We start from the raw sequence: 57,671 nt of genomic DNA on the forward strand, positions 1-57,671 counted from the left end.
GTCAAAAATGGTGTTCAGCAAACGTCCGCCAGCTCCAATTCCCCGGCACTGCTGATCCACATACACACTGACTTCCACCGTCCCATTGTACGCAGGTCGTCCATAAAATGAACCCAGGCTAGCCCAGGCTACAACCTGTCCCTCAAGTCTCATCACCCAGAGTGGGCGATGATCGGAAGAATGCTCCTCAAACCACGGAATACGTTGCTCGACGGTCACCGGCTCCAAATCCGCCGTCACCATTCGGCTCTCAATCGTAGAATTATAGATCTCCACAATCCTAGGCAAGTCCTCACGACTCGCATACTCAATCTGTACACTATCCAGCTTCATGTCTACTCCTCCATCATCCAGATCGATTCTATCTTATGACGGTATTATAACGGAGGAATGAAGTCGACGTCATCCCCCAACATTCAGCTCAATTCCATATTTACTCAGACAACCCTTGAATCGTGTTACCCCGGGTTAACTGCTGGCTCTGATCCGCCCAACGAATGTTAACAGAACGGGAAGTGAATAGATCCGGGCCGTCCGATACCTGGAAGTGCAGATGAGCTTCACTGGAATTACCTGAGTTACCCAGCTCTCCAATGAGGTCCCCCTGCTTGACTTTGTCCCCTTTTTTGACGGCCACACTGCCTTCCTTAATGTGCCCGGTGATGCTGTATTCTCCGTTTCCATGGTCAATGACCACATTGTTACCCGCTGGTTCTTCCGGGTTCATCACGCCTGGGGTATTGTCTGGAATATCATTCTTGATATCGACTACGGTTCCATCTGCTGCTGCATAGAGCGGTTCACCAAAAGCATAGTAGTTTTCGTTCACCTTCGCATCTCCATTGTAACTGAAAGCTTCTTTGGTGCGAATGATATCTAGCGCATAGCGCTGTGTTTCATGCTCGTAATGATAGTTCGACATCACATCATTGCCTCCCCAGAACACATACCATTCACCCTTCATTGGGAATTGAAATTCGGTTTTGGTGAACGTTTGATCCGTATCTTCATGGGGTTCCAGTGGTTGGATTAACAGCCCTTCAATCTGATTGGCTTCGGTAAAATAGGCTTGAATTCCTTTGTCTCCTGTTTGATCCTTCCAGGCGAACTCGGTTAAATGGTTCACTTTGGCATTCACCACTAGATCAAAGGAAGTTACGCCCTCAAGGAATTGATCCGCAGACGATTTAAACTGTTCAAGCGTTAGTGCTTCCTTCAACTCGGGACTCATCTGACTGTAGATGGCATCCTTGGAACCGTTCATTAACGTATCGATGAAATTGTCGGGTGTAATGATGGCGCTCACCTCTGTACCTGAATTCTCTGCCTGATGGGTACTCTCACTCGCTTCATTGGCATTTGTCGTCTGTTCCTTGGACTGCTGCTCCGCCTGCTCGGATGTAATCGAGTTACTGTTACCGCAGGCAGACAACATCACACAGGCTCCAAGGGCAATGGCAAGCAATTTCCAGCTCTTTTTGCTCTGTAACTTCTCATGTGCAGCATATCCTGATTTCGGAAGACTTCCCCCGCCATTTAAGTGATTCGCACGAATTTTAGATCCTTCTTTTAAACTGTTCATTCTCTACATCCCTTCTGTGTTCGTTATACTTTCCAGTTAAGTGTACAGAATGAATCTTATCCTTCGTCTAACCCATCCTTACATGTAGTTAAACTGTGGCGTCTGCTATGGCTTCATAATTAAGATTCCGTTAAGATAGCTCACACACTACATTGCCCTTTCGGATGGTATGATTAGCAATAAACAAACAGGAAGCCCTAGGAGGTCATTTCACATCATGGATCACGTCTCCATACTGCTAGTTGATGATGAACAAGCCATTTTACATATGCTCAAAACCGTCCTGCTCAAAGAGCAATTTGTAGACATCGACACCGTTACCACTGGAGAAGAGGCGATTACCGCCTGCGAAAATAAAACCTATCACTGCATTGTGCTGGACATCATGCTGCCTGGCAAAAGCGGACTGGAGATCTGTCCCTTTCTGCGGCAAGTGACCGATGCACCGATTCTTTTTCTGACCGCCAAAACAACGGATTATGACAAGTTAACCGGATTCGCCGTTGGCGGCGATGATTATGTCGTTAAACCATTTAATCCACTGGAAGTGGTCGCCCGGATCAAATCACTGCTGAAACGTTATTTACCTACCAAAATGGCGGCGACTACAACGGCGACTCCACCCTCTTCTGACGTAACTTCGTCATCTCCTGCCGTGCAGGAAGGGGTATATGATTTTGGTCGTTTTCAAGTATTTGAACACGCCGGTGAACTTCAGGTTGAAGGACAGCCTGTAACCTGTCCGGCTCTTGTCTACCAGCTGCTGCTCTTTTTCTGCAAGCATCCCAATCGTATTTTCACCAAATCGGAATTGTATGAGCGTGTATGGGGTTCGGAAGCCATCAGCGATGACAACACCGTTATGGTTCATATTCACCGTATCCGTGAGCGGATTGAAGCTGACCCCTCTAACCCTGCGTTTCTCGTCAATGTTCGGGGACTGGGGTACAAACTCATTCAGCCTAACCAAGTGTCACGCGCATGAGTATTCGTCGCAGATTAATGACCCGGTTTATCGGTATGCTTGCTGGCGCAGTAGTTCTTATCATCCTGTTGGGTTCTGCAGCCACCTATTGGGTTGTTCAAAAGGTAAATGAAGTAAGCCTGGTGGACGACTTCGCTACCAGTGGTCTTGACCAACTGATTAATACCGCAGAAATCATGCCCGATGGGACGGTCCGCTATGATCCCAGGCTGCTGAAGCAGGTCGAGAAAAATCAAGGATGGCTTCAAGTTGTGGATGAAAAAGGCTACGTCATTGATGATTTTAATACACCGGATGACGTTCCGAAGCAATACAAGCCTGGAGAGCTGATCGCATACTGGGAGGCCAAGAAGCCGTTCCCATACCAGATCGTCATGCTGATTCGGGAGAAAAACGGCGAGATGTTCACCTTGCTGTACGGCGAACGCAATCAGACCAAATCCTTACTCGATCAAGCCCGGGAGGACAGTCATTACACCGATGGAGAGCTTATGCTGCGCCCCAAACAAGAGGATGCCATCCGTTCCAAAGGTGCGTATCTGCAAATTTTGGATGCCTACGGTCAAGAGCTGGCTTCTTATAATAAACCTGCCATGGGCGTCCCTAGCAGTTACAACATACAGGAACTGGCTTTGCGTATTCGATATCCCAATCGATATGGGATATCGATCGCAACCTTTTACGATGAACAGAATGGCACGACCTGGATGCTGAGTATACCTGTCGATCCAACTGCTACAGGGGATGAAAATCCCTATAACTTCATTTTGACCCCAGTGCTCATCGTGCTGATCCTATCCGTTGTGATTTTGCTAATTCTGCTGGCCTTATGGTACGCCAATCGTTTCGGTTCCCCCATGCTGCATATGCTCCAATGGCTCCAACGACTAGAACAAGGACATTATGAAGAACCCAAAGGCATTGGCGGCATACCTCGCAGTCAGCGACGAAATGGCAAATGGAAACGGAAATACCACGTGTATGCCGAAGTGCTTCGCTCCATGCAGGCATTATCCGCAACATTGAAACAAGATGAAGAGCTTCGTAAACAGACCGAAGCTCTGCGTGAGGAATGGATCGCCGGAATAACGCATGATCTCAAGACACCGCTATCCTCCATCCAGGGATACGCCCATATGCTTGAAGCACAGAAATATAGCTGGTCCGCGGAAGAAGTAAGAGAATTTGCGGGCATTATGCTGGATAAATCCATGTATATGGACCGACTTGTGAATGACCTTGCCATGACGTACCGACTGCGAAGCGGTGGATACCAGCCACCTGTGGAAGAAACTGACGTAAATACGCTACTTCATGATCTCGTCCAGCGTGCAGAACGCAACCCGGTATATGGCGAGGGACGTATTGTTTTCCGGCCTGCGAAAGTTCCGGTATACGGCCATGTGCATATTCCTTCGTTTGAACGCATTGTGGATAATCTGACCGCTAATGCCCTTCTGCATAATCCAGCGGAGTCAACTCTGACCGTTAGTGTGCATCCGGGTAAGCAGACAGGTGAGTTCAGTGTTCATTTTGCCGATGACGGTCAAGGAATGGACCCGGAACTGGTCTGGAGGCTGTTTGAACGATATTACCGAGGGACCGATACAGGTACGTCCGATGTCGGATCAGGCCTTGGCATGGCGGTTACGAAAGGGTTAATTGAAGCGATGAAGGGTCGTATTGAAGTGCAATCGACTTCTGGTGAAGGTACTGTCATTCGATTAATATGGGATGGACAATCAGAACATGGGTAAAAAACATTCCGCTTGACCTTTTCATTTTCAATCTATATAATCGACACTCAATAACACCTGTTCCAATATATTGATATGGACTTCAACGATATTAAGATCAATTTAATTGATATCGATTTTGCATATTTGGCGATGACCAGAGACAAGATTCCGTTTGCGTGCTGCCCAGAGAGAGAAGGGATTGGTGAAACCTTCTTCAGCGAACGGACCGGAATTACCCCTCTGCAGCCGTGACCTCGAACTTCAGCTTTTCGGTCTTCTTCATGAATTCCCGACAAAGCTGTCAGTAGAGTTCACCGCCTGATCCCCGATAACGGATTCCAATGAGGGTTATGATGTTCTTGCTTGCGGCGGCTGGTCGTGTTCAGGAGCATTCATAACCAAATTAGGGTGGAACCACGAGCTGAGCGCACTCGTCCCTTTTCCGGGACGGGTGTTTTTTGCGCTTCAAATTTGAATATTGGAGAGTGGTTCACATGAGTAATCCGAATAAAAACAGCCAATCCAGCAACCAATCGAAGAATGATCAACAGCAACCCGGGCATCCAATTGAAATTCGCCTGCAAGGCGGAGCTGTACGTTCTTACAACGCAGGCATCACTGTAGGAGCGGTCGCCTCATCCATCAGCACAAGTCTGGGCAAACAAGCCATCGGCGGAATCGTAAATGGTAAGAATGTCGATCTCGACTGGGAGCTTGAGCAAGATTGCGAACTCGTCATCGTTACTTTGGACAGCGCGGAAGGTCTGTATCGTTACCGACACAGCACAGCTCATGTACTCGCGCAAGCTCTCAAACGCATCTACGGTGCGGAACAAGTGAAGCTGGGCATCGGACCTGTCATTGAAGATGGATTCTATTACGATGTCGATCTGGAGCATGCTCTATCAATCAGTGATTTGGCTGCCATTGAGCAAGAAATGAACAAAATCATAAAAGAAAATGAAAAGATTAGCCGCCGGGTAGTTAGCCGGGAGGACGCACTTCGCATCTTTGGAGAGATTCAGGACCCGTATAAGCTTGAACTCATTCAGGATTTACCAGAGGACGCTGAGCTTTCGATTTATGACCAAGGAGAATTTTTCGACCTCTGTCGAGGCCCACATCTTCCGTCCACTGGTCGGATCAAAGCATTCAAACTGCTGAATGTGGCTGGTGCATACTGGCGCGGCAACTCGGATAATAAAATGCTGCAACGCATCTACGGCACTGCTTTCCCGAGCAAAGCCCAATTGGATGAACATCTGCACATGCTGGAAGAAGCCAAGAAACGGGATCACCGCAAACTGGGCAAAGAGCTTGAATTGTTCATGTTCTCCGAAGAAGCACCCGGTATGCCGTTCTATCTTCCCAAAGGCATGACTGTGCGTACAGAACTGGAGCAATTCTCCCGTGAATTGCAACTACAGGAAGGCTATCAGGAAGTTCGCACTCCCCTCATGATGAACAACGGTCTGTGGGAGCAGTCCGGTCATTGGGAACATTACAAGGACAATATGTATTTCTCGGAAGTGGACGATGCCACTTTTGCCCTGAAACCAATGAACTGCCCGGGACACATGCTGATTTTTAAAAATACACTCCATTCCTATCGTGAGCTGCCGATTCGTATGATGGAATTCGGTCAGGTCCACCGCCATGAATTCTCAGGCGCTCTGAACGGCATGATGCGGGTGCGGACTTTCTGTCAGGATGATGCCCATCTCTATGTGATGCCAGAACAGATCGAGGAAGAGATCAATCAGGCGATTTCATTGATCGGTCGCATGTACGACATCTTTGGATTCGAATACAACATTGAGTTGTCCACTCGTCCGGACGATTCCATGGGATCGGAAGAGCTGTGGGATCAAGCAGAAAGCGCATTGCAAAATGTACTCGATCGGCGCGGTGTGAAATACCGCATTAACGAGGGTGATGGTGCCTTTTATGGTCCGAAAATTGACTTCCACATTCTCGATGCACTGAAGCGCAGCTGGCAGTGTGGAACAATTCAACTCGATTTCCAAATGCCCGAGAAGTTCGATCTCACTTATATTGGAGAAGATAGCCTGAAACACCGTCCTGTCGTGATCCACCGTGCCATCTATGGTTCAATTGATCGTTTCATCGGCATCCTGACTGAACATTATGCAGGTGCGTTTCCACTCTGGCTCGCACCCGTGCAAGTCAAGCTGCTGCCGGTGTCGGATCATTACGCAGACTATGCCCTTCAAGTTCAGAGCCAGCTGCGGGCTGCCGGTATTCGAGTAGAAACAGACTTGCGCAGTGAGAAGCTAGGCTACAAAATCCGTGAAGCTCAGATGGAGAAAGTGCCTTACTCGCTTGTACTGGGGGAAAATGAGAAAAATGCCTCATCCGCCTCTGTCCGTGCATACGGTCAGGGCGATCAAGGCATTCAGCGCATTGAAGCATTTATTGAGCTGATTCAGCAAGCTGTGAAGGCCAAAGCCTAAGCGCTTAATCAGGAATGGGCTGAAACTTAACGTTAGAGGCAGCCGTTAATATGGAAAACGGCTGCCTCTAATTCTGTTCCAAGAATGTCTCCCCTTCTGCTTCAAGCGGTCAGCAATTACAATTTTTCTTCAGGTCTAAGTCCGACTTGCTCTTCGCTCCATGTCCAGAAACGCTCAGCAGCTGCGACATCCAGCGCATGGGCTTTCAATTCCTGGTCCTTTTGTTGATAGAAGTAACGCCCGGTTACGCCGGCGACTTCAGGGCTTGTGGCGAGATATATGGCCGTTTGTGCCCCTTCTTCAGGTGAAAGGAAAAACGGTAGTTTGCCAACCAAAGCCATAATGCGTGTGCCAAACCCAGTATTGCGGTCTACGCCAATACTTGTACCCACCGCACCGGGATGAAGGCAGTTGACCGTGATCTGGGTTTCCGCCAATTTGCGGGCCAGTACACGGGTGAACAACACATTAGCCAGCTTGGATTGAGCGTAACTTTTGATTGGATTGAAGCCTTTATGCAGATGGGGATCTTCGAAATGTATTTTGCCGGCTTTGTAGGCACCAGACGAAACATTCACTATACGCCCCTGCTTCGCAGACTTCAAAGGTTGGATCAGGAGTAAGGTAAGCAGGAAATGTCCAAGATGGTTAATACCGATAGCTTGCTCGAAACCATCGGAGGTTTCTTGGCGCTTCAACATGACGACACCCGCATTATTAACGAGAACGTCAAGTGTGTCGTAACGCTCACGGAAGGATTGGGCAAAATGACGGATGCTTTCCAGTGACCCCAGGTCACACAGCATCAGTTCAATCGCAGTAGAGCCAGACTGACGCAGCGCCTCCTCCAGTGCCTGCTGTCCGCGCTTCTCGCTGCGGCACGCCATAATCACGTGATACCCTTGCCTTGCAAGTTCAATGGTGGTTGCAAGACCCATGCCTGAATTGGCTCCCGTAACAATGGCTGTTGGAATGGACATCAGGTACTTCCCTTCTGAACCAGAGGTTCTTCATATTTTGGAGCTCTCGTCTTCTTGTTTTTTTAGCACTACTGACGTCAATATGAGATAATCGAAAGAACACATATTGGTCTTATAGGGAGGATACGTATGCTAACCAAAGAAGACTTCAAGAAACTGAAAAAAGAAGCGAAACTTGAGATTGCACTAATCGAACAGGAAGTTCAAAATCTCCAGCAAAAGATAGACTCATCCCTGTATGAAAAAGATAAACTGCGGAACGATGAAGAGATTGGTGAGCTTACGCAAAAACGGAAAGAGCGAAAATATAGTTCATGGACGATTGAATTATGCACGATTATTGAAGACCTGCTAAATCAACTATACCAGCAAACGTATCAAAAAAAATTTAATTCTATTCAGCTGATGAAAACTCCTGCATACCGCTCATTATCCAATATTGAGATCCTTCAGGCTGAATTGAAAAATCATCATCTGTCCCTGAAATCGGGAGAAGAGAAATTGGAAGAAGAAATAGCCAAAGTGTTTCAACTGAGAAATAAACTTATTCACTCCAACTTCTCTTATGCTTCCATTATTAGAGAAAATCACGATGCAAAGCAAGAGTTTGAATTCATCCTGGATACGATGAAGAAGTATAGAAAACACTTGAAATATAATCAGTCAGAGAACTGACGAATGAATGATTCAAAATGGTCCTACACGACAAAGGAGGTGCCCCGGATTCGATCCGGAAACAAATATGAACAATCAACCCATGGATATTACGGTTCTAAATCTTCATATTGTCACACCTGCGGGTAAAAACCCGATCTATCCTGTTATGTTGCGCGATGAAGATGGTATTACGCTTGTGGATACAGGCATGATTGGCCAATTCGCCGAACTTCAGTCCGCACTGGAGCATGAAGGCGTTCAGCTATCTGATATCAAGCGCATTATTGTAACACATTCCGATATAGACCACATTGGTAATCTTGGTGCCCTGGTGAATGCTGTTCCCGAATTGGAAATCTGGGCGCATAGCGATGAAATTCCGTATATCACGGGCAAAGAGCCCATGATCAAGTTCACACCAGAACGCAAAGCGTTGCTACCTGAACCTATAGCGGAGCTGGCGGAACAATTGGTCTCACAACGGACTGAGTTCAAAATATCCAAAGTGCTAGAAGATGGTGACATGCTTCCTTTACAAGGCGGCATCCAGGTCATTCATACACCTGGACACACCCCAGGACATATCTGCCTCTACTTCCGGGAGCAACAATTCCTGCTCGCTGCCGATGAATTACGTGTGGTCGATAATGAATTGGTGGGTCCTTCTCCACCCGCAACACCGGACATGCCTGAAGCACTGCGCAGCTTGAAAAGATTGCTTGGCCTGAAGCTGGAGAAGGTGCTTTGTTACCATGGTGGCGGGTACACCGATGAGCCCAGTCGATACATTGCCGAACTCGCGGAGAGTGCGGACTAATTGGTCCCTGCAACCTAAGCTATATTTACGTAAATAATGAAGCGAAGGGGCTGTCCCATACGTCATGAACATGGCGGGACAACCCCTTTTCTATTGTAAATGTTACGGTTTCGGCGTCAGAACGATCAGTCGGTCATCTCCATCGCGTGGAGATCCCCGACCATCACGGTTGTTCGTCAGCACATATAATTTCCCGTCTTCTCCGGCAGTCACATTCCGAATACGTCCCCACTCGTCTTTTAAAATCGGCTCTACCTGCGTTACTTGTGTACCATCTTCGGACAGAGTAATTTTAAGCAGTTGTTCACCCCGCAGATTGGCAGCAAGCAGTGATCCGGCCCACGGACCTTCCTCTATAAAGGCTACACCAGATGGAGCCCATGTTTCATCTCCACTATGGGCAAGCGGAGCCTGATATGTGCCATTATTATCATCGTCTCCCTCTACCTCTGGCCAGCCATAATTCTCACCAGCTTCAATCCGGTTTATTTCATCAAAATTACGCTGACCATGCTCTGTGGCATACAGATAGTTATTGTCCGGGTTCCAAGCCAGGCCCTGTGCGTTCCGATGTCCCATGCTGTACACGGGTGAATTAGGCCAAGGGTTATCTTCTGGGATCGATCCGCCGAGACCAATCCGCAATATTTTGCCACCCAAGCTTTCTTCGTTTTGGGCCAACTCCGGCTCATAGCGTTCACCTGTCGTAATATAGAGCAGATTGTCCGGGCCAATCTTGATCCGTCCTCCATTGTGATTCACCCCACCAGGAATGTCTCTGAGCAGCTCCTTGTCTATGGTCGCCTTCCCGTCACTTACCTTCAAGCGCAATACCCGATTGGCAATGTCACCACCACCTTCCAGATAGGAATGGTATGCATAGAGATAACCGTTATCATCAAAATCCGGATCAGCAGCAAGTCCAAGCAGGCCACCTTCCCCTTCTTCATTAAACGGTGCAGAAAATTCAATCAGAGGTTCAGATGCCAGCTCTCCGTTCTCGATGACCCGAATGGTACCCGGTCGCTCTGTTACAAACATCCGTCCATCAGGCACGCTTACCAACTCCCAAGGTACATTGAGTCCGTCGACTAGCACGGAAGCCTCGTAAGGGATTACAGTATTTTCGTCTGTTTCCTCTTCCCCGTTGTTAACACCTTCCGCTGTCTGTCTCTGACCTGTACCCTGTCCTTGTGATGTCTGCTGCGATTCTGTCGCCGGGTCACCCGAAGCACAGGCTGTTAGCAAAGCCATACTGAGTAAAGAAGCATATAACGGAACGCTTAGTCGATTATTCATGAATACGTCTCCCTTCTATCACATTAAAGAATAGGATTGGTTTACATTTCACATGCTTATGAAGGGGAGCCTAACTTATTATGAAAAGAGTCATTTCTTGTCTTCAATAATTGCATTTTCATCATTACTTAAACTCTCAGTAGTTGTCGCCACTTCAGGATGTAATTCTGACATTTTCTCATTCATATCCAATAATATTTTACCCAGTTCACTTTTCTCCCAATCTTCGCCCTTTTTCTCAAGGTATTCTTGGTAAAGATGATGGAATAAATCTTTATCTTTACTTGCCAACGTAATAATGTCTTTCCTATAAGAATCTCTGGGTGTCTCTATCTCGGCTTTAATCAGATCGTTAAGAGCATCTTTATATTTTTCTGCTGACCAATACATCAAAGCACGGTTAACATAGATAATATGCTTTTTAGATTTCTTGAGTTCGATCCCTTTGGTGAAGGCATTCAAAGCTCTCTGAAAACAAATATCTTTTTCATTGCTATTTTCAAGATAATCACATTGCTTTGACAATGCGATACCAAACAAATTGTAATCATTACTTATCAAATCATCTTTTCCATTTTTTATCACATGTTCCGTTGTAGCAAATAATTTTTGAATCAATTGCTCTTTCAATTCATTATTTTCAGTTCCCATATAGAATCTGAAAATTGATTTTGCCCATTTTCTACGATATTCAATACATAACTCGCTGGTCATACACATACCTTTTTCATAATATTCTGACGCTCTTTTGTAATTTTCTATTTCAAGCCACGCATCAGCAAGAGCAAAGTAGCAGTCATGATCTATATCAATGCTTTCAGCGGTTTCTTCTAATTTCAACTCATAATCCTTTACTTTCTCATCTGTTGCCTTGAATTCCAAAATATTTTCAGCAAAGGCCTGAACAATCCTTCTCAGTGTTCGTTCCGTGACAGGCTCTGGAATCAAATTAACAAGCCCATCCTCTGAAATAACGGCTATTATACATCCTTTACTAGGATACTTTTTCTTCATATGTTCTAAATATCGATATGCAGAGTTAAAGCGGGCCCCCCTGCTAGAATCGCCAACATCTTCCTTTGCAATCCCATCCAAAATAACACCGATCGCGTGACATGAGGCATTGATATCATAGTAAATCGCACCATCTATTGCACTCAGATATCTAATGTATGTAGGTTCAAGCTCCGTTTTCATAATTGGCGTGGATTGTTTGTTTAAACGCTCAACTTCAGAATGGGCAATATCTTCTTCCGTAATAACTATCATCGTTCCACTCTGTTGCCGGGTAGCTTCCATAATAATATTGTTAAGTCTCTCTATAGCAACATCATTAAGATCAAAGTCCTTATTCGAGAATACAGCACGAATAATTCTTTCAAATAAGTCAGGATCAAATTGTTCCTGTCTAATTTCAGGATTTTTAAAGGATACAGCTAGCAAGCTATCCGAGATAACATCAAAGCTCTGGGTTCTTCTAAAGGTTTTAAAATTTCTCTGTGTCATTAAGTGCTCGTCAGTGATTTCTTCTTGTCCAAGACGAATTAAAGACAACTCATATCGAGAAATCCCCTTAAATTCAATTTTGTACACCTTATCTCTAACATTTTGATCTACCAGTACTCCCCAATCAACTTCGCCTATCCCGTATATTCCTTCTCCATCTGAAATAAGATATAACTCCTTCTCATTGTTGGTCATCTCAAGTAACTTGCGAATACGCCGACCATTATGAAGGGATATCCCTTTTTCATCTCTGAACTGAATTATATACTTAATCAGTCCAAATTCTTGACCCACCAAGGTTGAATTTAGGAGAAGCATACAACCAAAGGGATTTTCACCTTCATAGGTTTTGGTTGAAATCCCCTCAATCTGGTCAATAAGTGTATTCACATAATAGATTGCACTAGGTTCCTGCTCACCAGAGTTTAAATGATCACTATTGTTTTTATTAATATTCTCGAATACTCGTCCAAAATAAACCCGAGTCATGCGTTGTAAAAACGCCACTTCGTTTTCATGATACTTAGATTGCAATTGGTCTAATCTTCTATAAGGATGAACCTCGTTATAATAATCACTGAAAAAGTATTCAAGTGTCATATGTAAAAAAGAAAGTCTAGGTAATTCGTAGAAATAATTGTATATATGTTGACTTACATAATTGAGATCAACAATGTATATAAGTTCGAATACTTTCCCTTCCACTTCAATTTTTAATCGACCAGTGTATAATACCTTATCCGCCTTGCGAATCGGATTCATAATTGTATTCGGATTTAGGCCTGTTTGATCTCCAATTTTCGAATCTAATTCTTCTTCTTGCTCCCCCTCCTGTGACTTTTGTCCAGTTTTGGTACAAATCGACTCACGAAGCCACTGAAGCAGGTCTTTAGTCTCATCCCACACTAAACCGTAGAATCCCAACTTTGAGAGAACACCATCCATCCCTCCTAGATCCTCAAAAGTAACTTTCGTCTTTCCTTCTAGTTGTTTATGAGTAATGCTTCGTTTAACTCTTGTGAAAGTCCATTCACTTTGTGCTTGCTGTTGCACTAAGGCGTAAAGCTTAAGCTCAAGATTGCTGTCTAATTTATTCATGATTGTTTCCAATTGTACATAAACATTCTGATGAATACTCTCGATAGACCTTTTTGACATTAAAACGCCCTCTCTCTTCTGGTTATCATTTCTAACAGTATCTATCATATCACGGAATGCCCTCCCCCCATCATCAACATTCTAAACAAGTCCATTTGGATTTCTCCGACATTCTTCTATAATAGAAGATAGAACGAACTGAAAGGTGGACATATAACTTATGAATCAAACTCCTTTATCCCGGCTGGAAGCTGGTCTGTCTACACAAGGATTGGACGCCATGCTGATTACAGATCCGAAACATATTTACTATTTAACAGGTTTTGCGAGCAATCCGCATGAGCGTTTCCTCGGACTTGTTCTTGCACGCGGCGAAGATCCCCTGTTGATCGTGCCTGCACTCGACGAGGAAGCCGCCGCAGCCGCTTCTTCGGTCTCGAACATTGCCACGCATTCAGATACGGACAATCCTTACGCTTTATTTGAGCGTTATCAAGGACGTCTGGGCCGCGTAGGTCTCGAAAAAGAATACGTGACTGTCGCACGTTATGAACAGTTGACCGCCGCGCTGGGCGCTGCCAACTTTGAAGATGTCGGCCCTTTGCTTCGCACCTTGCGTGTGAAAAAAACACCGGATGAAGTCGCTCGCATTCGCCACGCCATTCATCTGATCGAAGAGACGCTTCGTCAAGGACTATCTCACGTTCGTACAGGCGTAACCGAAATCGAACTGGTTGCCGAAATGGAATACCAGATGAAGAAACTCGGTGCAGACGGCCCTTCCTTTGATACCATGGTGCTCACAGGACCCAAAACAGGCTTGCCACACGGCACACCAGGTGAACGCAAATTGCAGCATGGCGATCTGTTGATGTTTGATATGGGTGTCTACGCTGGTGGGTATGCATCAGATATTACGCGCACATTTGCCTTTGGTGACATTTCACCTGAACTTAAAACCATCTATAACACTGTGCTCGCAGCAAACGAAGCTGCCATTCGTGCAGTTAAGCCAGGTGTCACCTGTGCGGATATTGACCGTGCAGCACGCCAGGTTACGGAAGAAGCCGGATACGGCGAACGTTTCCTGCACAGAGTTGGACATGGAATGGGCATTGACGTGCATGAGTATCCTTCACTGCATGGTCAGAACATGGACATTCTGGAGGAAGGTACGGTATTTACGATTGAGCCGGGTATTTATGTAACCGGAGCAGGCGGTGTACGTATCGAGGATGATGTAATTGTGACGGAGACGGGTGTAGAAGTTCTGACGACATATCCGAAAGAGCTGCAAATCCTGACGGACTAATCCTTTTTGTCATAAGCAAAAGTCCCGTGAAACCATGAATGCATGGCTTTGCGGGACTTTTGTGTTTGGATTTAGCATTTTGCAGAAGAACTTAACTACGAATCTAGGCTTCATCCTTGAATTTAAAGCTTCGTGCAGCATATAGAAACGGCGTTCCTACCGCGGTCAATACAAATTTGATCACGTATGTCGTCAAGAAAATTTCAAGCCAGACGTCCCATGGATAGATGAAGGCAAACGCAATCGTGCAGAATACCAGCGTATCCGCGAAAGAACTGATGATCGAACTGCCGTTGGTTCGTATCCACAACTGATTACGCCCTGGCGCCACCTTACGCAGCCAAGTGTATAGTCGCACGTCCAGGAACTGACTGATGAAATAGGCTGTCAGACTACCGAGTGCCAGACGTGGCAGCATACCAAACAATTTTTCCATTGACTCCTGTGCAAAGTCCGTCGATGCTGGCTCAAAGTACAATACCATCTGCATCAGCACTGTCGTCATAATCAATGTGAAGAACCCGAACCATACGGCTTTACGTGCCTCACCCGGTCCATACTTCTCATTGAGCAGATCACTGGTCAGGTACATGCTAACATACATCGTATTGCCCAGCGTCAGAACGATACCCATAATATCTATCGTTTTGGTCACCTGTATATTGGCAATGACTGTTGCTACACCAATCCAGGCATAAAGACCCTTTTTACCGAACAAGCGGTAACACAAAAGAAAAAAGCCATACGTTACGAGAACAAAAAGCGCTCCCCATCCTAAATTAAACAATATAAATACACTGCCTTCCTAGTTTTGATTACGCGGGATGGTTACGAACCGCGGTTTGGCTCTGGGCCAAAACATGAATACTCTATCACATTTCCCCAAGCTTGAACAGCACTAAATAACTCCAACTGGCTTCAGATGATATTTACGGTATGCCCAACCGATGCTAAAAGCAAAAAGCCGCCCTCCGGATTAACCCGAAGAACGGCTACTCTTGCATGGCTTGTGGCTGTAACTGCCATCGGCCTATTTATGAATCTGAATTACGCCTGAACGGCTGAATCCAAATCACGACTTTGATCATTAAATGTATCATGATCGTTTTCTTTCAGAATTTTGCTGGTCACAAGTCCTGAAGTCATGGACCCGTTCACGTTCAATGCTGTACGACCCATATCGATCAACGGTTCAACCGAGATCAACAATCCTGCCAGAGCTACCGGCAAGTTCATCGTGGACAACACGATCAGGGAAGCGAAGGTTGCCCCGCCGCCTACACCAGCTACACCGAATGAACTGATCATGACAACCAGGATCAGGGTAATAATGAAGTCCCAGCTCAGCGGATCGATTCCGACCGTTGGAGCAATCATCACCGCCAGCATGGCCGGATAGATCCCGGCGCAGCCGTTTTGACCAATCGTGGCCCCAAAGCTTGCTGACAGATTCGCAATCCCGTCGGATACACCCAGTTTCTTCGTCTGCGTCTCCACGTTAAGCGGAATTGCTGCCGCACTTGAACGAGAGGTAAAGGCAAATACCAGAGTTGGCAGAACCTTTTTCAGATACGTGAGTGGGTTGAACCCAGAGAGCGCAATGATAATCAGATGAATGATGAACATGACGAGCAACGCAACATAGGATGCAATCACGAATTTGATCAGCTTCAGAATCTCATCCGCATTCGTGGTGGCCGTTACCTTTGTAATCAGTGCCAAAATCCCGTAAGGCGTCAGCCTGAGCACCAGTGTTACAATTCGCATAACCACCGCATATACCGCATTGACCATACCTCGGAATGTTTCCGCCTGCTGTGGTTTTTTGCGATCCAATCCGAGCACCGCCACACCGATAAACGCCGAGAAAATAACAACCGCCAGTGTGGATGTACGACGTTCTCCGGTCATGTCCGCGAATGGATTCGACGGAATGAACTCCAGTACTTGCTGTGGAATCGTCTGATCCTTCACGTCAACGAGACGTTCCTCCATCTTCTGCCCCTGTGCAAGCTCTCTGTCTCCACCTTCGATCTCAATGGAAGTCAGGTTAAAGCTCAAGCTTGTCACAATGCTGACCCCTGCGGCAATAGCCGTCGTGATCAACAAGATCGCGATAATCGAAACACTCATTTTACCGAGATTCTGCTTGCCTTTCAGATTCATGATGGCCGATATGATAGAGACCATGATTAATGGAATCACGACCATTTGTAACAAACGAACATATCCTGAACCGGCCAGATTAAACCAATCGACCGACTTGGTAATGATTTCAGAATCAGATGTGTAGATCAGTTGCAGAATGACGCCATATACAACCCCGATGCCCAAACCCGCAAATACACGCTTGGTAAAGGAAATATGTTTCTTCTGCATCCAGAACAGGACACCCAGAAGAGCGAGCATAACCACTACGTTCAAAATGATTAAAAAGGTATTCATCTGTATAAATCCTCCTCAGTGTGAGTAACCGGATATTCCGGTTTTCTACTCGCTCAAAAGCGATATTCAACAATATATCACATAACAAACTATTCTGGTAGGTATTAATTGATATTATGTAATATGCGTGTAATAAATTCATCTATTCCTGAAAAAAATACACTGAATCGTGAAAATTATTGTATTCAACCTCCGGTTAATTTTGTAATATAGGTATATCCGCTTATTCCCAAGTTTTCTCAACGTGAAAATTAGGCCTTTCTTCGTTGGTATTTAGTCTTACGATAACGGAAAAGCGACGATGTTAATGAACATGACGTGAAAGGATGATCCTATGTTTCGAAATCGCACCGTTGCCGGTAAAATCAGAGGCACTTTGTTCCTCGTACTGCTGGTTGCTTCCCTGTTGTTTAGTATCAGTTTCTATGCTGTCTCCATGAATATTATGCAGAGTTACGTGCTTCCACAGTTCGACAAGGTCCTGGGCACGTCCATTCAGGATATATACAAAAACACATCCGCTTCTAAAATTTTGCAAGTACAGAGTGGCGGAGCTGGCTCTGAGGGTGCTGCACTGACCGTGGAATCCTATTTGGCTGGCAAAGCCAAAGAGCATAATTTGGACGGAGCATACGTTGTCTCTATTCAGGATGGTAAAGCTACGGTTGTCATCGCAAATACCTCCTCGGGCATGAAAGCCGGAGATGAGATTAAAGTAGAAGCAGCAATGAATGAGGCCACTGAGAAAAAAGAAATGGAAATCAGCCAGGTTTATGCCGATTCCTTCGGTGTACATAAAGCAGCCTTTATTCCGATCGCAGGAAGTAACATGATCCTGGCTGTTAGCATGGATGCCCAATTCATTCAGGACAAAATTGCACAGATCTTCTGGTTGTGCCTCGGTATCACGGCATTGGTCTTTTTGCTCGGATGGCTCATCTCGACAAGCATGATCAAACGTGTAACCAAGCCGATCATTCAGCTCGTTCAACATAGCAAACAGATATCACAAGGAGATCTGACTGCTGAAATTCAGATTAAAGGTAAGGATGAAATTGCACAGCTCGCTTCAAGCTTCCAGACGATGACTCATAATCTGAAAGAAATGATTAGCCGTGCCCTCTCCACATCCAATGAAGTTGTGGAAGGCTCCAATGATTTGCTCAAACGGGTAGAATCCATGTCCGGTATGGTGAAAGACTCCAGTCGTTCTGCAGAAAGTGCCGAGAAAGGCAGCGTAAGTATCGCTTCCAGCGCAGCCGAAAATGCCAGAGCCATGGAAGAAATCACGCAAGGCATCATGCATATTGCCTCCTCTTCTGCCGAAGTATCCGAGCAGATCGGAGATGCTGCAAACGAAGCTGTTAACGGTAACCGTCTGGCACAGGATGCCATTCAGCAAATGGAACGTGTCGGCCAGACCGCGAGCGAATCTCTGCGTTATGTTGAAACGATGAACGAGCGTTCGATCGCGATAGGGACCATCGTACAATCCATTTTTGAAATCACGAAACAGATTAACATGTTGTCCCTCAACGCTTCCATTGAAGCAGCACGTGCGGGAGAGCATGGACGTGGGTTCGCCGTTGTTGCCGGAGAAGTACGAAAACTGGCGGAGCAATCCAAGACAGCTACAGAGGAAATCTCCGATTACCTGGGTACCATCCGTGAAGACGCCGAACGTTCGGTTGATGCTATGAACCGTGTAACCCAAGAGATTGGATCAGGTACTCACGTGGTTCAACAGGCAGGCTCCGCATTCCAGCAGCTTAACGAATTGATTCAGAACGTTAATCTGACCATTCAGACGGTATCGGCCTCTACCCAGCAAGTATCTGCTGGAGCTGAAGAAGTCAGTGCTTCCGTGGAAGAAACGGCTCAGATCACGTCCAAGTCCCGTCAAAGCATGCAAGAGATTGCTTCTACAGCGGATCTCCAACTGAATGAAATGGACTCCCATTCCAGCACCGTACGTCATCTGCATGAACAAGCGGTAGAACTGCAATCCGCCATGAAGAACTTCAAAATAAACTAACCGGAATACCTTTAACCCATTATTTCCATATTCGAATCAAACTTTAACATTAGGTACACAAATACCCCCATGATCAGCATCGTTCCAGGTTTCAGGGAACGTTGCCACACATGGGGGTATTCTTTTGGACTGCACACCAGGATGCTTCCTTTTATTCAGGTGGCTGAACGCCCATAATCTCGTATACACGCTGCATGTTCAATGAAGAACGTAATGATTCAGCTACACGGTCAAACTCCATTTCCTTGCGTTCACGTGCGCTGTACGTCTCCAGCAATGGAGAAAGCCCTTTTCCTTCACGCAGACCATTGAGCCATGAACGCCGGAATTGATCACTTTCAAACAAACCATGCAGGTATGTTCCCCACACTTTGCCGTCAGTCGTGCCCCAGCCTTCATTGAAGGATTGACCTCCCGGATGGGCGATTTCGAATAAGGCCGTTACACGTTCAGGCTCAATACACTCGGTAACACCCATATGAATCTCGTATCCATTAATCTTCAACGAGTTTGCTGCATCACTTTCCTTGGGCAAACGAATTGGATGAAGACCGTGTACATGCCCAGAGGCTCTTACCGTTTGTTTGTTCTGCAGAAAGGTTGTCGATATGGGTAGCCATCCCAATCCATGGGCTTCCTGGATCTGATTCGCTTCTACCGCAAATGGATCTTTGAGATGCTGACCAAGCATTTGATATCCACCACATATCCCTACAAGCTGAACATGATCACGCTCCGTCTGGCTGGCAATCGCTTGCTCCAATCCCGACGCACGCAGAAATGCCAGATCTCCAATCGTATCCTTCGTACCCGGAAGCAGAATGGCGTCGGGATGTCCCAGTTCATCTGGAGAAGTCACATATCGCACATTCACATCCGGTTCCCTGGAAAGGGCATCAAAGTCTGTAAAGTTTGAAATACGCGGATAACGAATCACTGCCAGGTCCAGCTCCTGCTGACCGGATTTGCCGTGTCGCATGGAGTCCAGCACCACGGAGTCTTCCGCTTCAATCTGAATATCGCTTATGTAAGGCAATACGCCCAATACGGGAATACCTGTCCGTTCTTCAAGCCAGTCCAACCCAGGCTGCAGCAAGGACAAGTCTCCACGAAACTTGTTGATGATGAATCCTTTTACACGCTGAACCTCATGCGGCTCAAGCAGCTCCAGAGTACCTACAATGGAGGCAAAGACACCGCCACGATCAATATCCGAGATCAGAATAACCGGAGCATCCGCCCAGCCCGCCAGATTCATATTAACGATATCCCGATCCTTCAGATTGATCTCCGCAGGACTGCCTGCACCTTCCATCAGCACAATATCATATGTCGCGCGCAACCGATTCAGTGCATCCATGACCGTTTGTTTGGCTTCGGGTAGAAAATGCTGCCTGTAATCCCACGCACTCATCTGTGTAAGAGGCACACCGTGCACGACAATCTGAGAATGCATATCCCGAACCGGCTTGATCAGGATTGGATTCATATCCGTTGTCGCTTCAATGCCGCATGCCTCGGCTTGTGCTCCTTGGGCTCTTCCGATTTCCTTGCCGTCTTCCGTGACGTAAGAATTCAGTGCCATGTTCTGTGATTTGAACGGAGCTGGCCTTAAGCCATCCTGCTTGAATATTCGGCATAAGGCCGTCGTAATTACACTTTTCCCCACATCCGATGCCGTCCCTTGCAGCATTAATACTGCTGCCGTTTGTTCGGACGTTTGTGCAGAAGTATCTTCCACGTTCCCTCACCACCACTCTCAGCGTTATATCAAAAAGAATCCCTGTAACAGACTAAGTACCGTTAGCAGTGCGGCCTCAAGCAACTCATTCATGGCTCCATATGTGTCCCCTGTAAGTCCACTCAGCCTTTCGCTGATACGCCCGGCAACGAATTTGCCAATCACATAACCAGCCAATGGTACCACAATGATCGCTGCAACAGGATATAGCCACCATGGTAACGTCCCCAATCCATTCTCCGTCGCCAGTACCTGGAACATGGCTGTATCCGGCTGGAAGATCCATACCGCAGCCCATGTGATCACACCTGCCAGAATGGTTAGCCCAACCGCGGAGCTGCGTGCACGCTGGACTTCCCTCCGTTCCCCCAATCCCTTGAACAGGACAGCGAGTCCATCGTCCTTGCGGGCATTCGGCCAGGCCGCCATGGCATATACCATGAACCAACGGCTCCAGATCATCGGCAGGATGAGCAAAGCTCCATAAGCCCAGTTACCACGTGCGATAAAGTCAGCAATCAATGACGCTTTCATCATCAACAGTAGGACACAGGCGATCACGCCCATGGCCCCGACGCGGCTGTCTTTCATAATCTCCAGCATTCGCTCACGGGTTCGATAACTAAGCAGCCCATCTGCCGTATCCATCCAACCATCCAGATGAAGGCCTCCGGTTAGCCATACCCATAACGTCAAGGTTAACACCGCTGCCGGAAACGATGGAAGCAGTGCACCGGTCAGGGCTCCGCCCAGCCAGACGCATAATCCGATGATCGCACCAACCAGCGGGTAATACACTACACTCTCCCGCAGTAATGGCGGAACGAAATCAAGCTGCATTTTTACCGGAAAACGGGATAGAAATTGAAAAGCGGCCGCAGCCGCATGTTTTTGGTCAAAATCGCCTTTACTCATAAACGATACTCCCTACTTTTCAGCTCGATCGCAATGCCCACTGTCACCAGAAACACTTCGCGGCTAATCGCGGCAATCCGCTGATTGAGAATGCCCGCCAGATCCCGATATCTTCTGCCCAGCGCATACTCTGGTACAACACCGTCCCCTACTTCATTGGTGACAAGCACGAGCAGACCCGGGTACGACTGGACGGCCGCTACCAGTGCGTCCATATGATCGTACAGCACCTGCACCGGTTCATGTTCATGCGCTAACAGCACATTGCTGAGCCACAGTGTCAGACAATCTACCAGAACGGTCGGTGCAGACGTACCTGTATGGGACTCTCCCATTCGTGTAATTAACTCAGGCAATGCCAGCGGTTCCTCCACCGTATGCCATAGATATCCTGCTTCATCCCGCTGGCTCTGATGCAGGCGTATACGCTCGCGCATCTCGTCATCATAAGCTTGAGCCGTAGCGACATACCAAGCCTCAGAGGATCGCTGCATACAGAGACGCTCGGCAAACGAACTTTTGCCACTTCGCGCCCCGCCTGTCACGAGTACACTCATGAGGATACCTCTCCTTGTACAGAGGAATCAGCAGAAGCTGGTATAGACTCTGTAGGTTGAGACTCCGTTGTGCCATCAGATACACCCGCACTTGCAAATGTCGCCATCTCATTCAGAATGCGACATGACGCATCAATCAGATGAAGACTGAGCACGCCTCCGGTACCTTCACCCAGTCGCATGTCCAGATCCAGCATGGGCTTCAGACCCAGCTCACGCAGCAACGCTGCATGTCCACTTTCATGCGATGTGTGGGAAGCAATCATGTATTCTGTACTGAGCGGAGCAAGATGACTCGCAATCAACGCGGCAGCGGTGGAGATAAATCCATCCACGACAACCGGGCATCCGTTTGCAGCAGCAGCGAGAATCACGCCTGTTAGTCCGGCAATCTCCAGTCCGCCCACTTTGCACAGTACATCGAGTGCATCGTCTGCATTCGGAGCATTCACGCTGAGGGCTTGGCTGACTACTGCGGCTTTGCGCTGCAAACCAGCATCATCTACGCCTGTTCCCCGGCCAACCGCTGAAGCAGGTGCTGTTCCGGTTAATGCACACATCACCGCAGCGCTAGCAGTTGTATTCCCGATTCCCATCTCTCCGGTCACAAACAACTGCGTTCCCTTCGCAACCTCGGTGGAGACCACTTCAGCTCCTGCAAGAATGGCCTGAATCGCTTCGCCCCGGGTCATTGCAGCACCCTTCGCCATGTTGGCTGTTCCTTTGCGCACTTTGCGGGAGACCAGGTCTGGATGATCCAGATCCGCATTCACGCCGATATCCACACAGATCACATGAGCTCCAGCGTGGCGCGCAAGCACATTGACAGCCGCTCCCCCTGCTAGGAAATTCAGGACCATCTGCGGCGTTACCTCAGCAGGAAAAGCACTAATCCCTTCTTCAACCACCCCATGATCCGCAGCCATAACGATGACAGCTCTTCGATCAAAGCAAGGCCGAGCCTCACCGGTAATGCCCGCCAGACGAATAACTAGCTGTTCAAGCTTGCCCAGACTGCCGGGTGGCTTCGTCAATGCATCCACATGCGCGGAAGCTTTAGCCGCAACTGCCTCATATGGACCCACGATCCGACCAATTAACTGTTCCAACACCTGTTCATTATTCATACAGCCAGCACTTCCTTTATCAAAATATGGGGTCTCCCCCGCTTCATTCATTTCTTCTCTCTTCTTAGCAAAAGCTGTGGCAATCCATTGTCGGGATGATTCACCATGGCCGGACTCACCCGGAAGATCTCCCGAATGTTCTCTTCCGTCATTAACGAATGGGGGGTGCCACTGCTTACACAAGTCCCGTCACGCAGCGCCAGAATATGATCGCAAAATTGCGCGGCCAGGTTCAGATCATGCAGCACCGCCACAATCGTAATATGATTTTTTTGACGCCACGCTGATAATAACTCCATGAATTGCAATTGATATTTGATATCGAGAAAGGTGGTTGGCTCGTCAAGCAATAATAGCCTGGGTTCCTGAGCCATGACTTTGGCAAGCGCAACCCGCTGCCGTTGTCCGCCACTCAGTGCATCCAAAGGTCGTTCGGCCATGTCACTCAGACCCAACTCCTCTAACACCTTATCAACTACCGCTGCTCCATCCGACGATTCTTTGCCAAGCCAGTTCTGATAAGGGTAACGTCCCATCTCGACAACATCTCTTACGGGATAAGAGATGGCCGGCAGACCATCCTGCTGCAAGACCGCAATCATACGTGACAAATCTTTACGGGTGTATGAGGAAATGTCGCGTCCATCAATCTGTATGCTGCCTGCGTTCGGCTGTTCGGTTCCGGCAAGTAGCTGAATCAGGGTCGATTTGCCACTGCCGTTTGGACCAACAACGCCCCACCATTCACCCTCTTTGACTTTCCAGTCCACTGCATGCAGAGCCCGATGGTTACCATACATTTTACCAGCTTCCGTGACCTCTATCATCGGCCGGCTCTCGGTAAGGTCTGTTTTCATGAATGTGCTCATGGCATCATCCCCTTCCGCAGCTTTTTATTCCGGTGTAGCAGATACGCGAAGAATGGCGCTCCAACAAAAGCCGTAACCACACCCAGCGGAATTTCGGTTGGGGCCAGCAATGAGCGTGCAATCGTATCTGCCCAGACCATGAAGATGGCTCCCCCAATCGCGGACAAAGGCACCAGCAAGCGATAATCAGGTCCGACGATGAGCCGAAGAATATGCGGAATGACCAACCCGACGAAGCCAATCACGCCGGATACGGAGACAGCGCCCGCCGTAAGCAGTGTACCCACAGCTAACACCGACAGCTTCAATCCATCCACCTTAACCCCGATATGAGCAGCCTGTCGTTCCCCCAAGGCAAGCACATTCAACGAACGCGCACGGCTCCAGAGGAAAATCAGCCCCAGTACAAAATACGGGAAAAGGATGGCCGTATACGACCACCCACGCAGTGCCAGACTTCCCATCGTCCAGTATATAATTTCATTGATTGTCTGTTTCGACATGGTCGACAGGAAGGAGACGACTGCTCCCAGGAAACTTTGCATGACTACGCCAGCCAGAATGAGGCTGTGTGTCGGTATTTTGCGTCCCTCACGAGCGAGGGCCAGCACAAACCACAATGTGATTACTCCCGTCAGAAACGCGACCAGTGGCAGAGTCCAGATCCCAATCAGTGCATACTGCAATCCGAAAAAAATCAGAAAAGCCGCACCTACCGATGCACCGGACGATACACCCAGGGTAAACGGATCAGCCAGAGGGTTACGAAGAACCCCCTGGAATCCAGTTCCGGCAATCGCCAGCGATGCACCTACAAGCACGGCAAGCAGTACACGTGGGAATCTGACCTTCCATATAATCTGTTCTGCTGCTGTATTCCAGTCAGGAACAATCCAGTCGCCCAGCCAGGGAATGCGATGAAGCAAAATGCCCGCAATGTCCCGGACAGGCAGGGCAACCGAACCGATGCCCGTGCAGATGAGCACGGTTAACACAAGCAGCACAATTCCGGCCGTTCCGTACACTGCCAGCTTTTTACTCATTTGAACAGATCAGGGTAGATCGCTTTGGCTACTTCTTTCAGACCTTGAGTTACCCGTGGTCCCGGACGGCTCAACAGGTTGGCATCCAATCCGATGACTGCATCGTTTTTCACAGCCGTGATTTGATCCCATCCGCTGCGTGCTTTGATGATTTGATCCAATGTTTTGGAATTTTCATCAATGACATCGTTCGCATACAGAATGACGTCCGGATTAGAAGCAATAATGTTCTCTTCATTAATCTGATTCCAGCCAGTCAAGTCGGAAGCTACGTTGTTTCCTCCGGCCAATGTGATCAATTCATCCATGAATTCGCCTTTACCCACAGTCCAGCCTGGGGAGAACTCAACGTATACTTTTTTCTTCTCTTCCGGTTTAACTGCCTTCACAGCTTCAGTTACATCAGCCACATCCTGTTTCATCTGGGTGGTGATCTCCTGTGCTTTTTCCTGATGATCCGTGATTTTACCAAATGTTTCAATGTTGTTCATCACATCATCCACTGATTTAGGGTCTGTTTTGAAAATGGTGATGCCCAGATCACGCAGTTTCTTCACCGACTCTTCGCTCATCGAGATACCTGTAAATACGATATCTGCTTCAGCTGCAATGATAGACTCTTCATTAGGCTTTGTTATGCCGCCCATTTTTGGTTTCTTTGTTGCTGCTTCCGGATAATCGTCATAGTCGGATACCCCTACGATCTGCTCGTCCAATCCGAGTGCGAACAGGGATTCCGTTTCAGCCGGAGATACGGATACGATTTTGGCTGGTGCTTTGTCAAAGGTAAACGATTCACCCGTAGCATCTGTAACCGTGAGTGGATATTGTGTTTTGAGATCTGTTTTGGCCTGTTCCTGGGATTGCTCCTGTGCAGGTTGCGAGGTTCCTGTACCCTCGTTTGTTGTTGTTGTACCACATCCGGCCAACGTCAGTGCCAGCATCGCTGCGCTCAGAAGTGACGCTACGCCTTTCCATGTCTTGAAATTCATTGTGTTCATTCTCCCCTTCTCTATCCATTCTAGTGAGTAGTGCTCCTGTCCCAATTCCGCTTGAATTTGTGTTCCGATATAAGTTGAACCAATAAAACTTTACACTAGGCCACTACGATTGCAGTACCATCTTCCGATCGCTGTTATCCCCAGATTTTTTTGATCCCCTTTTTGAAAAGGGAAAAATCCGGTGATAAAGGCGAACACCTCGTTTCTTCAGATTGGTTCTGCACTCTTCGTTCTCGTGTAAATATTCGGTTCATCTTATATGAAAAAATAAAATCCCCAATCCTTGGGTCAGGATCAGGGATGACGTCTCGCATGTGGCGATCTGCGCATGATCAGCTTGGCGCTGTAAATGCACAGAGAACTGCCCGAAACGCTGTCCTTTCCTCGAAGGAACACCGGTTTATACGTCCAGGGCAGGTAACCTGACTTACAGGAATTCATCCTGATTTACAGTGGCGGGACCGTGCCGGATTTACACCGGCTTCCCTATTTCACCCGTTTGCCGTTCATGGCCTCATATGAACCCATGAAACATTGCTGCATGCACGCGGGACCCTTGGTCGCTAATTTTGTTCAACCATTCAAGTGAGCATCTTGCATCCTCGGTAGAGCTCATTGCGCCTCCATCCAAAGATGCACTTGCTAAGTCACACTTCTGTTGTGATTATAGGTTATATTGTACATCCTTACAACCCGATTTACGGAAAAGTCAATCTGGTTCCAACCCAGTTGTCCCCATCACCATCCAGCCGGATCTTGATCGCTTGTCCTGGTATCACCTGCGTATCCCAAAATCCTTGATCTGGAATGAGACGTGATACCATATAACGAATAACACCGCCATGTGTAATTACGGCTATCTTTGGCACGTTTAAGCTGCGAGAGTACAGTATTGGTGAAAAGGACAACAGACTCTCTTTCAGAAATGAATCAATCCGCGCAGTAAATGCTGTCCAAGGCTCGCCACTCGGTGGCGTTACCTCCTGGGGCGCATCGATCCAGTCTCGGTACTGCGGATTGTCCTTGAGCTGATCGTAGGTCAACCCCTCCCACTGACCAAAGTCGATCTCCCTTAGTCGGGCATCAAGCTTGGCCTGTCCCATTTGGGACGATGCAATGTGTGAAAGTGTCTGCTGACAACGCAGCATATCACTGCAATACAAGGCGTCGCATGTGATATCGCTACACTGCTCACGCAGCGAAGATAGCTCCTGCTTTGCCTCAGGCAACAGTCCGATGTCAGTATGCCCAAGATACCTTTTTTCCAAGTTCCACGCCGTTGTACCATGACGTATCAAAATAATCTCACGGCTTTGCATGCCACCATGTCCAGCTTCTATCTCCATAACAGTGCACCTCCAGCAGACCATATCCCGAAGGTGACCAACCAACATAATAAAACAAAAGAACCTGCCGACCAGAACATAAGCCGTGTTGTTCGTACAATATCTTCTGCTTCCATCCGTCTTGTAGGCTCGCCCATATATGCGCGAAATGAAGCCACGCCGTGATATACGTTATGTCCACCAAGTCTTATGCCCAGCGCTCCGGCCACCGCTGACTCGGGAAAACCGCTATTTGGGCTTGGGTGAAGTCTTGCATCCCGGGACACCATGCGTGCAGCCCCTCTGGCATCCAGCTTCATGAACCAAGCTCCTATAATCAACAGCAAGGCGGTAAGCCGCGCGGGAATCCAGTTGGCCCAATCATCTAGACGGGCAGACGCCCAACCGAGATGCAGATATTTTTCATTTTTATAACCTACCATCGAATCCAGTGTATTCACCGCTCGATAGGCCATGGCAAGTGGTGCACCACCAATCAGGGCATAGAACAGTGGAGAGACGATAGCATCCACGATATTCTCCGCCACAGTCTCTACCGTCCCACGCACAACCTCCGGTTCATCCAGATGAGCCGTATCACGTCCTACAATCATACCCAGTGAACGTCTCGCCGCAGGCCAATCTTGTTGACTCAGATGGCGGTAAACTTCCATACCTGCATCCTTCAAACCTTTCGAGGCAAAGGTGGTTGCGATTAACACCACTTCTGCCACAACCGCAACAGCGGGATGAATAAGACCCAGCACATAGATCAATCCCCAAGTCAGTGCAAAAGAACCGCCTGCAATCAAAAGGGGAAATAATACGCCCGCTCTTTTGAGAGCCTGGTTCGAGTCCACCCGCGATCTTATCGCCCGCTCCAGTGCAGAGATGGCCTTTCCCATGCCAATCACCGGATGAGGAATCCAGCGTGGATCTCCGATGCAGCGATCCAATATGTATGCTCCTACAATAATCCAGGCTCCAGCCATTCCCGTCCAGATCGGCCAAGAAGCCCATTGAATCAGCAGAGATGTCATTGCTTGTTATTCCTCTCTTTCCACTCCTGCGCGGCTTGCAGGCTTTCCGTTATCGTGTCATACACCAGCCTGCCGATCGCTGCACCCATGACCGTAGCCGTCCCGGCGTAACTGATGAGCGGTTTATTTACTTCAGCCTGACTTACCGCGAGTACGATGGCATCCGTTGTTGTTCCGGTTGCGGTCAGACCATTCTCTGAATCCGCCACACCGAAATCAGCTAGCGCAGCGGCCTTCGCCTCTACCGCAGTCTGAATGGCATTCACCATCGCTCCAGCAGTCATACGCCCATTCATCCACAACATGATATTGATCGTACCGGGAGTATAGGTTGAAGCCGAAACCTTCCCAATTTTCTGGGACACCGTCCCATTGCTCATCTCATTCCCCGCAGCATCGAACACGGTTCTTGCAGAACCTGCCCGTGCAGCATTGGATACCCCTGCTGTAGTGCAGCAAAGTAATCCGAACTCATCACTTTCGTATTCCTGAATCGCTGTGTGCTCCAATCGAACCGCAGTCAGAAGACCGGCACATTGATCCTGTGGCTCTTGCCATTCACTCAACAGATCAGCAATATCACGAGGTGGATCATCACAGCGATAATGTCTGTCGACATAGATGTTGAATATACGATCAATTTCAATCATACCGCCCCCATACACGGCACTGGAAAGGGCTGTTACAGCAGAAGGACTGGACGCTTTAATATGCCGCTCATGTGCGGAGACGTGTAATCCAGGCCACACAGAAGATCTGTATTCGTTCTGGTCCTTTTGTAAATGGGAGTAATAATTATAGAATGGCAGTGCCATCGCTTTGTCCCCCTGCCTCTAATCCGGTTGTCGGATTAGACGTAATTACATTTCCCATTGTTTCCAGCATACGTCCGTTAGCCTCTGCGTCCTTGACCGCAAAACGTACATGTCGTTCCCCCAGTCCGGGATACATTGCGCAGCTTCGGATCAGTATACCCCGTTCACCGAGAGCAGTCTGCATGGATATCGCTGTCCACGGTTCTGGCAGAGCTGCCAGTATAAAGTTCGCTTCCCCTCGCGTCACCTTACATCCCAAAGCCTTCAGGCCTTCCGTTAATCTCCCCCGCTCGTGTGAAACCAGTGCCAATGTCTCCTGTTCAAAATCCTCTCCGCTGCGCAAACAGGCTTCTCCTGCGATCAGTGCCAGCCCATTCACACTCCAGGTGACCTGTTTCTCTGTCATGGCACGAATCAGTTCGGGACGACCCATCGCATAACCCAGACGCAGGCCTGGAATCGCATAAAACTTGGTCATGGACCGAATGATGATCACTTGCGGATACTCTTTCAAGCTGGACGCCAGCGATTGCCGCTGTGATTCAGCAATAAAATCGATAAATGCCTCATCGACAACCAATATCGTGCCTGTTGTCTCTGCTTTATGAGCAAGCTGTTGCAGAACGTCCACCGGATACTGTACCCCATTAGGATTGTTGGGCTGTCCAAGGAAGAGCAGGTCCACCTGTTCCATCAGCTTCTCAATATCTTCCGGTTCTGCTCGCCAGTCCAGCTCTTCCCGTCCTTGAACATGGTGGACTTCTGCTCCAAATTGTCTGGATAATGCACTGTACTCTGAAAAACCGGGCTCTACCGTACCTACTCTACGCGGCGCGAGTCCAAGTAAGATTAGAGCCATGCTTTCTGCCGCCCCGTTACCCACAGATATGTGATCTGGGGTTAAACCCAGTCGGTCACTAAGCAACATTTTGAACGCCCGATGACCCGGATCGGGGTAACGAAGTACCGTATGCAATCCTTTCTCAAGAGCCTCCAGCACTTCCCGAGGTGGACCCAGAGGATTAATGTTTGCGCTAAAATCGAGGAAATCCGCAGGATTCCCTCCAAAACATGCCGCGGCTGTCTCCACATCACCGCCATGTCCGAAAACTTCAATTAAACCGGTCATTCTGTCCGTCATCCTTTCTGCATGTCCTTTTTATTATGGATGTCGTGGCAGGCAGGGGTCAATCCTGATTTGGCTATTCAAGCCCTTTGCGGCTTCAATTTCTTTGTGTCCTATCGACAATTCGTTTACAATAGAGAAGGAATTTCGATTCCGTAAAGCATCACTACATAAGGGATATGCATCCCTCACATACATTAATGGAGGAATGACCATGCTGTTTGTTGATAACCAGGGCATTACAGATCCTTCTGTAAACCTCGCCATTGAGGAATACATTCTGAAGCATCTGCCGATGGATGACAGTTACTTGCTGTTTTACATCAACCGCCCGTCCATTATTATCGGAAAACACCAGAATACCATTGAAGAGATCAACATTGAATATGTTCAGGATAACGGTGTTCAAGTCGTACGTCGTCTTTCGGGAGGCGGAGCCGTTTATCACGATCTGGGCAACCTCAATTTCAGCTTTATTACCAAGGATGACGGACAATCCTTCCATAACTTCCGTAAATTCACGCAGCCTGTGGTGGAAGCCCTGCAAGAGCTTGGCGTTAATGCCGAACTGACGGGACGTAACGATCTGCAAGTCGGAGAGAAGAAAATTTCGGGCAACGCCCAATTCTCTACGCGTGGCCGTATGTTCAGTCACGGCACATTGATGTTCAACCTGAACCTCGACCACGTACAGGCTTCACTCAACGTTAATCCGGAGAAGTTCAAATCCAAGAGCACCAAATCCGTACGTTCTCGTGTAGCGAATATTCGTGATCTGATTGACAGCAATCTGACCATTGAACAATTCCGGGACGAGCTGTTGCGCCACATTTTCCGTATGGAGCCACAAGACGTTCCTCAATATGAACTCACAGAGAAAGACTGGGACAAAATCAACGAAATCTCTGCTGAGCGTTATAACAATTGGGACTGGAACTACGGGCTTTCCCCGGAAAGCAATGTGAAGCATACACGTAAATTCCCTGTCGGTATCATTGATCTGCGCATGAATATCAAAGATGGACGGATTGAAGATATCAAAATCTTTGGTGATTTCTTCGGCGTAGGCGATGTGGCGGATATCGAAGATATGCTGCGTGGCAAGCGTTACGAGGAATCTGAGGTGCGTACTGCACTTAAGGGTCTGGATGTAAAACATTACTTCGGTAACCTGGAGCTGGAGGACTTTATTGGCCTTATTTTCCTGGAGGAGTAGGTATATAAGTTCAACCCAAGAAAGCTTACACCTGCCACTCCGATGACAGAATAACCTTCCGATCGCTGTTATCCCCAGATTTTTTTGATTCCCTTCTTCAAAGGGAAAATCCGGTGATAAAGGCGAACGCTCCGCTTCTTCAGGTTTTTTCTGTCCTCTCCGTTCTTGTGTAAAAAGATTAGTTGAACTGATATAGATTAAGTCAGGTATAGATACAGATAAAAAAAGGAGAGAAACAACAGAGATGACCTATAAATTAATCGCAATTGACATTGATGATACCCTGATCAACGATAACAAGGAAGTAACGCCTGCAACACAGACTGCCCTGGAACAAGCGGTAGCTCATGGTGTCGTTGTAACACTGGCAACTGGACGTGCCTATGCTTCTGCACAAGCACTCGCTCGCCAAACGAAGCTGAACGTGCCAATCATTACGTATCAAGGCGCTTTGGTGAAAAACTTGCTGGACGAAAAAGTACTTTACGAACGCTACGTTCCACAGGACGCTTCCCGCAAATTGTACGACTACTGCCTGGAGCATAATCTGCACCTGCAAACGTACATTGACGACAAACTTTACGCCCGTGAAGAAAACGACAAGCTGCGTGACTACGCTAAACTGAATGGTACTCAGTACCACATTGAACCGGATTTCATCAAAGTGATCGAGCAAAAAACACCAAAACTGCTCATCATTGATGAGCCTGATTATCTCGACGAGGTTGCGATTGCCCTGCGCGAATTGCTCGGACCTGAAGTACACATCACCAAGTCCAAGCCATACTTCCTTGAGATCATGCACAGCGAGGGAACGAAAGGCCATGCACTAACCTTCCTGGCAGATCACTTCGGTCACCAATTGAGCGAGTGCATTGCCATCGGGGATTCCTGGAATGACCATGAGATGCTGGAAGTCGCTGGTCTTGGTGTAGCGATGGGGAATGCGATCCCTGCTCTGAAAGAGCTGGCAGATTACATTACCGCGAGCAATAACGAAGACGGCGTGAAGCAAGTGATTGAGAAGTTTGTGCTGAACGCAGAGTAAGCTTTTAAGAGGTCGAGTCCATATAAAACATGTTATTTCAAGATACAATGAAACAGCCCTGCACGGTGATGAATCGCTTGTGCAGGGCTGTTTCTGTAATAAAACTGTTAATTATTCTATTTTGCCATACTTCTCGTCAAATTCACGATTCCGCTCACTGATCTCCTTCATTACTCTCCCTTTGGAAAAACCGGCTAATGGCCTAGGAAGCAGGAGTGTTACTCCTATAATGAATAAAAGAATGGCCAAGATAAGTCCAATGATGCCACCCGTTTCAAAAGTGGCTTGCAGATAACGGCCCCATTGATTGAACCAGATCGTTACGTCCGGTAAATGAATAATGGTCCCAATATGGATCATGCCATAGAGCACGATTCCCGCAAACAATAAAACAGCACCGATCCCCTGTCTATTCAAATGGATGTCTCGCCTCATTCCTGCGTAAAATATATATTCCCTATTTTACCATGGATTTGGAAGTCTGACCCAATGAAGTTGTGCTTTTGCCTCTCTTCAGCAAGTTCATTACTTTCTCATTCATCGCCAGCAAACCTGAAACGATTAGAGCAACTCCCAACCAGGTAATCCAGCTTACATGCTCATTGTAGAGAACCGCCCCAAGCCCGACCGCAATCGGAGGAGAAATGTATAACCAGGTCGCCGGGAATAACGGGTTGGTACGAGACATGATCCAGTAGAACAAGCTGTGCCCGATCATCGAACCGATTACCGTCAGATAGATCAGGGATGATACCGCTGGCATCCAATCCAGTCCAGTTGTGCTCCACGATTCGGTCACCGCCGAAAGCGCAGATAACAGGACACCTCCGTACATCATTTGCACCGCATTGATTGCTACAGGATTAGCCTCCTTAAACTGATTAATGACCTTTTTCGAGTACAACGCACCTGCCGAGTAACAGACTTCACCCACCAATACGGCAATACAGCCCCATAGCCACAGGGAACTACCACCAATCGATACACCCGGTAACACGACGAGGATAACTCCAGCAAAACCGATCAGGCAGCCCGCAATCATGCGTGCAGACGTTTTTTGACGCAACAACGCTGTCTGCATCACCATAATCATCAGTGGACCTGTTGCTGACAGAATCGCCCCAACACCCGAGCTCACATATTGCTCAGCCCAATATAAGGTCGCAAACGTACCAAAAGTCAGTCCCGCACCCGTCAAGAGCATCTCTTTACGCCATAATAAAGACAAGTTCACTTTCCCTTTCATCCACATCCATGCAAACATTAGAGCACCTGCAATGATAAAGCGTAGTCCGGCCGACAGAAAAGGCGGCATGCCTGCCTCCACGCCAATTTTAATCGCTAGAAACGTTGTTCCAAAAATAAGACACATTACGGTAAATGCTACTGCAACCATGCTAGCCCCTCCTTCATCTGTTCTCCATCATATAGCACTGTCCACAGAACAGAATGAATAAAACAGAACAGTTAATTCCCGTTTGCTGTTACAATGGAGTTCAAAAGGAGCGTGAGCCGGGTGGGCAAAGCCATTATGATGACAGATAACAGCCTGAAACTATATGAGCAAGTGGTACATTATCTGGTTGTACGGATCGAAGCCGGAGAGTGGAAAGAGCATGAGAAGCTGCCGTCCGTGCGGAGCCTGTCCGAGCTGCTCGGTGTACATCGCCTCACCGTTTTTAAGGCCTATCAGGAATTAAAGGAACGGGGGAACGTTTACGTCAAGGATAAGTCCGGTTATTATGTCAGTCCTGCTGACCCTTCTCCCGTGACAGATCAGGCCGATGACCCGGCCGTGTCTGCCTGGTTGCATTGGGATTCACTTGCCCGCGTGCAATCCCTTGAGGCGGAATACCAATTTTCCAAATCATTGATTGACCCCGCCCTGCTGCCAAACCGATATTGGGGAGAATTAATGCGGGATTTGCTGGATTTATATCCCCGTCTGCTTGGGACGTATTCCACGATTCAAGGAGATCTGGAGCTGCGTAGTGCCTTGGCAAGCCATCTGACGACGAGAGAACGTTTCTACATCTCGGCTGATGAAGTGCTGATCACTTCCGGGGCACAGCAAGCCATTGATGTGATCTCCCGAAGTCTCGTCAGACCCGGTGACCGTGTGCTCATGGAGAGGCCAACGTATGGCCCTGCGATGGAAATTTTCCGCAAACAAGGTGCCAAGTTAATTTTTACGGATATTCATCCTCATGGCTACGATCTGGAACAGATTGAACGCCTGATGAAGCAGGAAAAGCCGAGAGTATTTTATATGACGCCGACCTTCCAAAATCCTACGGGCATCAATATTCCGACCGAGCAACGCAAACAACTACCTGAGCTAGCGGAACAGTACGGATGTTTTCTGGTGGAAGATGACAGTACCTATGATATCTATTTCAAGGAAAAGCCTCCTGCGCCAATCTTCACATACGATACTACAGGGCATACACTCTATATTCGCAGCTATAGCAAATATGTCGTGCCGGGTCTGCGGATTGCCGCAATCATGTGCCGTCCCCGGTTCATGCCAGGATTACAGGCCGTAAAAGCATTGACAGATAACGGATCACCTTTGCTTAATCAGAAGCTTTTCCTCCGTTATTTCCAGTCCCCACGCATGCACCAGCACTTGTCCAAGCTGCGTACCGCTATTCAGCTACGGATGGAAGTGATGGAACAGTGCCTTCAACAAACCAATTGGACGTGGACTCGTCCTGAGGGTGGACTTAACATCTGGGCGGAGCTTCCGGAAGGTGTCGATACGGGGCGCTTGCTTCACCGATGCATGGAGCATTCCGTCGCTTTTGTGCCGGGAACGGTATTTGATCCTTCAGATGCGAACGCCAGTCGCAAGCTGCGTCTCTCCTTCTCCTATGCTCATGAGCAGCAAATCCGGGAAGGCATGAGCAGACTTATTGCTTTGGCTGAAAATACGTGATGGCACGTTGCTGAGGTCGACACCAACCTGTCATCAAAAATATACTTCGCTATACTAGTAACATAAACAAACCCGGAAAGTCGAATGACCTTCCGGGCTACTTTGCTGTTCATCACGTATTGTTCCTTTTTTTCTTACGTACTGGATATGACCTTATCCACAAGACCATACTCGACGGCTTCCGCAGCGGTCAGGAAGTAATCTCTGTCTGTATCCTTTTCAATCCGATCCATCGGCTGTCCCGTATGATCGGCAAGCAGCTTGTTGAGGCGCTGACGGTGCTGGATAATCCGGTTGGCATGAATCAGCATATCCGAGGCCTGCCCCCGCGTTCCGCCAAGCGGCTGGTGAATCATAATTTCGCTGTTTGGCAACGCCAGCCGTTTCCCTTTGGTCCCACCAACCAGCAGGATCGTACCGAAGCTGGCTGCCATGCCTGTGCAGATCGTGGAAATGTCAGGCTTCACGAATTGCATCGTGTCATAGATGGAGAATCCGGCAGTCACGGAACCACCAGGACTGTTGATATACATTTGAATATCCTTCTCCGGGTCCTCTGCGGTCAGAAACAACAACTGGGCCACGATCGCATTGGCCATCTGATCCTCAATTTCCCCGGATACCATAATGATCCGATCTTTCAGCAAACGGGAATAAATATCATAGCTCCGCTCTCCGCGGGCTGTCTGTTCAACAACATAAGGTACCACGTTCATGCATTTTGCCTCCCGGTTTACGCAACCATGGTGACCGTATATCCTCCCCCATACGACATGGAATTCGTACCGGAGCTTGAATAACTGTACATCACTGGCTGCATCGATTGAGACGGCAGAGTCTGCTGCAAAATCGTTCCCGCCACAGCCATCGGATCATCGGTCTGATTCAGGCATAGATCAATTAATCGGGCTGTATCACCGGTGCGAAACGCTAGTAAATAGCTCCGCAGTTCCTCCCGATTTTGCTGATGCTCTTCCAATTGATCCGTCTGATCAGCATCCGTTTCGTTCAGGCTATGCCTCACTTTCGCCAGGGCAGAGCGGGCACGACTCAGGGCAGCTTTGACTGCCCCTTCCGTCGTGTCCAACAGTTCAGCAGTCTCTACCGTCGTGTATCCCATCAAATCACGTAACATATATATCGCTCGCTGCCACGGTGGCAGTTCATCCACAAGGATTTGAACAGCGGACTCAACTTCCTCGAATCGCTCTTCTTCCTCAAATTCCTGCATAAATGGCTTCATGCTTTCCAGTTTGCTTGCCAAGTTCTCACGCTTCCGTATGGTGTCAATCCAAGTGTTGCGTGCAACACGGATGAGATAGGCTTCCCAGTTCATGTCCTCTGTCATTCCCGTTCTTCGGGTAGCTGAAGAGGATAATGCTTTAACACATGTATTCTGAACCAGATCCTCCGTCTCCCAGACTGAACCAGTCAATGACATGCAATAGGCGTATAAAGAGCCCAGCAGGCTCGGAAGCGCAGCTTCAATCGTTTGCTCTAACGTATATCCGGTTTGAACACCGGAATGGCTATAGGGTTCAACCTGTTTATCATCATGTGGTCTGTTGATTCTGCAATCCACGGACTTCACAAAGGCCATGTTTGGGGCCCCCCCTTTGTTGGTTCCTGATTGATCTTGCTTCAATTCAATTGCTGTAATTGCCTTACACTATGTAAACGAAGAACCTCCGGCAAAGGATACGCTCTTCTGAATTTATTTTTAGCATTGTTGTCCTATTCTCCCAGCTTCACCTTCAGACCGGTAAGTGCCAGCGTAATCCCCTGATCCAGATCATAATTCTGGCGCACATCGACGTCGTGAGACATATGTGTAAAATAGGTCTGACCCGGCTTCAAATCCTGCAACAGCTCCTGCGCCTCAACCATATCGTACACCGAGCGTGTGGAGAATTCCGCAAGTTCATGAACAAAGCTCGTTCCAAGTACCAGCAGATCGAGCCCGTATAGCGGCTGCTTCTCCGCAGCTTTCAGATCAATGGCATCCGAGCAATACGCCCAGGTGTATCCTTCACGTTCCAATCGATACGCATACGAATAGCCATTATGACCGTGGCAAACTTTCCAGGAGTGCACCTTCCACCCACCGAGTTCGATATCCGCATCCGTTTCCAGGAAATTCATATGACGACCGAGCCATGGAAATTGACTTTGGATGGTCGCGATCACCTCCCGTGGTGCATACAACTGCCCTTTTACACCCAACCATCGACACGCATCTGCCCATTCGGGCAAGCCTCCAATATGATCAAAATGCGCATGAGTGATCAGCAGCGTCTGCACCATCCGCATCCCCTGGTCTTCCATCTGTGATCTCCAGTCCGGTCCGCAGTCAATCATGAAAGGTTCGTGCTCGCCATCACTATGAATCAAAACAGCAGCACGTTTGCGGCGATTGATCCCCGTAAGTCGGGCTTCTGTGCAAACGTCACAATCACAATACACCCGCGGAACACCCATCGCATCCCCGGTTCCCAGAAATGTTAGCTGATTCATTATGAAAGTCCCCTCTCTATCCCGGAAGCAATGCATCCCAAATTCATGTTCCATCCGATTAATGATATGTAAATTGTAATCGCCCACCTCTATTTTTGCAAAAAAAAGACCATCCCGCCGCAGTTATTCACTGCAAACGGGACAGTCTGTTGTTTCACTAAACCAAAGCCCGCAGCTTCAACGTCAGCTCTTGGCCCTCAGGTACATCTTTGGATTCGGTAATCACCCAGTTTGATGCAAGGCGTTTTGCCAGCACATCTGCCTGCTCTGGTTTTAATTTCAACCCGGTCACGATGCCTTCACCAACAGTGAAGTCTTTCTCCGGCTGTAATCCGAAGGACTTCTCCAAGTAGATCCCCAGACCACCACGAGTGTTAAAGGTAATCCGGTAGCCGTCTTTAACCGCGCCTTCCAGATTCTCGCCATGCTCATCCGCATAAGAGAAAAGATCATCATATCTGTAGTGCTCCTCAGACACGGCATCAAAAGCAGCAACATTTTTGGCCTGTATCGCTTCCAACAAAGCTGCATCCGACATGCCTTTGCTACGAGCCTGTTCCAGCCGAATGGCTGTATTTTGGGACAACTTAAACTCAGCACTCATCCAACTCACACCTTCCTGTCACTATATATCGTTATTCCATGATATTCCTAAACCATTATATCCTGTCTCGATAGCCGGATACAAAGTGTCCTGGCGAAACTTCCATCCACTCCGGTTCTTCATCCCGTCCCCGAACGGATGGATCGGTATCCCCACTATAGATCGGCGGCATCATGTTCCGCACAGTTGGATCAGGTACAGGAATTGCCGCCAGCAATGCCTGGGTATACGGATGTACCGGATTACGGTACAGTTCTTCTGTTGGTGCCACTTCCACCAGCTTACCGCGATACATCACACCGATTCGATTGGAGATGTGGCGTACCATCGACAAATCATGGGCAATGAACAAATAGGTGAGTCCCAGCTCTGCCTGCAAATCTTCAAGCATATTGACCACCTGTGCCTGTACGGACACATCCAGAGCAGACAACGGCTCATCACACAAAATGAACTCCGGGTTCACCGACAATGCACGGGCAATGCTAATCCGCTGACGCTGCCCCCCACTGAATTCATGTGGATAACGCTCCGCGTGCTCTGGTTTAAGACCCACACGGTTCATTAGGTCAAGCGCTCGCCCCTTCATCTCTGCCTTGGAAGCATAATTATGAATTTCCATGGGTTCACTTATAATCTGCAGAACATTCATACCCGGATTCAGTGAAGAATAGGGGTCCTGAAAAATCGTCTGCATCCGTTTGCGGAATGGCTTCAACTGGCGTTCATTCATTTTCGCAACATCCTGTCCGCCAAACATAATGCTTCCGTCCGTCACATCATAGAGTCTCACGATGCTGCGTCCAGTCGTTGATTTGCCACAGCCGGATTCACCAACCAGTCCAAATGTTTCTCCCTTGTGAATATGAAAACTGACGTTATCCACGGCTTTCACGACGTCTTTGCCTTTGCCAGCACCACGTACCGGAAAATGTTTTTTCAAACCACGCACGTCCAGCAGTACTTCACGCTGATCGATTCCTGTACTCATTTCTCCACCTCCTCTGACGATGCTCCTGTTTGTACTTGATGTTGTTCCCGACCTTGATCGTCCAGCAACCAGCATAGCGCTCGATGACCGGGTGCAGTCTCGGTATACGCAGGCATCTGTTTGCATACTTCCATGGCGTGTGGGCAACGTTCCATAAACGGACATCCGGTTGGCGGATGAAGCAGATTGGGCGGTGTACCTTCAATGGTTGCCAGCCGCTGGCGTCCACCTTCCTCGCCATGCTTCGGAATGGAGCGCAGCAATCCCTGAGTATATGGATGCTGGGGATGAGCGAAAATACGCTCCACTGGCCCCTCTTCCATAATGAGTCCACCGTACATCACAATCACTCGGGTACAGACCTGAGCAACGACACCAAGGTCATGCGTAATCATCAGAATGGATGTCTGCGTGGAATCTTTCAGTTCCTGCATCAGCTGTAAAATCTGTGCCTGAATGGTCACATCCAGCGCTGTCGTCGGTTCATCCGCGATCAATAACTCCGGCTTGCAGGACAGAGCCATGGCGATCATTACCCGCTGTCTCATGCCTCCGCTGAACTCGTGTGGATATTGGTCAATCCGTTCTTCCGGAGAAGGAATGCCCACTTGCCGCAGCAACTCAATCGCTTCCTTGCGTGCAGCCGACTTGTCCATTTTCCGGTGACGACGAATGACCTCTGTCATCTGTTTGCCTACACGAACCACTGGATTAAGTGATGTCATCGGGTCCTGGAAAATCATCGAGATGCGGTTGCCCCGGATTTTGCGCAGCTCCTTGTCCGACTTGGTCAGCAGATCCTCTCCACGGAACAGAATCTGACCATCCGTAATCCGGCCCGGCGACTGGATCAGCCGAATCAGCGAACGGGCGGTAACACTTTTGCCACTTCCGGACTCGCCGACCAGCCCAACTACTTCGCCTTCTTTTAACGTAAAACTCACACCCCGGACGGACTGTACCTCACCTTCCCGGGTTGCAAAGGACGTTTTCAGTTGTTTGACCGATAATAAATCTGTCATTGTATTCACCCCGTTGTTTACATGATATGGGTTGTCGATTATATAAGTTAAAGGATTAATTTCACACTGGATCACTACGCGATAAGAACAACTTCTATATTGCAAAAACATTTCACAGTAAACAATTATCTATCGCTTGTTCGCTTTGGGCTCGAAGGCTACACGGAACACATCCCCCAAGAAGTTAAACGACAGCACCGTCAGCAAAATAAACAATCCCGGGAAAATCGCCATATATGGCGCTTCACTAATAAATCCCTGTGCATCATTCAACATGCTGCCCCAAGAAGAGTTCGGTTGTTTAACACCCAGTCCGAGGAAGCTTAGTGACGATTCCATCAGAATCGCACTCGCGATGTTGATGGTTGCTGCGACAATAATGGTTGGAATAATGTTGGGAATAATGTGCTTCATGATGATCCGGCCAGGCTTTTGACCCGATACACGCGCATACAGTACGTATTCCCGCTGCTTGACCGACATCGCCTCAGCCCTGACAATCCGGGCAATATTCATCCAGCTCAGCACCCCGATAATGACAATAATCGTACCGATCCCCGGCTTCAGATAAGCGTTCAGGATCAGCATCAGGAAAAAAGATGGAATCGACATGAGCACGTCAACAATACGCATCAACGTATTATCCACCCAGCCGCCAAAATAACCACTAACCGTACCTACCAGTGTTCCCATAATAACGGCGATTGCCATCGACAGGAAACCTACGGCGAGAGACACTCGTCCTCCGTATAACGCCCGAGCCAAATAATCCCGTCCGTAATCGTCCGTACCAAACCAATGATCTGCACTTGGCTGTTGAAGCCGCTCCATCACTACAATTTCATTAGGATCATGTGGAGACAGAAACGCAAACAGGGATGCGAGCACAAAGATGCCCAATATGATGACAGCCGCAAGTCCCAGTTTCTGCTGTCGGAACTGCGTCCGTAAATTACGCCAGCGCCTTGAATTCATTTTTGTCTCACCCCGTTGTCTTGATTCGTGGATCTACCACGCCATATAAGATATCAGCTACCAGGTTTCCGACGACCAGCAGCACAGAGGACATCATCGTAATGCCCATAATAATCGGATAATCCAAACCGTGAACGGCCGAAATCCCGAGAGATCCCATTCCCGGCCATGAGAAAACGGACTCCGTAATAAACGCTCCCGCAATCAACTCCGGCAAAGACATACCGAGAATGGTGATTACAGGCAGCAGTACATTTTTGAGTACATGACGAAGCAGTACCGTTCCTTTGGTTGCCCCGTAGGCATATTGGATTTGAACATAGTCCTCTTCCAGTTGACTGATTGTATTCGAGCGAATATACCGCATGTAAACGGACACGTTCATGAAGGTCAATACGGTACATGGCAAAATGCCGTGTTTGATAATATCCCAAGCGGAGTCCATACCAACCGTTCGCATACCCATACTTGGCAACCAGTGCAGCTCTACTGCAAAGAAATAGATCAGCATCATACCGAACCAGAAGCTAGGAATTGATATCCCGATATACGAGATTAAGCTGAGTCCACGGTCAAACAGACTGTTCTGACGCGAACCTGCAATCATGCTCAGCGGAATGGAGATCAGCAAAGACAATAATAGCGATGCCCCCATTAAACCAAACGTAGCAGGCAAACGTTCAACAATCATTTCGGCAACCGGGCGATGGTTCACCAGTGAATAACCAAGGTCACCAGACAGTACATTTTTGAGCCATACGACATATTGCACGTACATCGGTTGATCAAGACCGAGGTTTTGCCGAATACGCTCCACATCTTCTGCCCCCATATTCGGGGTAACAAAGGAAAGCACCGGATCGCCCGGCGCCAGCTTGATCAAGGTGAACGATACGATGGAGATTACAAAAAGAAGAGGGATCGCTTGTGCGATCCTTCGGACAATATAGTTGTTCACATGGGCACCTCCGAATCAACGCCGGCCTCGCGGCCGGCGTTATTGGCTTGTAACTTATTTTTTATAAATTTTGGACAGATCTTCAAGCATAACGACTGGTTTCGGATTTGCATCTTCAACGCCGCCGTAAGTGTTATCCACCGCCACTACAGCTTTCGTGTAGGCGATTGGATATACAGTCATTTCGTTTGCTACCGTTTGTTGGATTTGTTTGTACAAATCACCACGTTTAGTTTCGTCAATTTGAACGGCTGCTTCATTCCACAGCTTGTCGAAATCGGCATTTTTGTAATGGGAGTAGTTGTATGCCGCATCACTCAAAAAGAGAGATTTATAAGCATCTGGCTCATAACCCATGATGTATCCACCAAAGGACAATTCAAAGTCTGTATTATTCATGTCCAATGTACGGTTACCGTAAGCCGTTCCATCCATCGGCAGCAATTCTACTTCAATACCCACGTCTTTCAGCTTTTGCTGAATGTACAGCGCTTGGCTTGTTTGTGGTTTGTTAGTGTTTGTATAAGCAAGACGCAATTTCAGGTTGCTAACGCCTGCATCAGCCAGCAATTGTTTTGCTTTTTCTACGTTGTAGTCGTATTTCTCAACATCATCCGTTTGGTACAGCGTGTCCGGTGTCAGAATGGACGGAGCCGGTTCAGCAAAATCAGCTGAGGAATACGAAGCGGTAATCAGTTCATTTTTATCCAAAGCATAAGCGATGGCTTGACGAACTTCTTTCTTTTGCATCGAAGGCACGTTCAGGTTGAACACCATGTATTGCAAGCGGCCTTCTGGGTAAGTCAGCATGTTGAATTTGCCTGTGTCGTTCAATTTGTTGTAATCCTGTGTGTCGACCATACGCATTTGAATCTCGCCGTTTTGCAAAGCCAGGTTCGCTGCATTTGGATCTTTCGCTACACGATACGTCACGCTATCCAGATGAGCTTTGCCTGCAAAGTAGTCATCAAAACGTTCCAGTGTTACGTATTCGCCCGGACGGTATTCCTTGAACTTGAACGGACCGGAACCGATCGGGTTGTTGTTTTTGTCGCTTTTCTCAATATCGGCTTCGCCTTCGAAAATGTGTTTAGGGATTGGAGAGAAAGAAACCAATGCTCCTTCGAAAGCAGCAGATACTTCCGGCAATTTGAATTCCACCGTCAGGTCATCGACCTTGGTTACTTTCACCGGTTTGCCATCAAAAACATACTGACTACGGGAAGAACTGTGCTGTTTCTCATCAAGGATGCTATCCATTGTGAACACAATATCATCGGCTGTCAGAGGCTGTCCGTCATGCCATTTCAGACCGTCTTTCAGCTTCAATGTATACGTCAGGTGATCATCAGAGAAGCTGTCGCTTTCTGCGAGCACATACGTTTTTTTGCCATCATTCACATTGAACAGTGGAGCATATAAGGATTGATCAATCGTCAACGTTACACGGTCACCCGCGTAGATCGGATTCATCACTTTAGGATCGTCCTGAACGGCAATAATGATGCTTCCTCCGTCTTTCGGTTGCCCATCATCCGTTGTTGCTGTATTTTCTGCGGTATTAGACGAAGAACTTGTTCCGTCACCGCTGCTTCCGCATGCACTCATGATTGCCACAACCAGAACCAGCATCAATGACAGCCACATTTTTTTCGATTTCATTATGATATTTCCCCTCGCTGTAATTTAACGTTCTGTTAGATAGTATAGGCAAGGATTCGACAAATTGCAATGATTTTTTCCAACTTAACCTATCGGGTTTAAATGAAATAACATTATTGTCTAGCAATGCAAAAAACCTCCAGCTCACGTTGTATCGTGAAATGAAGGTTTGAATGACAATTCATCTTCTGAAATTCAATAACAGGATGATACTCGTACGGGCTTACAACCCGGCTAACACCTGGTACCATACGCCTCGTTTGGAATATAGTGTACTGCGTACCTTGTCCCATCCGCCGAGGTAGTTAATATCGAACAGACCTTCAGGCGTTGGGAACGAGGACTTCGTCTCTGCAAACACTTCAGAGTCTACCGAACGGAAACCATGCTTGGCAAAAATGCGCTGTGCTTCCGGTGTTCGTAGATAGGCTACAAAAGCCTCCGCCAATTCACGATTGCCATGCTTACCTGCATATTTGTCCACGACAACTGCCGGATTTTCAATCAGGATCGTGTTTTTGGGAACCACGATGTCATAATTTACACCCTTGGCAATCCGGGCAAGCAATTCATTTTCATACGTGACGATAACGTCACCCACGCCATATTCGAAAGCCGCCATGGAGGATCGACCACTCTTATCCAGTGACTCGACATTCTCATGTACTTTTTCCAGAAAAGCTTTGGCCACGGTAGGATCTTTCTTGCCTTGCTCCTTCTCAGATAACTTCAACCCTGCACCATAGATGGCATTAATGTCCCACTGTGCTCCGCCTGACGTCTTGGGATTAGGATAAAGCACTTTAACACCCGGCTTGGTTAAATCTTCAAAATCACGAATCCCCAGCGGGTTGCCTGCTCTTGTACCCAGAACTACAATCGAACGGGTGATCATGCCTTTATTCGGAGCCTGCTTCCAATTGGAGCTGACCAGATCGGCTTTGACCAGCTTGTCGATATCACTTTCCATCGCCAGAAGCGCAACATCAGCTTCGAATCCACCAACAATGGCTCTGGCTTGTGTGCCAGAAGCTTCATAGGATTCCTGAAAGTGAACCGTCTGTCCGGTCTTTGCCTTCCATTCTTCCTGAAATTTGGGCAGCAATTCTCCGACGGCGTCTTTGGCTACACTGTAAGCACCGATTACCAGCGTATTGGATTGGTCGTCCTTCGAGGTTCCGTTCTGTCCGCTCACATCTTCCTGCTTGCTACATCCAACGGTCATGCAGACGAGCAGAAGTATGAGGACAACATATAAAGGGTTGAATTTCTTCTTCCTCGTCTGCATGGGCAGCCCCTCTTTTCCAAAAATAAGGATCATTCCTGAATCAAGTGATCTTCGATTAGATGATGACCGGCATTGGATCTTCCTTCAATCGGTTCTCAACAACCCAGCTATGGGTATCATTGAACAGATATGCCCGATGCACGAGCACCCGAATCTGTTGGCCGACTTGCAGCGTTGTTTTCTCCAGGGATCGATACGTAATGAGTTTATGGCCCTCAACTTCCACTTCCACCATCCATTCACTTCCACGGAAATGAAGGTGTTTGACTGTACCCTTTTCAGTAGCGGACAGCATGCTAAACTCGTTCTTCAAACCGATCTCGATATACTCAGGCCGGATCAATGCACGTGTGCGCTCTCCTTCCACCGCATGTTCGAAGCCCTTAAGCTGTGAAGCGTCTTCCACAACGGTAGATTCCCCGATAAATGTGGCAACAAATGGCGTCTCTGGATTTTTGTAAATGTCCCATGGCGTACCCTTCTGCTCCAAGCGCCCTTGGCTGATAATCATGATTTCGTCGGCAACTTCAATTGCTTCATCCTGGTCGTGGGTTACAAAGATCGAAGTGATGCCTACCCGCTCAATCAGCTCTCTCAGCCATGAACGCAATTCCTGACGGATCTTGGCATCAATGGCGGCAAAAGGTTCATCCAGCAACAGCAGCTGTGGTTCCGGAGCTAATGCTCTGGCAAAAGCGACACGCTGACGCTGTCCACCAGACAACTGATGTGGATAACGCTGTTCGAAACCTTTCAGCCCCGTCAATCCCACCAGCTCCATGACCCGATCACGAATCTGGGCTTTGGGTGTCTTTTTAACCTTGAGTCCAAACGCGATATTATCAAATACCGTCATATGTTTGAACAAAGCATAGTTCTGAAATACAAATCCGATTCCCCGCTCCTGCGGAGGCAGATGGTTTACGACTTTTCCGTGAAAACGAATCTCTCCGGAACCCGGATTCTCCAGCCCTGCCAGCATACGCAGAATGGATGTTTTTCCACCTCCGCTGGGTCCCAGCAAACCGATTAGGTGGCCTTTGGCAATATCGAACGAGACATCTTTTACCGCATGAAAATCACCGAAATGTTTGTTCAGATCACGGACTTCCACATGCATCTCAATGCACTTCCTTTCGCTTCTTGGCCCATTCCATCATAAGCAGCAGCCCGACGGAAAAGGTAACCAGTACCAATGCCACACCATTTGCGGCAGCTACGTTAAAATTCTCTACATCCTGATATACAAGCGTTGTTGCCGTCTGCGTTTTGTTCATAATGTTACCCGATACAACCAGCACTGCACCGAATTCCCCAAGCGAGCGGGCAACCGTCAGCACAAGACCGTATACAACCGCCCAGCGGATGGAAGGCCAGGTAACACTCCAGAACGTTCTCCAGCCATATGCACCAAGCGTTGACGCAGCCTCTTCCTGCTGAGATCCAAGCTCCTGCAAGACAGGCATCACCTCTCGGACCATCAGTGGAAAAGTGACAAACAACGTTGCAATGACCATACCCGGGAAGGCATACACCACATTAAATCCAATTCCTTCAAAAAAAGCGCCCATAATGCTGTTGGGACCCAGCAGTAGTACAATCATCAATCCGCCAATGACTGGCGATACGGCATAGGGCAGATCCACAATGCTGTTCAGCAGCCCTTTCACCCGGTCACTCAGCCATCCGGCGCGAACCAGATAGATGGCCATCATAACGCCAAACAATGTATTTAACAGCGTGACGACAAGTACAACAAGTCCTGTCATCATCAAGGCATGCAGCGCCTCAGGGCGCAACAGCCCATCCAGGAATCCTCCTGCCCCGTCTTCAAATGCACCAATAAAAATACGTCCAAGCGGGATGATCAGCAGTACAATGAACACCGCAAACGTCAGTCCGATTAATAGTCGCCTCATCGTCTTCTCCCCCGCATCTGCACCAGATTAATGAGCCAGAGGATCAGGAAGGAGAGTGTTAAGAGCAGTACGGACACGGCCGCGGCACCGGTTGGATTGTCACTTTCGATCTCGCCGTAAATAAATACGGAAGCCGTCAATGTTCTTCCCGGAATATTGCCTGCCACCAGCACAACAGCCCCGAATTCGGCCAGTGCTCTGGAGAATGCGAGCATTCCCCCACTAATCATGCCCGGAGCCATGGACGGAAGAATGACCTGCCTGAATGTGCGCGCCTTCGATGCTCCCATTGTGTAGGATGCCTCTTCCTCTGAAGGATCGATCTCCTCAAGCAAAGGCTGCACCGCACGGATAACAAATGGAAACGTAACAAAGGTCATTGCGATCACAATCGCAGGCTGGTGAAACACAATTTCAAACCCCATGGATTCCGCCAGTTTGCCAATGGCACTGATTGGACCCAGGAGTAGCATAATCATCAGGCCACCAACGGCTGTTGGAAGAGCAAAAGGAAGATCTACCAGACTGTTAAGGAACGACCTCCCAAAAAAGCGATAACGTGTCAGCACCCAGGCAATCATGGTTCCCAAAATGACGTTAATCACCGTAGCTATAACAGCCAGCCGGATCGTTAACAGCACGGCTTTCCATGCAATTGGGTCCATAATGCTTTGGATAAAGTTGCTCCATCCTTCAGAGAAGGAATTGACGTACACACCGATGATTGGAAGTACAATGAGTACGATAAAATATAGCAATACGGTACTGCGGAATCCCCAAGTCCATCCCTTGTGACGAAGAACGGTATTCATTGCTGCATTCCCTCCCAGCCTCCGGTTCTATGTCCGGTCGGCAGTCTTCCTGCTTTGGTACAACCATTTTCCTAAGTTGGATTTTATTACTTTAATATTATTCCCATTAGTCTACTTGGTTTTTGCTTATCTGATACTTTACCAGTTTGCAGTGCTAATCGTCAATGCTTTTATTGAATAAAATCGGCGTACCTATGAGATGGATTTTATAAAAATCACACTGCCTACTACACGGCCAGAACAACCATCCTATCGCTGTTATCCCCAGATTTCTTTGATCCCCTTTATCTAAGTGGTTTGTTCGGTATGTAATGGTTAAGGTACAATCTAGAGGAACAATTTGGAGCAAAGGAGTGGAGTAATATGTTATATACGAAGAATTTATCGACATCCCGACGGGATGAGATGAAGGATATTACGCGAGAGGTGGAGCAGGTTGTCCGTGACAGCGGTGTGCAAAATGGGACTGTATTGATTTATTGTCCACATACGACAGCAGGCATTGCAATTAATGAAAATGCAGACCCGGATGTCAAACATGACGTGCTGCTTCGTCTAAACGAAGTATACCCCTGGGAACATCCCGAATATCGGCATGCTGAAGGAAATACGGCTTCTCACTTGAAATCGATCACAACCGGACCATCACAAACGGTGATTATACATGAGGGCAGATTACTGCTTGGCAGATGGCAGGGCATCTATTTTTGCGAATTTGATGGTCCTCGTCACCGGGAATATTTCCTTAAAATCATGGAAGGTTAGACTCATTTCAACCCCATTTCTAATGATTTGCCATTGAATGAAATAAAAAAACAAACAGGCGGCCCACCCTATTCTAGGGATGTAACCCGCCTGTAATGATCTTCTTCGCGTAAAAACTTTCGCGAGACAACGTTATAAAGAATTAATGTTATGACAATTCACCGCCCTGAAGTGTGGAGTGCGACAAAAGCGCCTTATTGGACGCCAGGCTGGTGTTGGAGATTACGGCAGAGTACTTTGACATGAGATAACGCAGCCGATTCAATCTCTGCAAAGGTTAAACGGTCCTGAATATAATACGATATGAATCCGTGCATGGACAAAAACAGCGTACGTGGTACACATTGAATATCCTCTTCCGTACAGCCCTCTTCATTCATGTATTGCCGAATAATGGAGGCGAACAATTCAAAGCATCTTCCTTGCTCCGTACGACAATACGATAGCAATTCCTCATCCCGAATCATGAACATAATCTCGTACTGATACGGATTCTCCAAACCAAAACGAATAAACTCCATCATGATATGTTCCACCTTGCTCACGCCGCCCATGACTGGCCTGACCATGGCTTGCAGCAGCAAATGCCCCAGATGATTGAAATCTTCAACCACGATGGCATAAAACAGCTCTGCCTTTTCCTTAAAATGATAATACAGCGACCCATGACTATAGCCTAGATGCTGGCCGATGCTTCGCATCGAAATGGCACGGTATCCTTTGGTAATAAAAAGATGCCTTGCCGCCTCCAGTATCCGCTCCCTCGACAACTCCTGTTCGACTGCTCTTCTAGCCATATATTTTATTCCCCTTCAATAAAATAAAGCCGCTGTCCCTCCGTGATCCGGGATTGCCCTTGCGTCAAATCTGTGATCCAGGCCACAAATGCCTCGGTTTCACTATCCGGCGGAAGACAAGTCAACGTAACCTTATCGGTGAACCCAGTTTCACCTGTACGGACTTCCCGGCTCCTTAATTCATTTTCCACTTTGCCCAGCCATGTGTAATCCAGTTCAACAAACACTTCACGATGGAACACTTTGGTAATCGCTTCCCCGGCTTCTATGGCTGCAACTGCTCCATCCGTATAAGCGCGAATTAACCCACCTGCTCCAAGCATAATTCCTCCAAAGTAACGTGTAACAACGATAGCCACATTCTTCAATTGCTGATTTTTGATGACTTCAAGAATCGGTTTTCCAGCGGTTCCGCTTGGTTCGCCATCATCGGATTGCTTCTGGATCTCATCCCGCTCACCAATCATATACGCCGAGCAGTTATGAGTAGCATTCCAATGTTTTTTCTTGATTTCATCAATAAAAGCGTTGGCTTCTTCTTCTGTCGTGACCGGCATAATATGACCGATAAATCGCGACTTTTTGATTACAATTTCCAGATTGCCCGGTCCTCGAACCGTGCGATAACGTTCAATCATCCCTATCCAACTTTCCACCAATTTGATCCATTTTACAAGAAAGCAGTTCCCCGCGCGCACGCGGACGAACTGCCTTGGTTTAACATCCGGGAAACCATTGCTTCACAATGACTCCCCGAATGTAATTACATTACCTTATTTAACTATATGAGCAGACCGATGAATTATTCAGAAAGTCTCGCTTCCAGCGCTGCTTTCTCTTCTTCAAAGCCTGGTTTGCCCAGCAAAGCGAACATATTTTTCTTGTAAGCTTCCACGCCTGGTTGGTCAAATGGATTGACTCCTAGCAGGTAACCACTAATGCCGCATGCTTTTTCAAAGAAGTATACCAGATATCCGAAAGAATATGGAGACATATCTGGAATGTTCACAATCAAGTTTGGTACTTGACCATCTGTGTGTGCAAGCAGTGTTCCTTGGAACGCTTTTTTGTTAACAAAGTCCATTGTTTTACCTTCAAGGAAATTCAGACCATCCAGATCATCCGGGTCAGCTTGGATAGAAATATGCTCCGATACTTCAGCAACCTGAATCACAGTTTCGAAGATGTTCCGGCTACCCTCTTGAATGAATTGACCCATAGAGTGCAAGTCAGTCGAGAAATCAACGGATGCAGGATAAATCCCTTTATAGTCTTTACCTTCACTCTCTCCGTAAAGCTGTTTCCACCATTCGGATACAAAGTGCAAGGATGGCTCGTAGTTCACGAGAATTTCTGTTCCTTTACCTTTGCGATACAGTGCGTTACGAACAGCTGCATATTGATATGCTTCGTTCTCAGCTACGTTCGGGTTGCTGTATTCTTTAGAAGCGTCAGCCGCACCTTGCATCATTTCTTCAATGCTGATGCCAGCTGCTGCGATTGGCAACAAACCTACAGCCGTCAGAACGGAGTAACGTCCACCTACATCATCCGGGATAATGAAGGATTCATAGCCTTCTTCATTCGCCAGTTTTTTCAGTGCGCCGCGCTCTTTATCTGTCGTAGCATAGATACGTTTGCGAGCTTCTTCTTTACCGTATTTTTTCTCCAGTGCTGCACGGAAGATACGGAAAGCAATGGCTGGCTCCGTTGTTGTACCGGATTTGGAGATAACGTTAACGGAGAAGTCTTTGCCTTCAACCAGATCCAGCAAATGAGTTACATACGTGGAGCTGATGTTGTTTCCTGCAAAGTAGATTTCAGGCGTTTTGCGTTTGTCTTTAGGCAGGTTGTTGTAGAAAGAGTGCGTAAGCATCTCAATCGCTGCACGTGCACCAAGGTATGATCCACCAATACCGATGACGATCAGTACTTCGGAATCGCTTTGGATTTTAGCAGCCGCTTTTTGAATACGGGAGAACTCTTCTTTATCATAAGCGGTAGGCAGGTCGATCCAACCCAGATAATCCGATCCGGTTCCCGTTCCGTTGTGGAGCTGCTCGTGAGCCAAACGAATCGGTTCAGCGAAATAGTCCACTTCATGTTGATTGACGAATTGCAGGGCAGTGCTGTAGTCAAACTTCACTTTTTTTGCCATGATCTATAAAACCTCCTGATATCGGTAGCGTATTTTTTTCCGTTTTCCATTCTAAACAACTTAGCCTAAGGATACTTCAAATCCACAGGGCTGACAAGCTTGTAGCACGAACTTTGTCGTTAGAGTTTAAGAAGCAAAAAGGGTTAACCGAATCCGCGAGTCGCGGTTCTGGTTACCCTTCTTGTATTATTCCGCCGGGTACGAACAGCAGTAGTCGGTAACGCTGCGTATCTCCAGTTTAAATTTGGATTCGGCAGGCACGTGGAACGTAGCTTGACCTTGAATCTCTTGCCAATCTTCTTCTCCGGGAAGTAATACTCTCAGATCGCCGGACAGAATTTCCATAATCTCACGGGAATCTGTACCGAACTCATAACTGCCTGGAAGCATAATGCCCAGAGTCACCTTGCTGCCATCCCCCAAAATAACCGTTCTACTAGTTACCTGGCCCTCATAATAAATGTTGGCCTCTTTCACTACACTGACTTGATCAAACTGTGACATGCGTACCCGCTCCCCCTGAAGTTAATCAAAACAAAAGGCAAAACAGATCAGGGCGGTTGCCCGCCCATTCTCTGCCGGAAATCACTTGCTGCTCGGCAGGACAGAAATTAAACTGTCCCTCCTGCAGCATTTTTCAAGCTATTACAGCAATGCTTTTACGCGACTAACCACGTTTTCCACAGTGAAGCCATACTCTTGGATAACACGGTCGCCAGGCGCGGATGCACCAAATGTGTTGATTCCGAGAATGTCGCCTTGGTCGCCGACATATTTTTCCCAACCCATTGGGTGAGCCATTTCAATCGCCAGACGCGCTTTAACATCTGGAAGCAGGACGGATTCTTTGTATGCTTTGTCCTGTTTCTCGAACAAATCCCAGCTCGGCATGCTGATTACACGAACTTGGATGCCTTGTTCAGCAAGTGCTGCTTGAGCTTTGACAGCCAGTTGCACTTCGGAACCTGTCGCGATGATTTGAGCAACAGCTTTGCCGTCTTTTGCATCAGAGACAACATACGCACCACGTTTCACATTCTCACGTGAACCTTCAACGGTACCTTCCAGAATCGGCAGGTTTTGACGAGTGAGTACGAGTGCAACCGGATTGCTCTTGTTCTCAAGCGCGTAAGCCCATGCTGCAGAAGTTTCATTACCGTCAGCCGGACGAATAACTGTCAGGTTAGGAATGATACGCAGGGATGCCAATTGCTCGATTGGTTCGTGAGTAGGACCGTCTTCACCAACAGCGATACTGTCGTGAGTCAGGACGTACGTTACAGGCAGACCCATCAGGGCAGCCAGACGAACAGCTGGACGCAGGTAGTCTGTAAATACGAAGAATGTACCTCCGAATACTTTCACACCACTGTGCAGTGCCATACCGTTCATTGCTCCAGCCATACCGAATTCACGGATACCGAAGTAGATGTTGCGACCGGAATAATCTTCAGGTGAGAAGTTCTCCAGGTTGTTCAAGTGAGTCATTGTGGAGCTTTCAAGGTCAGCAGAACCACCTGTCAGTTGTGGCACGTTATGAGCCAAACCGTTCAGTGCATTACCGGATGCTACACGAGTGGATACAGCTTTGTCTGTTGCTGCATATTTAGGCAGATCGCGATCCCAACCTTCTGGAAGGTCGCCATTGATTGCCGTTTCGAATTGAGCTGCCAGCTCAGGGAATGCTTTTTTGTACTCAGCAAATTTCTCGTCCCATGCTTTGTTTGCAGAGATACCACGATCTTTCACTTGTGCAAAGTGTTCGCGAACTTCAGTTGGAACGTGGAAATCTTCCTGGTAAACCCATTTGTAAAACTCTTTAGTCAATTTAGCTTCGTCTGCACCCAGTGGAGATCCGTGAGTACCGCCGTGGCCGCCTTTACCTTGTTTGTTCGGGCTACCGTAACCAATTACAGTTTTAACTTCAATCAGTGTAGGACGAAGCGTATCTGCTTGACCTTCTTCAATTGCTTTTTGGATTGCAGGCAGATCGTTACCATCTTCAACGCGCAGCACTTGCCAGCCATAAGCTTCAAAACGCTTCGCGATGCTTTCAGAAGAAGACAGGTTCAATTTACCATCCAAAGTGATGTCATTGGAGTCGAACAACATGATCAATTTGCCCAGGTGCAAACGTCCAGCCAGGGAAGCTGATTCATGGGATACGCCTTCCATCAAGTCACCGTCACCACAGATTGCGTAAGTGTGGTGGTCGATTACGTTGAATTTGTCTTTATTATATGTTGCGCTCAGTTGAGCTTCAGCCATAGCCATACCTACAGCCATTGCAATACCTTGGCCCAGTGGTCCAGTTGTTGCGTCAACGCCTGCAGTATGTCCGAATTCCGGGTGACCCGGAGTTTTGCTTCCCCACTGGCGGAACTGTTTCAATTGTTCCATAGGCAGGTCATACCCGCTCAGGTGAAGCAAGCTGTACAGCAACATGGAGCCATGTCCTGCGGACAGAACAAAACGGTCCCGGTTAACCCAAGTTGGGTGGTCCGGGTTATGTGTCATCGTTTTTGCAAAAAGTTGGTACCCCATTGGAGCGGAGCCCATAGGCATTCCCGGGTGTCCGGAATTTGCCTTCTCGATTGCATCAATCGCCAGTGTACGTACGGTAGTGATCGACAGGTTGTCGATGGTGTTGTTCTCTTCCTTTTGAATCGCTTCGTTCTTGTCAGTCATGGTTTGTCCTCCTCATGTCTTTAGATAAGTCGGGTTGCGCAAGCGAATCCCTCTCATCATACAAGCAAACCGAATTTCACAATAAGTGAATCCGCTTGAGTGTTTCATTTTGACTTATTCACTTTTGTATTGTATCACTTGGCGTGAAGGTTTTCCATAACCTTCTTTTAGAAGATCGGGAAAATTCGGCTGTTTATGACGAGGGATTTGTTTCCAGTTGCGCAAAAAGAGTGTCATACTGAGCATTTCAGCATATCTTCTAGCTCAGCCAGCATCGCAAATCCATCGGATGAAGTATAACCTTTAAGCGGAAAACCATACTCTTTTTAGATATCGAAGTTGATTTTGCATATAATGGTCCTTGATCATGATTGGAAAAATCGGACTTTTGTGCACATCAGGCTGTACTTCATATGGAAAGGAGGATTCGCATATGCCGGAACATTTGGCTAAGTCACCAAAATCGCTAAAACACATATTACCCTGGAAAGCCGGGGTTTTAACAGGTCTTACATCCGGACTGGTGCTCGGGTTCTTTTTAAAGGCTATTCAGACTTACACTGGTGAAAAAGTCTATACCTTGCTGCTGAACATTGATTTTGTTCCATGGCTTCCGCCCACGCTACCTGAGTTCATTGAATTTGGGCTGCATCTTATCGTTTCCATAATCATTGGCAACTTCTACATATGGTGGATTCAGCGTTCAGGTCATCCGATATCCAAAGGCGTCCTGATCGGCGCTCTCTCTTCCCTGCTGTATATCCCACTCTCCCAGCTGTCGAGTCGTGTGCCTGATCTATATGATATAAAAGCGATACTTTACTGGCTGACAGGGCATCTGTTATTTGGCGTGGTCGTTGGTTGGTGCGGTCATGTATGGAAGCACAGCCAGAAGCACAGCCAAAAAGGCGATCCCCCATTCAGACACGAATAGGGAACCGCCTTATCTTTTTTTCGGAATAGAACTGAACTGTATCTTCCGAATCAACCTTGCGCAGTATTAAAGCATTAGCTTAAAACACAACGGTTTTATTTTCATGAACCAGCACACGGTCTTCAACATGCCATTTAACGGCACGAGCAAGAACTACACGCTCAATGGTACGCCCAATACGTTTCAACTCAGTTACATCATCCCCGTGGCTTACACGCTGAACGTCCTGCTCAATGATCGGTCCACCATCCAGCTCTTCCGTAACATAGTGAGCTGTCGCACCGATAATTTTGACACCTCGGTTGTACGCTTGGGCATACGGTTTACCGCCGACAAAGGCAGGCAGAAACGAGTGATGAATGTTAATAATACGATTGCGGTAATGCTCAATGAACATCGGGGAAATGATCTGCATGTAACGCGCAAGAATAATCACGTCGATATCATTACCAATGACGTCCAACTGACGTTGTTCCGCTTCCTTCTTCGTATCCGCTGTAACCGGAATATGATGATAAGGAATGCCGAATGATTCTACATAGTCCTTCATATCCAGATGGTTGCTCACGACAAGCGCGATGTCTGCATCCAGATCGCCAGCCTGCCATTGCCACAACAGCTCAACCAGACAGTGATCCTCCTTGGATACAAAGATGGCAAGTTTCTTCTTGCGGCTAACCGCAGAAAGACTCCAATCCATTTTGAAACGGTTTGCCACTTCGTCGAAATCAGCTTCCAGCTTAGGCAGGTTCAACGATAATTGTGGAAGATCGAACTCGATCCGCATAAAAAACATGCCGCCAGCCGGGTCCATTGTGTATTGGTCCGACTGTACAATGTTTGCACCATGCTGGTGCAAGAAATGGGATACTGCAGCAACAATTCCCGGTCCATCCGGACAGGAAATGAGCATCCGCGCCCGATCGGCGCGGTTTTTAACATCAGAACGTACTTGTTTAGCGTGAATCTCCATCGGGTTATTTTTCCTCCTTCAACTAGGCCGTGACAAAAATTTCTTTGCCTGCAAGCCAGGCGATCAAACGTTGATTCAGTTGTTCTTCATTCAAATGTGGGAACAATGCGGCTTCAGCTACGAGGTCATACAGACGTTCCAACGGCTCGCGTGGGTCAGCTTTCTTCGCTTTGGCATCATTTTTGAGCAATGTCCAGATATCCAGAACATATGAACGGGACTCAATTTCTTTTCCTTTGAAGAAATGATGCAGCTGTTCCACTTCTGTCAGGAATTCGGGACCAAATCGACCAGCAACATCCCCGCGAAGCAATGCAATCTCTGCTTCATACATAGGACGTTGAGTTTTGGCCTCTTTGCCAATCCAAGGCGTTTCCAAAATAAATGGACGTCCCTGAAGAGCCTCGTGATGCACGATACGGTTAATAGCCTCAAAACCAATCCAGCCGGAGCCAATCGGTGTATGACGGTCCTTGTGCGCACCCACAGGGTTCTTACTATCATTAATATGCATTACGGCAATGCGGTCAAGCCCTACCGTACGATCAAATTGTTCAAGAACACCGTCCAGGTCGTTCACGATATCATAACCCGCATCGTGAATGTGACATGTATCCATACATACAGTAAGGCGTTCATTGTGTGTGACCTTCTCCATGATTTGAGCGATCTCTTCAAAGCTGCGGCCCATTTCAGTTCCTTTGCCAGCCATCGTTTCCAGAGCGATATTCACATCCGTCTCTTTCACACCGTCTAGCACTTCATTCAAACCTTCAGCAATACGTCCGATGCCGTAGTGAGCATCCTTGTCCGTAAATGCGCCGGGATGCAGCACGATATTTTTGACACCAATCGCATGTGTACGACGAATCTCTTCCTGAAGGAAACTTACGGCCAGCTCATACGTGTTTTCTTTGTATG

General features: G+C 47.7%; 52 protein-coding genes and 1 riboswitch (2 of these 53 running past the window's edge). Of the genes, 12 read left to right on the top strand and 40 right to left on the bottom strand.

Annotation, left to right across the window (positions count from 1 at the left end; all coding sequences use genetic code 11):
• Positions 1-333, bottom strand: partial view of a GNAT family N-acetyltransferase gene (locus tag gpAD87_RS19030; protein ID WP_064639903.1) — the 5' portion only. 171 nt of this gene lie to the left of the window's left edge; only the first 333 of its 504 coding nucleotides appear in the window; its start codon is at positions 331-333; its stop codon lies off the left edge, out of view.
• Between the two features lie 100 nt (positions 334-433).
• Positions 434-1,582 (bottom strand): M23 family metallopeptidase, encoded by a 1,149-nt coding sequence (locus tag gpAD87_RS19035; RefSeq protein WP_082935177.1) that lies wholly within the window; start codon positions 1,580-1,582, stop codon positions 434-436.
• A gap of 217 nt (positions 1,583-1,799) precedes the next feature.
• Here gpAD87_RS19035 and gpAD87_RS19040 point away from each other — a divergent pair, with 217 nt between their 5' ends.
• From gpAD87_RS19040 to thrS, 3 genes are all read left to right on the top strand, one after another.
• Positions 1,800-2,567 (top strand): response regulator transcription factor, encoded by a 768-nt coding sequence (locus gpAD87_RS19040; RefSeq protein ID WP_064639905.1) that lies wholly within the window; start codon positions 1,800-1,802, stop codon positions 2,565-2,567.
• Positions 2,564-4,324 (top strand): sensor histidine kinase, encoded by a 1,761-nt coding sequence (locus tag gpAD87_RS19045; RefSeq protein ID WP_064639907.1) that lies wholly within the window; start codon positions 2,564-2,566, stop codon positions 4,322-4,324. Before gpAD87_RS19040 ends, gpAD87_RS19045 begins: the two co-directional genes overlap by 4 nt.
• Positions 4,325-4,800: 476 nt before the next feature.
• The gene (thrS, locus tag gpAD87_RS19050; RefSeq protein WP_231952659.1) at positions 4,801-6,780 is read left to right on the top strand and encodes a threonine--tRNA ligase; all 1,980 of its coding nucleotides are present in this window, start codon (positions 4,801-4,803) and stop codon (positions 6,778-6,780) included.
• 116 nt (positions 6,781-6,896) lie between these two features.
• Here thrS and gpAD87_RS19055 read toward each other — a convergent pair whose 3' ends face one another.
• The gene (locus tag gpAD87_RS19055; protein ID WP_064639908.1) at positions 6,897-7,760 is read right to left on the bottom strand and encodes an SDR family oxidoreductase; all 864 of its coding nucleotides are present in this window, start codon (positions 7,758-7,760) and stop codon (positions 6,897-6,899) included.
• Between the two features lie 129 nt (positions 7,761-7,889).
• Between gpAD87_RS19055 and gpAD87_RS19060 the strand changes: the two genes are divergently transcribed.
• Positions 7,890-8,435, top strand: coding sequence for a hypothetical protein (locus gpAD87_RS19060; RefSeq protein ID WP_064639910.1), 546 nt, complete (start codon positions 7,890-7,892; stop codon positions 8,433-8,435).
• 67 nt (positions 8,436-8,502) lie between these two features.
• Complete coding sequence (locus tag gpAD87_RS19065; protein WP_064639912.1) at positions 8,503-9,234, top strand: MBL fold metallo-hydrolase; 732 nt, start codon at positions 8,503-8,505, stop codon at positions 9,232-9,234.
• A gap of 102 nt (positions 9,235-9,336) precedes the next feature.
• Here gpAD87_RS19065 and gpAD87_RS19070 read toward each other — a convergent pair whose 3' ends face one another.
• Together gpAD87_RS19070 and gpAD87_RS19075 are read right to left on the bottom strand one after the other, a co-directional pair.
• Positions 9,337-10,533 (bottom strand): PQQ-dependent sugar dehydrogenase, encoded by a 1,197-nt coding sequence (locus gpAD87_RS19070; RefSeq protein WP_064639914.1) that lies wholly within the window; start codon positions 10,531-10,533, stop codon positions 9,337-9,339.
• Between the two features lie 90 nt (positions 10,534-10,623).
• Positions 10,624-13,245 (bottom strand): diadenylate cyclase, encoded by a 2,622-nt coding sequence (locus tag gpAD87_RS19075; protein ID WP_064639915.1) that lies wholly within the window; start codon positions 13,243-13,245, stop codon positions 10,624-10,626.
• Between the two features lie 112 nt (positions 13,246-13,357).
• Between gpAD87_RS19075 and gpAD87_RS19080 the strand changes: the two genes are divergently transcribed.
• The gene (locus tag gpAD87_RS19080) at positions 13,358-14,449 is read left to right on the top strand and encodes a M24 family metallopeptidase (protein ID WP_064639917.1); all 1,092 of its coding nucleotides are present in this window, start codon (positions 13,358-13,360) and stop codon (positions 14,447-14,449) included.
• Positions 14,450-14,552: 103 nt separating this feature from the next.
• Here the strand turns inward: gpAD87_RS19080 and gpAD87_RS19085 are convergent, their stop codons facing one another.
• Both gpAD87_RS19085 and gpAD87_RS19090 read right to left on the bottom strand, forming a co-directional pair.
• A complete protein-coding gene (locus gpAD87_RS19085) occupies positions 14,553-15,236 on the bottom strand; it encodes a queuosine precursor transporter (protein WP_064639919.1) in 684 nt (227 codons plus the stop codon).
• A gap of 260 nt (positions 15,237-15,496) precedes the next feature.
• Complete coding sequence (locus tag gpAD87_RS19090; protein ID WP_063564371.1) at positions 15,497-16,894, bottom strand: L-cystine transporter; 1,398 nt, start codon at positions 16,892-16,894, stop codon at positions 15,497-15,499.
• A 334-nt stretch (positions 16,895-17,228) separates the two neighbouring features.
• On the opposite strand from gpAD87_RS19090, the gene gpAD87_RS19095 reads away from it, so the two are divergent.
• A complete protein-coding gene (locus gpAD87_RS19095) occupies positions 17,229-18,929 on the top strand; it encodes a methyl-accepting chemotaxis protein (protein ID WP_064639921.1) in 1,701 nt (566 codons plus the stop codon).
• A 151-nt stretch (positions 18,930-19,080) separates the two neighbouring features.
• Here the strand turns inward: gpAD87_RS19095 and gpAD87_RS19100 are convergent, their stop codons facing one another.
• From gpAD87_RS19100 to cobD, 11 genes are all read right to left on the bottom strand, one after another.
• Positions 19,081-20,622, bottom strand: a complete 1,542-nt coding sequence (locus gpAD87_RS19100; RefSeq protein WP_064641035.1) for a cobyric acid synthase — start codon at positions 20,620-20,622, stop codon at positions 19,081-19,083.
• Between the two features lie 72 nt (positions 20,623-20,694).
• Entirely contained in the window at positions 20,695-21,585 is an 891-nt protein-coding gene (gene cobS / locus gpAD87_RS19105; RefSeq protein ID WP_064639923.1) for an adenosylcobinamide-GDP ribazoletransferase, read from the bottom strand.
• The gene (gene cobU / locus gpAD87_RS19110; RefSeq protein ID WP_064639925.1) at positions 21,582-22,142 is read right to left on the bottom strand and encodes a bifunctional adenosylcobinamide kinase/adenosylcobinamide-phosphate guanylyltransferase; all 561 of its coding nucleotides are present in this window, start codon (positions 22,140-22,142) and stop codon (positions 21,582-21,584) included. The genes cobS and cobU overlap by 4 nt, the downstream gene beginning before the upstream one ends.
• Positions 22,139-23,269: a nicotinate-nucleotide--dimethylbenzimidazole phosphoribosyltransferase gene (cobT, locus tag gpAD87_RS19115; RefSeq protein ID WP_064641037.1), complete on the bottom strand. Its 1,131-nt coding sequence runs from the start codon at positions 23,267-23,269 to the stop codon at positions 22,139-22,141. The genes cobU and cobT overlap by 4 nt, the downstream gene beginning before the upstream one ends.
• A gap of 47 nt (positions 23,270-23,316) precedes the next feature.
• Entirely contained in the window at positions 23,317-24,138 is an 822-nt protein-coding gene (locus tag gpAD87_RS19120; RefSeq protein WP_442950724.1) for an ABC transporter ATP-binding protein, read from the bottom strand.
• Positions 24,135-25,181, bottom strand: a complete 1,047-nt coding sequence (locus tag gpAD87_RS19125; RefSeq protein WP_064639927.1) for a FecCD family ABC transporter permease — start codon at positions 25,179-25,181, stop codon at positions 24,135-24,137. The genes gpAD87_RS19120 and gpAD87_RS19125 overlap by 4 nt, the downstream gene beginning before the upstream one ends.
• Positions 25,178-26,182, bottom strand: a complete 1,005-nt coding sequence (locus gpAD87_RS19130; RefSeq protein ID WP_064639929.1) for an ABC transporter substrate-binding protein — start codon at positions 26,180-26,182, stop codon at positions 25,178-25,180. The genes gpAD87_RS19125 and gpAD87_RS19130 overlap by 4 nt, the downstream gene beginning before the upstream one ends.
• 395 nt (positions 26,183-26,577) lie before the next feature.
• Positions 26,578-26,725, bottom strand: a riboswitch (cobalamin riboswitch).
• Between the two features lie 155 nt (positions 26,726-26,880).
• Positions 26,881-27,528 carry a histidine phosphatase family protein gene (locus tag gpAD87_RS19135; RefSeq protein WP_064639930.1) on the bottom strand — a complete coding sequence of 216 codons (648 nt, stop codon included), beginning with the start codon at positions 27,526-27,528 and terminating at the stop codon, positions 26,881-26,883.
• Positions 27,519-28,499, bottom strand: a complete 981-nt coding sequence (gene cbiB, locus gpAD87_RS19140) for an adenosylcobinamide-phosphate synthase CbiB (RefSeq protein WP_064641041.1) — start codon at positions 28,497-28,499, stop codon at positions 27,519-27,521. Before cbiB ends, gpAD87_RS19135 begins: the two co-directional genes overlap by 10 nt.
• A 44-nt stretch (positions 28,500-28,543) precedes the next feature.
• Positions 28,544-29,362, bottom strand: a complete 819-nt coding sequence (locus gpAD87_RS19145; protein WP_064639932.1) for an adenosylcobinamide amidohydrolase — start codon at positions 29,360-29,362, stop codon at positions 28,544-28,546.
• The gene (gene cobD / locus gpAD87_RS19150; protein ID WP_157258493.1) at positions 29,343-30,491 is read right to left on the bottom strand and encodes a threonine-phosphate decarboxylase CobD; all 1,149 of its coding nucleotides are present in this window, start codon (positions 30,489-30,491) and stop codon (positions 29,343-29,345) included. Before cobD ends, gpAD87_RS19145 begins: the two co-directional genes overlap by 20 nt.
• A 211-nt stretch (positions 30,492-30,702) precedes the next feature.
• Between cobD and gpAD87_RS19155 the strand changes: the two genes are divergently transcribed.
• Positions 30,703-31,704, top strand: coding sequence for a lipoate--protein ligase (locus gpAD87_RS19155; RefSeq protein WP_064639935.1), 1,002 nt, complete (start codon positions 30,703-30,705; stop codon positions 31,702-31,704).
• A 244-nt stretch (positions 31,705-31,948) separates the two neighbouring features.
• Complete coding sequence (locus gpAD87_RS19160; protein ID WP_064639937.1) at positions 31,949-32,752, top strand: Cof-type HAD-IIB family hydrolase; 804 nt, start codon at positions 31,949-31,951, stop codon at positions 32,750-32,752.
• A gap of 111 nt (positions 32,753-32,863) precedes the next feature.
• Here gpAD87_RS19160 and gpAD87_RS19165 read toward each other — a convergent pair whose 3' ends face one another.
• Together gpAD87_RS19165 and gpAD87_RS19170 are read right to left on the bottom strand one after the other, a co-directional pair.
• Positions 32,864-33,187, bottom strand: coding sequence for a hypothetical protein (locus gpAD87_RS19165; protein ID WP_197521440.1), 324 nt, complete (start codon positions 33,185-33,187; stop codon positions 32,864-32,866).
• A gap of 22 nt (positions 33,188-33,209) precedes the next feature.
• Entirely contained in the window at positions 33,210-34,148 is a 939-nt protein-coding gene (locus gpAD87_RS19170) for a DMT family transporter (RefSeq protein WP_064639941.1), read from the bottom strand.
• A 120-nt stretch (positions 34,149-34,268) separates the two neighbouring features.
• Here gpAD87_RS19170 and gpAD87_RS19175 point away from each other — a divergent pair, with 120 nt between their 5' ends.
• On the top strand, positions 34,269-35,690 hold the full coding sequence (locus gpAD87_RS19175; protein WP_231952662.1) for an aminotransferase-like domain-containing protein: 1,422 nt from the start codon (positions 34,269-34,271) through the stop codon (positions 35,688-35,690).
• Positions 35,691-35,824: 134 nt separating this feature from the next.
• On the opposite strand, the gene clpP is transcribed toward gpAD87_RS19175, so the two are convergent.
• The 13 genes from clpP to cysT form a co-directional block, all read right to left on the bottom strand.
• Positions 35,825-36,406 carry an ATP-dependent Clp endopeptidase proteolytic subunit ClpP gene (clpP, locus tag gpAD87_RS19180; RefSeq protein WP_064639944.1) on the bottom strand — a complete coding sequence of 194 codons (582 nt, stop codon included), beginning with the start codon at positions 36,404-36,406 and terminating at the stop codon, positions 35,825-35,827.
• A 17-nt stretch (positions 36,407-36,423) separates the two neighbouring features.
• Positions 36,424-37,290, bottom strand: coding sequence for an RNA polymerase sigma factor (locus gpAD87_RS19185; RefSeq protein WP_064639946.1), 867 nt, complete (start codon positions 37,288-37,290; stop codon positions 36,424-36,426).
• Between the two features lie 134 nt (positions 37,291-37,424).
• Positions 37,425-38,204: an MBL fold metallo-hydrolase gene (locus tag gpAD87_RS19190; RefSeq protein ID WP_063564389.1), complete on the bottom strand. Its 780-nt coding sequence runs from the start codon at positions 38,202-38,204 to the stop codon at positions 37,425-37,427.
• A gap of 157 nt (positions 38,205-38,361) precedes the next feature.
• Positions 38,362-38,808, bottom strand: a complete 447-nt coding sequence (locus gpAD87_RS19195) for a hypothetical protein (protein ID WP_064639948.1) — start codon at positions 38,806-38,808, stop codon at positions 38,362-38,364.
• Between the two features lie 55 nt (positions 38,809-38,863).
• Entirely contained in the window at positions 38,864-39,799 is a 936-nt protein-coding gene (locus tag gpAD87_RS19200; RefSeq protein ID WP_064639950.1) for an ABC transporter ATP-binding protein, read from the bottom strand.
• On the bottom strand, positions 39,796-40,821 hold the full coding sequence (locus gpAD87_RS19205; RefSeq protein ID WP_064639952.1) for an ABC transporter ATP-binding protein: 1,026 nt from the start codon (positions 40,819-40,821) through the stop codon (positions 39,796-39,798). The genes gpAD87_RS19200 and gpAD87_RS19205 overlap by 4 nt, the downstream gene beginning before the upstream one ends.
• A 129-nt stretch (positions 40,822-40,950) precedes the next feature.
• Positions 40,951-41,796 (bottom strand): ABC transporter permease, encoded by an 846-nt coding sequence (locus gpAD87_RS19210; protein ID WP_064639954.1) that lies wholly within the window; start codon positions 41,794-41,796, stop codon positions 40,951-40,953.
• A 7-nt stretch (positions 41,797-41,803) separates the two neighbouring features.
• Positions 41,804-42,754, bottom strand: a complete 951-nt coding sequence (locus gpAD87_RS19215) for an ABC transporter permease (RefSeq protein ID WP_064639956.1) — start codon at positions 42,752-42,754, stop codon at positions 41,804-41,806.
• Positions 42,755-42,808: 54 nt separating this feature from the next.
• Positions 42,809-44,416: an ABC transporter substrate-binding protein gene (locus gpAD87_RS19220; RefSeq protein WP_064639958.1), complete on the bottom strand. Its 1,608-nt coding sequence runs from the start codon at positions 44,414-44,416 to the stop codon at positions 42,809-42,811.
• A gap of 223 nt (positions 44,417-44,639) precedes the next feature.
• Positions 44,640-45,704: a sulfate ABC transporter substrate-binding protein gene (locus gpAD87_RS19225; protein ID WP_064639959.1), complete on the bottom strand. Its 1,065-nt coding sequence runs from the start codon at positions 45,702-45,704 to the stop codon at positions 44,640-44,642.
• A gap of 55 nt (positions 45,705-45,759) precedes the next feature.
• Positions 45,760-46,824, bottom strand: a complete 1,065-nt coding sequence (locus gpAD87_RS19230; RefSeq protein ID WP_064639961.1) for a sulfate/molybdate ABC transporter ATP-binding protein — start codon at positions 46,822-46,824, stop codon at positions 45,760-45,762.
• 1 nt (position 46,825) lies between these two features.
• Positions 46,826-47,623 (bottom strand): sulfate ABC transporter permease subunit, encoded by a 798-nt coding sequence (locus gpAD87_RS19235; RefSeq protein WP_064639962.1) that lies wholly within the window; start codon positions 47,621-47,623, stop codon positions 46,826-46,828.
• Positions 47,620-48,435: a sulfate ABC transporter permease subunit CysT gene (gene cysT / locus gpAD87_RS19240; protein ID WP_063564398.1), complete on the bottom strand. Its 816-nt coding sequence runs from the start codon at positions 48,433-48,435 to the stop codon at positions 47,620-47,622. Before cysT ends, gpAD87_RS19235 begins: the two co-directional genes overlap by 4 nt.
• Positions 48,436-48,798: 363 nt before the next feature.
• On the opposite strand from cysT, the gene gpAD87_RS19245 reads away from it, so the two are divergent.
• Positions 48,799-49,200, top strand: a complete 402-nt coding sequence (locus gpAD87_RS19245) for a secondary thiamine-phosphate synthase enzyme YjbQ (RefSeq protein ID WP_064639964.1) — start codon at positions 48,799-48,801, stop codon at positions 49,198-49,200.
• A gap of 194 nt (positions 49,201-49,394) precedes the next feature.
• On the opposite strand, the gene gpAD87_RS19250 is transcribed toward gpAD87_RS19245, so the two are convergent.
• The 5 genes from gpAD87_RS19250 to tkt all read right to left on the bottom strand — a co-directional run bounded on the left by gpAD87_RS19250 (position 49,395) and on the right by tkt (position 54,843).
• Positions 49,395-49,997 carry a TetR/AcrR family transcriptional regulator gene (locus tag gpAD87_RS19250; protein WP_063564400.1) on the bottom strand — a complete coding sequence of 201 codons (603 nt, stop codon included), beginning with the start codon at positions 49,995-49,997 and terminating at the stop codon, positions 49,395-49,397.
• A 5-nt stretch (positions 49,998-50,002) separates the two neighbouring features.
• Complete coding sequence (locus tag gpAD87_RS19255) at positions 50,003-50,635, bottom strand: YigZ family protein (RefSeq protein WP_064639966.1); 633 nt, start codon at positions 50,633-50,635, stop codon at positions 50,003-50,005.
• A gap of 164 nt (positions 50,636-50,799) precedes the next feature.
• Positions 50,800-52,155, bottom strand: a complete 1,356-nt coding sequence (locus gpAD87_RS19260) for a glucose-6-phosphate isomerase (protein ID WP_063564402.1) — start codon at positions 52,153-52,155, stop codon at positions 50,800-50,802.
• 186 nt (positions 52,156-52,341) lie between these two features.
• Positions 52,342-52,659 carry a pyrimidine/purine nucleoside phosphorylase gene (gene ppnP / locus gpAD87_RS19265; RefSeq protein ID WP_053781719.1) on the bottom strand — a complete coding sequence of 106 codons (318 nt, stop codon included), beginning with the start codon at positions 52,657-52,659 and terminating at the stop codon, positions 52,342-52,344.
• Positions 52,660-52,800: 141 nt separating this feature from the next.
• Positions 52,801-54,843, bottom strand: coding sequence for a transketolase (tkt, locus tag gpAD87_RS19270; protein ID WP_064639968.1), 2,043 nt, complete (start codon positions 54,841-54,843; stop codon positions 52,801-52,803).
• Positions 54,844-55,276: 433 nt separating this feature from the next.
• Here tkt and gpAD87_RS19275 point away from each other — a divergent pair, with 433 nt between their 5' ends.
• A complete protein-coding gene (locus gpAD87_RS19275; protein ID WP_064639970.1) occupies positions 55,277-55,777 on the top strand; it encodes a hypothetical protein in 501 nt (166 codons plus the stop codon).
• A gap of 79 nt (positions 55,778-55,856) precedes the next feature.
• Here gpAD87_RS19275 and purU read toward each other — a convergent pair whose 3' ends face one another.
• The gene (purU, locus tag gpAD87_RS19280; protein ID WP_064639972.1) at positions 55,857-56,750 is read right to left on the bottom strand and encodes a formyltetrahydrofolate deformylase; all 894 of its coding nucleotides are present in this window, start codon (positions 56,748-56,750) and stop codon (positions 55,857-55,859) included.
• Positions 56,751-56,772: 22 nt separating this feature from the next.
• A protein-coding gene (locus tag gpAD87_RS19285; RefSeq protein WP_064639974.1) for a deoxyribonuclease IV crosses the window boundary here: on the bottom strand, positions 56,773-57,671 show its 3' portion. 229 nt of this gene lie beyond the right edge of the window; only the last 899 of its 1,128 coding nucleotides appear in the window; its start codon lies off the right edge, out of view; the stop codon is at positions 56,773-56,775.

Source organism: Paenibacillus sp. AD87 (assembly GCF_001659845.1).
GTDB classification, from domain to species: Bacteria; Bacillota; Bacilli; order Paenibacillales; family Paenibacillaceae; genus Paenibacillus; species Paenibacillus marchantiae.

What these genes read in the sequence shown, in the direction of transcription:
- gpAD87_RS19035 (WP_082935177.1), bottom strand. Translation starts at nt 1,582, where the DNA reads ATGAACAGTTTAAAAGAAGGATCTAAAATTCGTGCGAATCACTTAAAT.
- gpAD87_RS19040 (WP_064639905.1), top strand. Translation starts at nt 1,800, where the DNA reads ATGGATCACGTCTCCATACTGCTAGTTGATGATGAACAAGCCATTTTA.
- gpAD87_RS19045 (WP_064639907.1), top strand. Translation starts at nt 2,564, where the DNA reads ATGAGTATTCGTCGCAGATTAATGACCCGGTTTATCGGTATGCTTGCT.
- thrS (WP_231952659.1), top strand. Translation starts at nt 4,801, where the DNA reads ATGAGTAATCCGAATAAAAACAGCCAATCCAGCAACCAATCGAAGAAT.
- gpAD87_RS19055 (WP_064639908.1), bottom strand. Translation starts at nt 7,760, where the DNA reads ATGTCCATTCCAACAGCCATTGTTACGGGAGCCAATTCAGGCATGGGT.
- gpAD87_RS19060 (WP_064639910.1), top strand. Translation starts at nt 7,890, where the DNA reads ATGCTAACCAAAGAAGACTTCAAGAAACTGAAAAAAGAAGCGAAACTT.
- gpAD87_RS19065 (WP_064639912.1), top strand. Translation starts at nt 8,503, where the DNA reads ATGAACAATCAACCCATGGATATTACGGTTCTAAATCTTCATATTGTC.
- gpAD87_RS19070 (WP_064639914.1), bottom strand. Translation starts at nt 10,533, where the DNA reads ATGAATAATCGACTAAGCGTTCCGTTATATGCTTCTTTACTCAGTATG.
- gpAD87_RS19075 (WP_064639915.1), bottom strand. Translation starts at nt 13,245, where the DNA reads ATGATAGATACTGTTAGAAATGATAACCAGAAGAGAGAGGGCGTTTTA.
- gpAD87_RS19080 (WP_064639917.1), top strand. Translation starts at nt 13,358, where the DNA reads ATGAATCAAACTCCTTTATCCCGGCTGGAAGCTGGTCTGTCTACACAA.
- gpAD87_RS19090 (WP_063564371.1), bottom strand. Translation starts at nt 16,894, where the DNA reads ATGAATACCTTTTTAATCATTTTGAACGTAGTGGTTATGCTCGCTCTT.
- gpAD87_RS19095 (WP_064639921.1), top strand. Translation starts at nt 17,229, where the DNA reads ATGTTTCGAAATCGCACCGTTGCCGGTAAAATCAGAGGCACTTTGTTC.
- gpAD87_RS19100 (WP_064641035.1), bottom strand. Translation starts at nt 20,622, where the DNA reads ATGCTGCAAGGGACGGCATCGGATGTGGGGAAAAGTGTAATTACGACG.
- cobS (WP_064639923.1), bottom strand. Translation starts at nt 21,585, where the DNA reads ATGAGTAAAGGCGATTTTGACCAAAAACATGCGGCTGCGGCCGCTTTT.
- cobU (WP_064639925.1), bottom strand. Translation starts at nt 22,142, where the DNA reads ATGAGTGTACTCGTGACAGGCGGGGCGCGAAGTGGCAAAAGTTCGTTT.
- cobT (WP_064641037.1), bottom strand. Translation starts at nt 23,269, where the DNA reads ATGAATAATGAACAGGTGTTGGAACAGTTAATTGGTCGGATCGTGGGT.
- gpAD87_RS19120 (WP_442950724.1), bottom strand. Translation starts at nt 24,138, where the DNA reads ATGAGCACATTCATGAAAACAGACCTTACCGAGAGCCGGCCGATGATA.
- gpAD87_RS19125 (WP_064639927.1), bottom strand. Translation starts at nt 25,181, where the DNA reads ATGAGTAAAAAGCTGGCAGTGTACGGAACGGCCGGAATTGTGCTGCTT.
- gpAD87_RS19130 (WP_064639929.1), bottom strand. Translation starts at nt 26,182, where the DNA reads ATGAACACAATGAATTTCAAGACATGGAAAGGCGTAGCGTCACTTCTG.
- gpAD87_RS19135 (WP_064639930.1), bottom strand. Translation starts at nt 27,528, where the DNA reads ATGGAGATAGAAGCTGGACATGGTGGCATGCAAAGCCGTGAGATTATT.
- cbiB (WP_064641041.1), bottom strand. Translation starts at nt 28,499, where the DNA reads ATGGCTGGAGCCTGGATTATTGTAGGAGCATACATATTGGATCGCTGC.
- gpAD87_RS19145 (WP_064639932.1), bottom strand. Translation starts at nt 29,362, where the DNA reads ATGGCACTGCCATTCTATAATTATTACTCCCATTTACAAAAGGACCAG.
- cobD (WP_157258493.1), bottom strand. Translation starts at nt 30,491, where the DNA reads ATGACCGGTTTAATTGAAGTTTTCGGACATGGCGGTGATGTGGAGACA.
- gpAD87_RS19155 (WP_064639935.1), top strand. Translation starts at nt 30,703, where the DNA reads ATGCTGTTTGTTGATAACCAGGGCATTACAGATCCTTCTGTAAACCTC.
- gpAD87_RS19160 (WP_064639937.1), top strand. Translation starts at nt 31,949, where the DNA reads ATGACCTATAAATTAATCGCAATTGACATTGATGATACCCTGATCAAC.
- gpAD87_RS19165 (WP_197521440.1), bottom strand. Translation starts at nt 33,187, where the DNA reads ATGAGGCGAGACATCCATTTGAATAGACAGGGGATCGGTGCTGTTTTA.
- gpAD87_RS19170 (WP_064639941.1), bottom strand. Translation starts at nt 34,148, where the DNA reads ATGGTTGCAGTAGCATTTACCGTAATGTGTCTTATTTTTGGAACAACG.
- clpP (WP_064639944.1), bottom strand. Translation starts at nt 36,406, where the DNA reads ATGAACGTGGTACCTTATGTTGTTGAACAGACAGCCCGCGGAGAGCGG.
- gpAD87_RS19185 (WP_064639946.1), bottom strand. Translation starts at nt 37,290, where the DNA reads ATGGCCTTTGTGAAGTCCGTGGATTGCAGAATCAACAGACCACATGAT.
- gpAD87_RS19190 (WP_063564389.1), bottom strand. Translation starts at nt 38,204, where the DNA reads ATGAATCAGCTAACATTTCTGGGAACCGGGGATGCGATGGGTGTTCCG.
- gpAD87_RS19195 (WP_064639948.1), bottom strand. Translation starts at nt 38,808, where the DNA reads ATGAGTGCTGAGTTTAAGTTGTCCCAAAATACAGCCATTCGGCTGGAA.
- gpAD87_RS19200 (WP_064639950.1), bottom strand. Translation starts at nt 39,799, where the DNA reads ATGAGTACAGGAATCGATCAGCGTGAAGTACTGCTGGACGTGCGTGGT.
- gpAD87_RS19205 (WP_064639952.1), bottom strand. Translation starts at nt 40,821, where the DNA reads ATGACAGATTTATTATCGGTCAAACAACTGAAAACGTCCTTTGCAACC.
- gpAD87_RS19210 (WP_064639954.1), bottom strand. Translation starts at nt 41,796, where the DNA reads ATGAATTCAAGGCGCTGGCGTAATTTACGGACGCAGTTCCGACAGCAG.
- gpAD87_RS19220 (WP_064639958.1), bottom strand. Translation starts at nt 44,416, where the DNA reads ATGAAATCGAAAAAAATGTGGCTGTCATTGATGCTGGTTCTGGTTGTG.
- gpAD87_RS19225 (WP_064639959.1), bottom strand. Translation starts at nt 45,704, where the DNA reads ATGCAGACGAGGAAGAAGAAATTCAACCCTTTATATGTTGTCCTCATA.
- gpAD87_RS19230 (WP_064639961.1), bottom strand. Translation starts at nt 46,824, where the DNA reads ATGCATGTGGAAGTCCGTGATCTGAACAAACATTTCGGTGATTTTCAT.
- gpAD87_RS19235 (WP_064639962.1), bottom strand. Translation starts at nt 47,623, where the DNA reads ATGAGGCGACTATTAATCGGACTGACGTTTGCGGTGTTCATTGTACTG.
- cysT (WP_063564398.1), bottom strand. Translation starts at nt 48,435, where the DNA reads ATGAATACCGTTCTTCGTCACAAGGGATGGACTTGGGGATTCCGCAGT.
- gpAD87_RS19245 (WP_064639964.1), top strand. Translation starts at nt 48,799, where the DNA reads ATGTTATATACGAAGAATTTATCGACATCCCGACGGGATGAGATGAAG.
- gpAD87_RS19250 (WP_063564400.1), bottom strand. Translation starts at nt 49,997, where the DNA reads ATGGCTAGAAGAGCAGTCGAACAGGAGTTGTCGAGGGAGCGGATACTG.
- gpAD87_RS19255 (WP_064639966.1), bottom strand. Translation starts at nt 50,635, where the DNA reads ATGATTGAACGTTATCGCACGGTTCGAGGACCGGGCAATCTGGAAATT.
- gpAD87_RS19260 (WP_063564402.1), bottom strand. Translation starts at nt 52,155, where the DNA reads ATGGCAAAAAAAGTGAAGTTTGACTACAGCACTGCCCTGCAATTCGTC.
- ppnP (WP_053781719.1), bottom strand. Translation starts at nt 52,659, where the DNA reads ATGTCACAGTTTGATCAAGTCAGTGTAGTGAAAGAGGCCAACATTTAT.
- tkt (WP_064639968.1), bottom strand. Translation starts at nt 54,843, where the DNA reads ATGACTGACAAGAACGAAGCGATTCAAAAGGAAGAGAACAACACCATC.
- gpAD87_RS19275 (WP_064639970.1), top strand. Translation starts at nt 55,277, where the DNA reads ATGCCGGAACATTTGGCTAAGTCACCAAAATCGCTAAAACACATATTA.
- purU (WP_064639972.1), bottom strand. Translation starts at nt 56,750, where the DNA reads ATGGAGATTCACGCTAAACAAGTACGTTCTGATGTTAAAAACCGCGCC.